The sequence below is a fragment of the Massilia horti genome (genome assembly GCF_004614195.1).
In the GTDB taxonomy this organism is placed as follows: Bacteria; Pseudomonadota; Gammaproteobacteria; order Burkholderiales; family Burkholderiaceae_D; genus Telluria; species Telluria horti.
Map to the genome: position 1 here is coordinate 1 of NZ_SPUM01000143.1, position 46,529 is coordinate 46,529.

The following is a 46,529-nucleotide window of genomic DNA, read 5'->3' on the forward strand; positions in this document are numbered from 1 at the left end:
CGCCTGCGCCGCGGCACGCAGCGCCGCCACGCGCTGGGCGTCGCTGGCCGGCGGGGCCGGCGTTTGCCGCAGCACCGGCAGCAGCCTGTCAGCGAGGCTCGCGATCGTGTTCATTTTTTCCGGCTGGTGGTCGGGCACGAAGCTGGTGGCGCTCATGACCTTGGCCACTTCGGGCAGGTCTTCCAGCCGCTCGCCGAGTGCCTTTGCCTGGGTCAAATTGGGGGACAGGACCTGGACGTTGTCGATTCCCACCTCGTCGGAGCCGGCCAGCGCGGAAAGTGTTTGCATGGATTCGCTGTTCGGGTCCTTTAAATGCAGCGGATTGAAGTCGAACCGCAGGTGCCACAACAGGGGTATGCCAGCCAATACCAGCGCAATGGTGCCGAACAGGAGTACCTTGCGGTGCTTCTGGAACGTCCGGTCGACCGGCGCCAGCCAGTGGTAGCCGGGCATGCTCGCCGCGCCGGGGGGATTGAGCGCGCAGATCAGCGCCGGCAGCACGGTCAGGCAAGAAGGGAAGGCGACCACCAAAATGCCGACGCCGGCGATCAGTCCCAGCTCGGCCACGCCGCGGTAGTCGGTGGGCAGGAAGGCGAAAAAGCCGATCGAGGTGGCCACCGCCGCCAGCGTCAGCGGCAGCGCGACGGAGCGGGACACGGCCATCAGCGCGCAGTAGGTGTCGCACTCGGCCAGGCGCCGCGCCCGAAAGCGCATGCCGAACTGGATGCCGAAGTCCACGCCCAGGCCGATGAACAGGATCGCGAACGCGACCGAGATGATATTGAGCGCGCCGACCATCAGCAGCCCCAGCGCGGCGGTCACCAGCAGGCCGCCCATGATGGTCAGGAACACGGCCAGCACCATCTTGGCGGTGCGCAGCGCGAACCACAGGATCAGCAGCACGAACACGACGGTCACCGCGCCGCCCAGGGCCGCGCCTTCCTGCACCGACGCGAACTCGTCGTCGGACAACGGCACCGAACCCGTCAGGCCGATGGTGGCGCCATAGCGCGAGGCCAGCTGCAGCCGGGCGGCGGTGTCGCGGATCGCCTGAGAGGATGCGGCGCCGGGTTGCAGTTCGTTGTAGTGCATCACCGGCGTGACCACGACCAGCGCGTTCGCCGGCCCGGCGGGGCTGCCGGTATCGGCCAGCGCCTGCCATGACAGGCCGCCCTTGCGCCCGGCCAGCGCGGCCTCGACCGTATCGGCGCTGCGAGCGAGCAGCGGCGCCATGCCGGCCAGGGTCACCTGACCGGTTTGCAGTGGCGTGAGCAGGGTCACGGACAGCAGGTTGGACAGCCCGCGCAAGCTCGGGTCGTGGGCCAGCGCGTTCAGGAGCGGGCGCCCGTCGGACAGCTGGCGTGCCAGCGTGGTGAGCTGCTCGGACGGCAGGAACAACAGGCCATTGCGCTTGAAAAACTCGCTGTTCGCACCCGCATTCACCGAGTGGAACATCGCCGGCTGCGCGGCCAGGGCCGCGGCCAGCTCGGAGGCGGCCTGGTTTGCGAACTCTGGAATCGGCGCGCGCACCACGACCAGCGTGGTGTCGCCGCGCTGTGGAAAGGCAGTGTCGATGGCAGCGCTACGCTGCGCCCATGCCGTGCCCGGATTGATCAGGTGGCTGACATCGGTGCTGATGGCAAAGTGGCGCGACACATACAGCGCGCTTAATACAACCAGCACCACGAACGCCACGATCATGAGCCAGGCGAAGCGCACCGAGGTGGCGATGAGTTGGCAAACGAATTTGGTCAACATAGGTTGCGCAGCTTGACAACGAGAGGGGTTAGACCGACGAACACGCCACACGACTGCGCGAATTTGCATACGCGCGGCGTTATACTGGCACCTGGCACACGCGGAGGATTCACCATGAGACTTTCGATTTGGGCCCCCGTGGCGGTGCTCGTTGCCGCCCCCCACGTTTATGCGCAGCAGGCCGAAAGCCGCAACCCGGGCGAGGTGGTCAAAAGCACCGTCGAGGGCGTGATGAACACGATCCGCACCGATCCGGTGGCCAATTCGGGCGACATGGGCCGGATCTACGGCATCGTCGAGCAGAAGTTCATTCCCAACACCGATTTCCGGTACACCACCCAACTGGCCGTTGGCCCAGCATGGGAAAAGGCCACGCCAGCCCAGCGCGATGAATTGTTCAAGCAATTCCAGACCTTGCTTGCGCACACGTACGCCACGCAGCTGGCACAATCGCGCGGCCAGCAAACGCAGTTCAAGTACCCGCCATCGGCACCGCTCAAGCCGGGGGCGACCGATGTGGTGGTCAGGACCCAGGTCGTTACCGGCGGCGACGTCATGCCGATCGATTATCGTCTGCACAAGACCGATGCCGGCTGGAAGATCTACGACATCAACATGATGGGCGCGTGGATGATCCAGGTGTATCGCCAGCAGTTCGCCGGGCAGTTGGCGAAGGGTGGGATCGATGGCTTGATCAAGTTCATTACGGCGCATAATCAAGCGAATGTGTAGATGCGGCTTGCAGGAGGCGTAGGGTGCGCACCAGTGCGCACGCGCTACGGTTGAATGCTGTTGGCGCCGAGCTGCACACGTACCGCGTGCGCACAGGTGCGCACCCTACGCTATTTCCGCGCACGTCGTGCTACCGCGCCGCGACATGCCCGCGCATGCGCCTGGCTTCGACCCATTGCCATGACAGCAGCGCCGGCACGCCGAACAGGATTTCGCGCATGCGCTTGACCAGGGCCAGCGACAGCGCCAGTTCGCCGCCGACACCGGCCAGGTAGCCGAACAGCATCACCGCCGCCTCCTGCACGCCCAGTCCCGCGGGCACCAGAAAGGTGGCGTGGCGCGCGGCCTGGGTCAGCGCCTCGATCGCGATCGCCCGCTGGACGTCCACCGGGTGCCCGAGCAGCTCGAGCGCATACCAGGTTTCGAAGCAGCCGGCCAGGTAGCCGATGATTTGCCAGCCCAGCGCCCGTGCCAGCCGGCGCGGCCGGGAAAACAGCAGCCCGACTTCGGCATCGAGGCGCGCGCCATCCAGGCTCGTCGTCAGGCGGCTCTCCGGCCCCAGCAGCTTGCCGGTCCAGGCTTGTAGCCGGGCGAAGACATTGCCGTGGCGTAGAAGCCAGTAGGCGAGCACCGGCAGCGGCGCCGACAGCACCAGGCTGGCCGCGATGAGCCATACCTCGCCAACGCCGGCGGCGATGTGCGCGATCAGAATCACGCCGAGGCCGCAGAACAGGTAAAGCACAGCAATCGTCACCATCACCTCGACGATGATGACGGCGGTAATCGCGGTGGTGTCGGCCAGGCGCATGCGCACCAGCCGCACGCCGACCACTTCGCCGGCGATGCCGACCGCCGGCAAGAGGCGCGAGACCGCCTCGCGCACCGAAGCCACCCACAGCAGGAAGACGCGGTTGGCGCGCCGTTCAGGGTCGATGGGCTCGAGCAGTTCGCGCCAGGCCAGTATGTCGAAAGTGAGCGGCACCAGGTGGAACGGCACCAGCAGCAGGAGCAGCCAGCCGGCGCGCTGGAAGGCGGCCAGGATCGCCGGCCATCCCTCGTAGGCGACGAGAGCGGTCAGGAGCAGCAGTCCGACCGCCGTGCCGATGTAGGCCAGCCGCTTCATGCCCGGGGGGCCAGGTCCGCAAAGCCGCCAAAGCGAAAGCCTTCGATGCGCAGCTGCTCGCGCGCACTACGCACGCGCGGCGAGACCAGCGCGGCATATTCGTCGGCGTGGCGGTAGGCTGGCATCGAGGAGGCGATCGCGGCGCCCGATTCCAGCGCAGGGTGCAGGTAAATTTCGCCGACGGCGTTGCGCGGCGCACGACCCAGCGCCGCCAGCAGTGCCGCCTCGTCGAAGCGGCCGGAGTGGCGGATGCCGACAATGTAATCGTTATGGAAGACGCCGGCCGCGTCGAGCCGATGGGCCAGCAGGGCCAGCCACGGCCGCAGCCAGGGCGGCGTGCCGTCTTCCAGCGGCAGCCGGACCGAGGTCATGCCGAATGGCCGGCCAATCGAGATGAGCATCGACAGGATCGTCGGATGCAGGTGAAAATGCTTGTGCGCGTTGACATGGTCCAGCCGCAGCCCGGTATCGGCGAAGGCTTCGAACTGGGCGCGAATCTCGGCGGCGAGCTGGCGCCGCACGCGCGGATGCAGGAAAAATCGCGCGGAGTCGCGCACCATGCGCGCACCGAAGCGTCCATCGGCGTCGACCAGGTCGGGAATCCACCTCGGCGGCAGCACTGCGCGCCCATCTGCCAGCACCAGGTGCAGTCCCACGGCAAGGCTCGGGCAGGCGCGTGCGCGTGCCACGGCGTCCCGCGTGGCGGGGCCGGCCATCATCAGGCTTGCGCAATCGAGCACGCCTTCGCGAAAGGCGTGCACGATCGCCTTGTTGACGCTCGCGTGCAGGCCGAAGTCGTCGGCGGTAATGATCAGGCCCGGTGCGCGCACGCCGGACCTCAGGAATGCGATGCTCCGTGCGAGCGCAGGAAGCGGAAGAACTCCGTGCCTTCGCGCAGCCGGCGGCGCGTCATGTCCCAGCTGCGCATCATTTCGCTGATGATTTCCCAGATTTTCGCCGGCCGGAAGTAGAAGCTCTTATAGAACGCTTCCACGCCATGGTAGATCTCTTCGCTTGACAGGTGCGGGTAGCTGATCGTCGCCAGTTGCTCGCCGCTCGCGTTGACCAGGTTGATGGTCTTGTTCGGCGGGATCCAGTTGTTTTCCAGCGCCTGCTGGTACAGCCGGGTGCCGGGGTAGGGCGCGGCCAGCGACACCTGTATAGTGCGCGGATTGATCTCCTTGGCAAACGCGATCGACTTGGCGATCGTCTCGCGCGTTTCGCCCGGCAGGCCGAGAATGAAGGTGCCGTGCACCGCGATGTCGAGCTCGCGGCAGTCGGCGGCAAAGCGGCGCGCGATGTCGGTGCGCAGGCCTTTCTTGATGTTCAGCAGAATCTGGTCGTCACCGGACTCGTAGCCCACCAGCAGCAGGCGCAGGCCGTTCTCCTTCATGATCTTGAGGGTGGAGTACGGCACGTTGGCCTTGGCGTTGCACGACCACATCACGCCCAGTTCCCCGAGGCCGCGCGCGATTTCCTCTGCACGTGGCTTGAAGTCGGTGAAGGTATCGTCGTCGAACATGATCTCCTTCACCTCGGGCATGTTCTCCTTGATCCACCGCACTTCGGCCAGCACGTTTTCCGGCGAGCGGGTGCGGTAGCGATGTCCGCCCACGGTCTGCGGCCACAGGCAGAACGTGCAGCGCGAGCGGCAGCCGCGGCCGGTGTACAGCGACACGTAGGGGTAGTTCAGGTAGCCGAGGAAATAGTTGCGGATGTTTAGGTTGCGCTTGTACACGGGCGTGACGAACGGCAGCGCGTCCATGTTCTCGATGATCGCGCGCGGCGGGTTGTGCCGCAGTTGGCCATCCGGCTGGCGGTAGCTGATGCCGTCCACGGTGGCCAACGGCATGCCTTGCGCGATGTCGCGGCAGGTGTAGTCGAATTCCTCGCGCGCGACGAAATCGAGCGCGCGGCACGCCCTCAGCGAGCCTTCGGCATCGACCGCCACCTTGGCTCCGACCATCCCGATCATCGTGTCCGGGCTATGCGCCTTGAGCAGCTCGGCGAATCTGGCGTCGGCCTGGAACGATGGGGTGCTGGTGTGCATGATCACCAGCTCGTAGTCTTGCGCGATCGTCAGCGTCTGCTCGACCGACAGGCCGTCGGCCGGCGCGTCCACCAGCCGGCTGCCCTCCACCAGCGCTGCCGGCTGGGCCAGCCAGGTCGGGTACCAGAAAGATTTGATCTCGCGCTTGCACTGGTAGCGCGAACCGGCGCCACCGTCGAAGCCGTCGAATGACGGCGCTTGCAGGAACAGAGTGTTCATCGTCTTGATCGTCCAGATGATAGTTGTTCAAGGATCCGCGCGCTGCTCGCCGCGGCAGTCGATCGGCACTGATTGGCAGCGCCAGCGCGCGGTGGAACCGGCAAACGCGGTGAGCCAGGTGAGAAGCAGCAGGCAGTCGCGCAGCGGGGCGTAGCACACGCGGCCCGGCGCCGGCAGGCCAGGGGCCGGCGCGCGCAGGTGCAGGGCGCAGCGCGCCGCCATGCCGATCGCGGCCACGGCCCAGGTGATCGTCAGCGGCGCCAGCCACAGGCCGGCGGCCATGACCGGGAAGGTGAAGGTGATGAAGGTGAACGTGTAGCCGGGCCGGTTGAGGGCGCGGATGGTCTGCATCCAGCGCCGCTCGCGCGACCACAGCGATGCGAAGCTGTCTTCCGCCACGTCGGTCGTCACGCAGACCTGGGACAGGACGGTTGCCAGCCCGTGATTGCGCGTGAGCTGGCCGAGCCAGAAGTCGTCGGCCAGTCGGTCGCGCAGCGCCTCGAAGCCGCCGATCAGGCGCAGGGTGTCGGCGCGCAGCGCGATGGTGGCGCCGAAGCCGAAGCAGCGGCTGCCCATCGCGCTGGCCACCCTGACCGACGGCGCGAACCAAGTGTCGATGAACAGCGCGCCGAGCCGGGTGCAGAAGGTGTCCTGCGCACGCCCCGTGTACAGGCAGGTGACGATGCCCACGCGCGGATTGGCCAGCGGTGCGGCGACCTGTTCCAGGTAGTCTGGCTCCACCGCGATGTCGCTGTCGGCAATCACCAGCCAGGGATGGCGGGCCACGTGCGCCATGTTGATCAGGTTGCTGACCTTGTTGTTGGCGCCGTGCAGGCGCGCGTTTACCACCAGCGTCACGTCGTGCGCGGGATAGCGGCGCGCCAGGCGGCGCACCACGGCAATGGCCGGGTCGTGCCGGTCGCGCACCCCGAACACCAGTTGATACGCCGGGCAAGTCTGTTCGAACAGGGTGGCGAGGTTGGCCTCCAGCCGCGGCTCCATGCCGCACAGCGGCTTGAGGACGGTGATGGGCGGATGTCCGTCGCGCCTGCATGGCTGCGCGCGCCACACGCGCGGGCGCGCCAGCAGTGCCGTCAGCGCGTACAGCGCCGCAATCAACGTCAGCGCGAACCCGGTCGCTGTCAGCAAAACGTGCATAGGTGATCCTGCCGGGTTCATGCCTCCGGGGCGGCCTTGCGGCCCCTGATCTCGGCCACTTTGATCGCCACCTGCCGCGTGTGCACATATTCGGCCGGGCGCTGGCGCTCGAGCGCGATGTCCGGCGCCATCCCGCCCCTGGTACGCACGCCGTGCAGCGCGACCTTGAACGCGGTCAGCGGCCGTTTCATCGTGTCCATCACCGCGGTGGCCTCGTAGCCGCTGTGCACCATGCAGTTGGCGCATTTTTCGTAGTGGCCGGTGCCGTAGGCGTCCCAGTCGGTTTCTTCCATCAATTCCCTGAACGTGCCCACATAACCTTCGCCCAGCAGGTAGCACGGCCGCTGCCAGCCGAATACAGTACGGGTGGGGTTGCCCCAGGGCGTGCAGTGGTAAGTCTGGTTGCCGGCCAAAAAGTCGAGGAACAAGCCGGACTGGCTGAACGGCCAGTTCCGGCCGCCTTTGCCCTGGCGCAGGATGTCGCGGAACAGCTGCTTGGTGGTGCTGCGCGTCAGGAAGTGCTGCTGCTGCGGCGCGCGCTCGTAGGCATAGCCGGGCGAGACCGTGATCCCGTCGATGCCCAGTTCCTTGACCGAATCGAAAAACCGCGCGACCCGGTCCGGCGAGGCGTCGTTGAACAGGGTGCAGTTGATATTGACGCGAAAGCCGCGCGCCTTGGCAAGGCGGATCGCCGCCACCGCGCGCTGGTAGACGCCGCTTTGGCAGACCGAGCGGTCATGCATCTGTTCGTCGCCGTCCAGGTGTACCGACCAGATGAAGAAGCGGTTCGGCTGAAACTGGTCGATCTTTTTTTCCATCAGCAGCGCGTTGGTGCACAGGTAGACGAACTTGCGGCGCGCCACGATGCCGCGCACGATCTCGGGCATGTCCTTGTGCAGCAGCGGCTCGCCACCGGCGATCGACACCACCGGCGCGCCGCATTCGTCGACCGCTCCCAGGCACTGCTCGGTCGACAGGCGCTGGTTCAGGATCTCGTCCGGATAGTCGATCTTGCCGCAGCCTGCGCACGCAAGATTGCACCGGAACAGGGGCTCGAGCATCAGCGCGAGCGGGTAGCGTCGTTGGCCAGCCAGATGCTTGCGCAGGATATAGGCGCCCACCAGGGTCTTTTGCAACAGGGGAATAGCCACGTCACACCTCCTGGCCTTCGCTCTCGGTCAGCTCGCGCGGAAGGCGAAATTCGATCTTTTCCTCCAGCCCGTCCATGGTCGATACCGTGACCCGGCGCAACGCGCGCAAGGCTTCGATCACATGCTCGACCATGGCCTCGGGCGCCGATGCGCCGGCCGTGATGCCGACCACCTGCGCATCGCGCACCCAGTCCGGGTCCAGCTCGTTGCCATCGGCCAGCAGATAGCTGGGGATGCCGCTTTCGGTGCCGATCTCGCGCAGCCGGTTCGAATTCGAACTGTTCTTGGCGCCCACGATCAGGAGCACATCCGCCTGCCGCGAGAGCTCGCGCACCGCGCGCTGGCGGTTCTGCGTTGCGTAGCAGATGTCGCGCACCTCGGGGCCGACGATGTTGCCGAAGCGCCGCCGCAACACGGCGATCACTTCGCGCGTGTCGTCCACGGAAAGCGTCGTCTGCGTGACGTAGGCGATCGGCGTGTCGGGCGGCAGGTCCAGGTGCTCGGCCTCCTGCACGTTTTGCACCAGCACCACCTTGCCATCGATCTGGCCCATCGTGCCCTCGACCTCGGCGTGCCCGGCGTGGCCGATCAGCACCACCACCCGGCCCGCCGCCGCATATTGGCGGCCCTGGATGTGGACCTTGGTCACCAGCGGGCAAGTGGCATTGAGCACGTGCAGCGACCGCGCCGCCGCGCCCGCTTCGACTTCGCGCGCGACGCCATGGGCGGAAAAGATCGTCACCGCATGCGGCGGCACCTGGTCCAGCTCGTCGACAAACACCGCGCCCTTGGTCTTGAGCTCCTCGACGACCGCCTTGTTGTGCACGATCTCGTGACGTACGTAGACTGGTGCGCCATACTTCTGCAACGACCGGTCGACGATCTCGATCGCGCGCACCACCCCGGCGCAAAAGCCACGCGGTTGGGCCAGGATCACGCGCAGCTCGTTGTTTTTCTGCTGCATGTTGCGACTCCAGCTGGCGAAATCCGGTTGGATTCGCAGAATCGCGACAGGTTCGAACGAATCCGTTTGGGGCGGCTGACGCGTCGGCAGGCGCCAAATCGCTACAATGATTGCGCGGCGTGTCAGCAAGGTGGGAGGGCGCGATGGAGCGGGTACTGATCACGGGAGCGGCAGGCTTTGTCGGATCGGCGGTGGCGCACGCGGCGCTGCTGCGCGGCTACCAGGTGCGCGTACTAGTGCGTGGCAAAAGCCGCCGCCGCAACCTGCACGGGTTGGATGCGGAAGTGATGGAAGGCGATATGCGTGATGAAGCAGGCGTGCGGCGCGCTTTGATCGGCGTGCGCTACCTGTTCCATGTGGCAGCCGACTACCGGCTGTGGGCACACGACCCCGGGGAAATCGAGCGCAACAACCTGGAAGGAACCGGCGCCGTGATGCGCGCGGCGCTGGCAAGCGGTGTCGAGCGCGTGGTGTACACCAGCAGCGTGGCTACCTTGCGTGTGGACAGCCGCACTGTTGCCGCGACCGAGGCTGACACGCTGGCGCCGCACGAGGCGATCGGCGCCTACAAGCGCAGCAAGGTATTGGCCGAGCGGCTGGTGGAACGGATGGTCGCCGAGCAGGGCTTGCCGGCGGTGATCGTGAATCCATCGACGCCGGTCGGCGCGCGCGATGTGCGGCCGACGCCGACCGGACGCATCATCGTCGAAGCGGCAACGGGCAGGATGCCGGCGTTCGTCGAAACGGGGCTGAACGTGGTGGGCGTGGACGACGTCGCGCGCGGACACCTGCTGGCGCTGGAGCGTGGACGGATCGGTGAGCGCTACATTCTGGGTGGCGACAATATCAGCCTGGAACAACTGCTCAGGGAAATCGCCGACCTGACCGGGCGCCGTGCGCCGCGGGTGAAACTGCCGGTTGCGCCGCTGTATCCGCTGGCGCATGCGGCCGAGGCGGCTGCCCGGATTACGGGGCGTGAACCGTTTTTGACGGTGGACGGGCTGAAGATGTCGCAGAACCGGATGTATTTTTCGTCGGCGAAAGCGGAGCGCGAGCTGGATTATCGTCCCGGTCCGTACCTGGAAGGGTTGCGCGCGGCGCTTTCGTGGTTTGGTGGGGAAGGGTATCTTGGGTGATGCGTCAAAAAGTCGCCGTACCACTGCGCCGCTTTCGCGAACCGCGTGCGCACTGGTGCGCACCCTACGGCAGCCCGTAGCCGTAGCAAATCGTAGGGTGCGCACCTGTGCGCACGCGGTACGGTTGATTCCAGTTAGCGCGCAACTTCACCCCGCCGCCTGCACACGCCCCTTCCACTGACCTCCACGCCCACGTCGATATCGCCACGCGGACGCCAGCGTGGCGCCAACATAAAACAATGCAACCAGCGGCAACCCCGGCGCCCACAATACCGAGCGTCCGTAATAGCGCAACATGGGCACATACATCGCCGCCATGACCAGCCATGCGCCCAGACCCAAAGCCGCGCTCCGTGGCGCGCCCAACACAAATGCCAAGCCCAACACTGCCGGCACCGCAAACAGCAGCAACATCCCAAGCACCGTACCCGCCAGCACCACTGGCGAATGCCGCAACTGCGTGTAAGCAGTGCGCGCAATCATGTTCCAAAGGTCCGGCCAATCATAAGCCCGCAACGAATAACTCGCCTGCGCAAAATCGAGCCGTATCGCACCGTGCCGCTTTAACCGCCTGGCAAGCGCACAGTCATCGATCAACGCATTCTTGATAGCACCCATGCCACCAATCGCCGCGAGATCATCGGTGCGCACCAACATGCATCCGCCCGCCGCCGCAGCGACACTGCTACCAGGATCATTCACCCGCGAAAACGGGTAAAGCATGGCGAAGAAGAACACAAACGCCGGCACCAGCGCTTTTTCGGCCAGCGACACGCAACGCAGGCGCACCATCAGCGAGGCCAGGACGAGGTTGCCGGCTTCGGCTCGCGCGACCAGCCGCCGCAGGGCCGGATGATCATGCGCGATGTCGGCATCGGTGAGCCAGACGTAGCGCGCTTCTGGAAAAAGTTCTTGCTGCACACGCAGGCCTTCGGCTTGCGCCCAGACCTTGCCCATCCAGCCGGGCGGCAGTTTGCGAGCATGCGCGACTGTCAGGCGCGCTTGCTGGCCAAGCCGTGCCGCGGCCTGCTGCGCGAGCAGGACAGTGGCATCCGTACTGTGATCGTCCACGAGAATCACATGGAACAGGCCTGGATAGTGCTGTTGCAGAAGTGAGGTGATGGCATCGCCAATCACACTTGCCTCGTCGCGCGCGGGCACCACGGCCACGACGGCCGGCCAGGCCACCGGCTCGCTGTCCGTTCCAGGTGCGCGAACCAGCCAGAACCAACCCCTGAACAGCGCCATCCCCACCCAGGCGAGCAGGATGACCGACCCAAGCGACAAGACGAGCAATGGCGACATGTTTAGTGCCCGGCGGATTTGGGCATGAGGCGCAGGGCAAGCTTCACCAGGCGCGGCACCGTCGTGGGGCGCAGCAGGCGCGAGTCGTAGCCGGAAAAGCGCCTGTCGTTTTCTTCCAGGCAGAGGGACATCAATGCGGGCACACTCAAATTGGCGGTGGAGACCGACTGGGCGCCCGTCACGGTGAAATTGTTGTCGTGCTCCTGCTGCTTGCCGTCGGCGTCGACCGTGCGTGCGAGACCAATGCGCTCCCATCCCAGGAACGCCCACACCGCAAGCACCTTGGCCTCGAAGCGAAGCCGCCGCCACCACGGCAGCCGTGTGCGGTGCCAGGCGGCCCAGTTGGCAAACAGCAGGATGTGGCGGCACTCTTCCTGCATCACGGGCTCGAACGTGTCGACCAGGGCAGGCGGAAACATGCCGGAACGGCGGGCCAGTTCGAACAGGCCGAACGCGAAAAAGCTGTCGATGCACTCGCTGTAGCCGGTGACGAGGTAAGCCCATTCGGGGTCCTTCGGATAGATGTAGGCCGCCGCGGGCGCGAGACGGATGCCGTAAGCGGCAACCATGCGCGATAGCACTTCCTTGTGGCGATTCTCTTCCCACGCATTGAGGGCGAGCGCGTCACGCATTTCGGGGTCGGACAGGGTGCGGGCGTAGGCTGCCATGCGCAGCCGCGCCTTGCCTTCGGTCTGCACGGCGATGTCCCAGATCGGCAGCGAGACGATCCGTTGCAAGGTAGCCGGATCGAGCTTCGGCCAGTCGAGCACCGCCGGCCGGTACGGGTTGAAGGTTTCGCGAAACATGCGGCAGGTTTCGTGCCGGTGCGCATCCGACCCGGGCTTGAGCGGGCCGCGCGATGGGCTGAACCAGTGACGCGTGTTATGGTGGGCAAAATCGAGCACCGCCGGGTCCGTTGGCGGCACGGCCGGTTGCGGCGGAGCGCGAAAGCCCGGGACAAGTTGGTCCACATCGAATTCGTCGCTGACGTGCTGATCCATGCTAGCCTCCATTAGCGTTGGTCGACCGTCACGCGGATGATACCGCGCTTGGCCGCGCGGCCGCTTTTGGCTTGTTGTCCCTCTTTTGCCTACAATGGCGCAACATTCGCAATGATGGGCTTTCAGGTGTTGGATCAACTGCAGCGGGGATTCCTATTGACACGGCACTGGCGTGACACGCCGGCCGGCACGCAGGTCGAGTTTTGGCTGGCGACCGATGACGGCCCGCGCCTGGTCCGCGTGCCGCCCCAGCCGTCGGTGGCGTTCATTCCGCTTGAGCAGCGCGAGATGGCCGAAGCCGTGTTGCGTGACGGTGAGCTGCGTCCGCTCGCGCTCACCGACTTTCATCACCGGCCCGTGCTCGGTCTTTACTGCAAGCAGTACAGGCAGTTGATTCGAGAGACCAAGCGCCTGCGCGAACATGGCGTGGACGTCTATGAAGCCGACGTGCGCCCGCCGGAACGCTACCTGATGGAACGCTTTATCACGGCGCCAGTCTGGTTCGGCGGCCGGGCAGGGGACAGTAACCTCCTCGAAGACGGCCAGCTCAAGCCCGAGACCGGCTACCGCCCGCAGCTTAAGCTCGTATCGCTCGACATCGAAACCAGCGCCTACGGCGACCTGTACTCGATCGCGCTGGAAGGCTGCGGGCAGCGGCAGGTGTATATGCTGGGTGCTCCGAACGGGGAGAGCGGGGCGCTCGACTTCGAGCTGGAATACTGCGACAACCGAGGCGTGATGCTCGAACGGCTGAACGGGTGGCTGGAACGGCACGATCCGGACGCGATCATCGGCTGGAACCTGGTGCAGTTCGATTTGCGCGTGCTGCAAGACCATGCCGAACGCTACCAGGTGCCGCTGCGCTTCGGGCGCGATGGCAGCGCGCTGGAAATGCGCAAGCACGGCGGCGGGCAGGATCACCTGTTCGCAGCCGCAGCCGGGCGGCTGATCATCGACGGTATTGAGGCCTTGCGGTCCGCCACCTGGAGCTTTGCGTCGTTCTCTCTGGAATATGTGGCACAGGAACTGCTGGGCGAAGGCAAGTCGATCGACAACCCGTACCAGCGCATGGCAGAAATTGACCGCCGCTTCGCCGAGGACAAGCCGGCCCTGGCGCGTTACAACATCAAGGACTGCGAACTGGTCACGCGCATTTTCGCCAAGACCGAGTTGCTGACGTTCTTGCTGGAACGCGCCAGCGTGACCGGGCTGGCGGCCGACCGCAGCGGCGGTTCGGTCGCCGCTTTCGAGCACCTGTACCTGCCGCTCATGCACCGCCAGGGTTATGTCGCGCCCAATCTTGGCGATGTGGTGGGTGATAACAGTCCTGGCGGATTCGTGATGGATTCGCAGTCGGGCCTGTACGACTCTGTGCTGGTACTCGACTTCAAGAGCCTGTACCCGTCGATCATCCGCACCTTCCTGATCGACCCGGTTGGCCTGGTAGAAGGCACCCGCAATCCGGATGACGGCGCGACTGTCCCTGGCTTTCGCGGTGCGCGCTTTTCGCGCGAAAAGCACTGCCTGCCGGCGATAGTCAAGCAGGTATGGGACGAGCGCGACGCTGCCAAGCGCGAACAGAACAAGCCGCTGTCGCAGGCGCTCAAGATCATCATGAATTCGTTCTACGGCGTCCTTGGTTCGAGTGGTTGCCGCTTCTTCGATCCGCGCCTGGCGTCATCAATTACGTTGCGCGGGCAGGAAATCATCCAGCGCACCCGGCGGCTGATCGAAGAGCAGGGCTATCCGGTCATTTACGGCGACACCGATTCCATCTTCGTCTGGCTCAAGCAAGCACGCAGCGAGGAGGAGGCGTCTGCGATCGGGCGCGGATTGGTCGCTCATGTGAACCACTGGTTTGCGCAGTATCTGCAGCAGGAGTTTGGCCTGGCCAGTGCGCTTGAACTGCAGTTTGAAACCCATTACCGGCGCTTTTTGATGCCGACCATCCGCGGCTCGGACGAAGGCAGCAAGAAGCGCTATGCGGGACTGGTGCGCAAACCGGACGGCAGCGAGACGATGGTCTACAAGGGACTGGAAACGGTGCGCAGCGACTGGACGCCGCTGGCGCAGCAGTTTCAGCAGGAGCTTTACCTGCGCATCTTCAAGGGCGAACCGTACCGCGATTATGTGCGCGATTATGCGGCGCGCACGGTCGCGGGTGAATTCGATGAGCTGCTGGTGTATCGCAAGCGGCTGCGCCGCACGCTGGAGGACTACCGGCGTAACGTGCCGCCGCAAGTGCGCGCGGCGCGCATTGCTGATGAATTCAACCGGCAGCATGGCAGGCCGCTGCAGTACCAGAACGGCGGGCGGATTCGCTACGTGATCACGCTGGCAGGGCCGGAACCGCTCGAAGTGCGGCGCTCCCCGATCGATTACGAGCATTACCTGTCACGCCAACTGCAGCCCGTGGCGGACGCGATCCTGCCATTTGTTGGGGATGATTTTGTTGCGCTGACTAGCCGGCAGGGGGAGTTGTTTTAGGGCCTCGGACAGCTGGAGACCCACATTATTGCCGTGGCATCGTCTGCGGCTTTCACTGCCAAACCTCGTGTGGCATCCGCCTTTTCCGCAGCGCGAAGCTCCGATAACATGGTTTCTAAGCCGCGTACTGAGCAGGCCTCAGCTAACAGCGTGGGTGAGTAGAGTTCGTATGGATCGGCCAAACGATAAAATCCATCCGTCATCGCCAAGAGCATGTCTCCCGCCCCAACCTCTAGTACAGCCTTTCGCGCGGCGAAGGGTCCGGCCGGCTGCATACATAGCACGGACGGGGTGAGATTCTCATTCTGCTCGATACGCCGATTTCGCGGTAGCGGCATCAGGCGTTCCCTTCGCACGGATATATCGCTCACGCCTTCGGCCAACATGGCGCTAATCTCGCGTTTCAGTACCTCGTCCTGTGGGTTGGTCCACGGGTCGAGATCCCGAACCACGCCATCTGCGTGACGCAGCAGGGTTTTGCAATCGCCCAGGCAGTAAAGGTGCAGTTTATCGGATTGGGCTTTGTGAACTATGCGGACCCACGTTAGCGCAGCGATTGGCCAAGCGTAGCGCGGCACCTCGATCTCGCCTTGCTAGGTGATCCTGCCAGCTCCGCCATTTTAAGTAGGGTTATTTCTCTTCTTTCAGCGTTTTGACGGTCCGTTCGAGCGCGCGGATTTTCTCGCGCATCGAGGAAAGGTTGCGCACGAGCGCGGCGATGCGTTCCCATTCGGCGTTCGTGGTTACCGGAAAAAAACCAGTGTAGCGGCCCGGCTCCGTGACTGAATTGGGCACCAGGGTGCCTGCCGTGATGTGCACGTTGTCGACGATTTCGATGTGGCCATTGATCATGGATGCGCCGCCGAAGGTGCAGTGCTTGCCGATCTTGCAGCTGCCGGCCACGCCGACGCAGCCGGCCATGGCGGTATGGGCACCGATGTGGCAGTTGTGGCCGATCTGGATTTGATTGTCCAGCTTGACGCCGTCCTCGATCACCGTGTCGTCGAGCGCGCCACGGTCGACCGTGGTGTTGGAGCCGATGTCGACATCGTTGCCCATCACCACGCGCCCGATCTGCGGAATCTTGACGTAGGTGCCGTCGTCCTCGGCAAAGCCGAAGCCGTCGCCGCCGATCACCGCGCCTGAGTGGATGATCCCGCGCTCGCCAATGATGCAACGCGCGTGAAAGGTCACGTTGGCGAAAAAATGGGTAGCTTCGCCGACCACCGCTTCGGGGCCGATGTAGCATCCGCCGTCGATCACGGCGCGGGCCTTGATCACCGCGCCGGCCTCCACCGTGACATGCGCGCCGATGTGGGCCGTCGGGTGAACCTGCGCGGTCTCGTGCACCGCGGCCGTTGGGTGAATGCCCGGTGCCGGCTCCGCCTGCGCCTGGGACACGAGGTGTTGCGCGGCGCGCGCGAAGTATGCATAGGGGTTATCGCTGATGATGCGCGCGCCTTCGTAGGTGGCGGCAACGGCCGGATCGTCCAGCGGCGAGAGGATCAGCGCCGCGGCCCGGCTTTGCGCTGCCAGCACCCGCAGTTTGCTGTTGCTGAGAAAGCTGATTTCGTTAGCGCCCGCATGGTCCAGCGCGGCGATCGCCGTGACTTCTATGTCCGGGTCGCCCTCCAATTGTCCACCGAAGCGTTGGACCAGCTCGCCAAGTCGGGTACCCATGCTGTTAGCCAGTTTAGTTTGTCTGGCAGTTGGACAGAATCCTCGTGGAGGCAGTTCCGATCGTTTGACGCTTGCCATCCAGATTCGCAAGCATGCGCCCCCAGAAGAAAAACCGCTCTGCGTGCGGGCAGAGCGGTGAAGGACTCGCTTGCTACGAGCCTGAGGAGAATTCGTAGCGTGGTAGCGCTACCATGTGAGTGTAAGGCACAAAAGCGATGTTGTCAAAAGCCATCGCCATCCCCGAAGTGCGAAGAGCCAGGCTGTCCCGGCCGTGCGGTACACTACGGCCCGCAGTTCGCATGCGAAGACCATATCGAATTGCTTCGCTTTTTTTTCGCCAGTACCCCCGAGCATGGAAAGCCCCGAACAATCCGACCCAACTCCGTCCCGATGGATGACGCCCCTGGTGGCGGCCGCATACTTCATGGAAAACCTGGACGGCACCGTCATCACCACGGCCGTACCGGATATGGCGCGCTCGTTCGGTGTGGCACCGCTGGACCTGAACGTGGGCGTGAGCGCCTACCTCTTGACGCTTGGCGTGTTCATCCCGATCAGCGGCTGGATCGCCGAACGCTTCGGTCCGCGCCGCGTGTTCACCGCGGCGCTGGCGTTGTTCACGCTGGCGTCGCTCCTGTGCGGGATGGCGCAGGGCTTGAGCGAATTTGCGTTACTGCGGGTGTTGCAAGGGATCGGCGGCGCGATGATGGTACCGGTCGGCCGATTGGTGATACTCAATCACACGCCCAAGCACAAGCTGGCGGAAGCGATAGCGACGCTCACGTGGCCGGCGCTGGTGGCGCCGGTACTGGGGCCGCCGGTCGGCGGCTTTCTGGCTAGTTACCTGTCGTGGCGCTGGATCTTCTACCTCAACCTTCCGTTCGGCCTGGCCGCAATCTGGCTGGCGTGGCGCATCCTGCCGGCCGGGTCCCCGGGACGGTCGCGGCCTTTCGACTTGCCTGGTTTTGTTCTGGTCGGGTCCTCGTTGTGGTCCCTGAGCTGGTCCGCCGAGGTGATGACGCGGCCGGATACGCTCTTCGCGCATGCGGCGCCTTACCTTGTGGCCGGCGTCGCGCTGCTGGCGCTCGCCGCATGGCACCTTCGGCGAGCGGCCAGTCCGCTGTTCGATCTGGAGGCGCTCAGGAATCGCACCTTCGCGGTGACGATCTTTGGGGGATCGCTGGCGCGCATGTCGATCGGGGCGGTGCCGTTTCTGCTGCCGCTGATGTTCCAGGTTGGTTTCGGGCTCGATGCCTTTCGTTCCGGGCTGCTGCTGCTCGCGGTCTTCGCGGGTAACCTCTTGATGAAGCTGCGCACCACCCATTTGCTGCGCCGGTTTGGCTTTAAGCGGATATTGCTGGTCAACGGCGTGCTCAATGCGGGGACGATGCTCGCCTGCGCGATGCTGTCGCCAACCACGCCGGTGTGGATGATCGCACTGGTGCTGTTCGTCGGCGGGTTGAGCCGCTCGATGCAGTTCAGCGCCTATAACACGATCGCATTCGCGGATGTGCCGAAGGACCGGTTGGCGGCGGCCAATACCTTGTCCAGCACCGTGTTCCAGGTGGCTGCGGGGCTTGGCATCGCGGTAGGGGCGTTCGGGGTGCGGTTCGGGCATTGGGTGCAGGGTGCGGCGGGGTTGGAGCAGCCGGCCGTCGCGTTTCGGTTGGCGTTTGTCGTGATCGCCGTGGTGGGATTGGTGGGGACGGTCGATGCGCTACGGCTGGCGCCCGGGGCGGGGGCGAATACGGTTGGCAAATAGATGAGCAAACTCTGCGCAACCGTACAGCGTGCGCACAGGTGCGCACCCTACGACGGCCGAAGCCGGTAGGGCCGTAGGGTGCGCACCCCGTGCGCACGCGGACGCGGCCCAATCGTACAGCGTGGGTCAGCCGGTGTTGCGCAGCCCGGCCGCGACGCCGTTGATCGACAGGTGGATGCCGCGGTGGACGCGCGGGTCGACTTTGTCCGGCTCGCGCGACAGGGTGCGGTGCCGTTGAATCAGCTCGACCTGCAGGTGATTCAGCGGGTCGAGGTAGGCGAAGCGGTTCTGGATCGAGCGTGCCAGTAACCGGTTGCCGGCGAGGCGCTCGGTGGTGCCGGTGATCGCCTCCAGGCAGCGGATCGTCTCGGCATGTTCGGCCGCGATGCGCTTGAAAATCCGCTCGCGCAGTTCGACGTCCGGCACCATGCTCGCGTAGCGCGAGGCGATGCCAAGGTCGGTCTTGGCCAGCACCATGTCCATGTTCGACAATAGGGTGGCGAAGAACGGCCAGTCGCGCAGCATGTGCTGCAGCGTGGCGAGGCGCTCGCCGTGCGGGCCTTCCTCCAGCCAGCCCGACACCGCCGAGCCGAAGCCGTACCAGCCCGGCAGCAGCAGGCGGCACTGGCCCCACGAAAAGCCCCAGGGGATCGCGCGCAGGTCTTCGATCCGGCGCGAGGCCTTGCGCGACGCAGGGCGCGAACCGATGTTCAGCTCCGCGATCTCGGCGATCGGCGTCGAGGCGAAGAAGTAGTCGGTAAAGCCCGGCGTGTCGTACACCAGGTCGCGGTAGGCGTGGTAGGCGCGGGTGGACAGTTCGGCCATGACGGCTTCGAACCCGGCCAGGCGTTCGGCCTCTATGCCGTTTGCCGCTTGCGGCATCAGGCTCGCTTCCAGCGTCGCGGCGACCAGCAGTTCGAGGTTGCGGCGGCCGATGTCCGGGTTGGAGAACTTGGAGGCGATGATTTCGCCCTGTTCGGTAAGGCGGATCTGGCCGTTGACGGTGCCGGGCGGCTGCGCCAGGATCGCCTGGTAGCTCGGGCCGCCGCCGCGGCCGACGGTGCCGCCGCGGCCGTGGAACAGGCGCAGCTTGACCCGGGCGCGCTCGAACACTTCCACCACCCTGAGTTCGGCCTGGTACAGCTCCCAGTTGGAGGTCAGGAAGCCGCCGTCCTTGTTCGAGTCCGAGTAGCCGAGCATGACTTCCTGCAGCCTGCCCTGGAGCTCGATCACCCGTGCGACCGGCGGCAGCGCCATCCATTGTTCCATGATCGCCGCCGCGCGCTGCAGGTCGGGGATGGTCTCGAACAGCGGGATCACCATCACCTCGGCCACGCCCTGCGCCAGGCGCATCAGGCCAGTCTCCTTTTGCAGCACCATCACTTCGAGCAGGTCGGATACGCTCTCGGTGTGCGAGATGATGTAGTTGCGGATCGCGCGCTTGCCGTAGCGCTCGCGGATTTCGCGCGCCACGCGCAGGATCATCAGTTCCGACTTGGTCTGGTCCGAATACGTTTCGTACGGCGAGTACAGCAGGCGCGGCTGGGCCAGTTCGGCCAGCAGCAGCGCGATCTTGCCGTCCTCCGGCAGGGCCGCGTAGTCGGCTTCGACCGCGGCGCGCTCGAACAGCTCGGCCAGCACGCGCTCGTGCACGTCCGAGCTCTGGCGCATGTCGAGCGAGGCGAGGTGAAAGCCGAAGATGCGGGCGGCGCGCATCAGGCCGGCCAGGCGCGGCCGGATCAGCGCGGCGCCGTGGTGTTCGGCCAGCGAATCGGCCAGCACCTGCAGGTCGGCGACGAAGCCGGCGGCGTCCTTGTACGCTTCGGCGTGGCCGACTTCCTTGCGCAGCACGTGCGCCGCGCCCAGCTGGCGCGCGCTGGCGGCCAGGCGCGCGTAGATGCCGACCAGCGCCCGGCGGTAAGGCTCGTCGGCGCGGTGTTCCGAGGTGTCCGGCGAGGCATCGGCCAACGCCATCAGCTGGGGACTGGCGTCCACCAGCAGGGTCGAGAGCGACAGTTCGGCCCCGAGCTCGTGCACTTCTTCGAGGTAGAAGTCGAGGATGGTGGTGGCCTGGCGCACCAGGGCGTGCTGCATGGTGTCGGCGTTGACGTTGGGGTTGCCGTCGCGGTCGCCGCCGATCCAGCTGCCCATCTGCATGTACGTCGCGTCCGCCAGGTGCGCCGGGCGCGCGCCGTAGTGGTAGCCGATGTCGTCCTCGACGTCCTCATACAGCGCCGGCAGTTCGCGCAGGAAGGTGGTGCGGTAGTAGGAAAGGGCGTTCTCGATTTCGTCGGCCACGGTCAGCCTGGTGTAGCGCAGCATGCGGGTCTGCCACAGCGTGGCCACGCGCGCGTGCAACAGCTCGAGGTTGTGCACCTTTTCCTTGGGCGTGAGCGGCAGGTCGCGCTCGGCCAGCAGGCGCGCGATGTCGTGCTCGGCGTCGAGGATGCTCTTGCGTTGGACCTCGGTCGGGTGCGCGGTGAGCACCGGCGAGATCAGCGCGTGCCGCAGGAAGCGCTCGACGCTGCCGGCGTCGATGCCGGCCTCTTTGAGACGCTCGAACGCGTAGCCGACGCTGCCTTGCTGCGGCCCCGATCCGGCGAGCAGGTGGGCGCGGCGGCGCCGCGTGTGGTGCTGGTCTTCGGCGATGTTGACCAGGTGCGAAAAATAAGAGAAGGCGCGCACCACCGAAATGGTCTGGTCGCGGGTGAGCTTGTGCAGCAGCGCGGTCAGCTCTTCCCCGGCCTTGGGGTCGGCTTCGCGCCGGAACCGCACCGCGGTCTGGCGGATCGTCTCGACCACGTCGAACACGGCTTCGCCTTCGTTCTCGCGCAGCACGTCGCCCAGCAGGTAGCCGAGCAGGCGGATGTCTTCTCTCAAAGGGGCGTCCTTGTCGGCGCCGGCAGTGGGAATCTCAGGTGCAGCAGGTTTGTCCATTTCGACCACTTATCAAAAGAGGTTGTTGGCACGGCGGCGCTGGCGCCGCGGTCTGCGGGGGGACGCATGCTAAAATTTGTGATCTTATGCAAGCGCCAGGCACTGGCATCGGCCGGGCTGGCTAACGACAGTGAAAGAATCCGTTTTGAAATCAACTGACACGACGACGCATCTGCCTTCGAAGCTGGTGATCGCTTCGCGCGAGAGCCGGCTCGCCATGTGGCAAGCCGAACATGTGCGCGACCGCCTCGCCGCATTATATCCGCAGTGCAGCATCGAGATTCTCGGAATGACAACACGCGGGGACCAGATCCTCGATCGTACGCTGTCGAAGGTAGGCGGCAAGGGCCTGTTCGTCAAGGAGCTCGAAGTGGCCATGGCGGAAGGCCACGCCGACCTGGCCGTGCATTCGCTCAAGGACGTGCCGATGGAGCTGCCGGAAGGCTTTGCGCTGGCCGCCGTGCTCGAGCGCGAGGACCCGCGCGACGCGTTCGTATCGAACGATTACGCCAGCCTGGACGAACTGCCGGCGGGCAGCGTGGTCGGCACCAGCAGCCTGCGCCGCCAGGCGCTGGTCGCGTCGCGCTATCCGCACCTGGTGATCAAGCCGCTGCGCGGCAACCTGGACACGCGCCTGGCCAAGCTCGATCGCGGCGACTACGCGGCGATCATCCTGGCCGCCGCGGGCCTGAAGCGCCTCGGCCTGCCGCAGCGCATCCGGGCGCTGCTCGAGCCGGAGCAGAGCCTGCCGGCCGCCGGGCAGGGCGCGATGGCGATCGAGATCGTCAGCGGTCCGCGCGGCGACGGTGTCGACCTGGCTGCGCTGCTGGCGCCGCTGAACCACGTGCCGACCGCGCAGGCGGTGGCGGCCGAGCGCAAGGTGTCCAAGGTGTTTGGCGGCAGCTGCCAGGTGCCGCTTGCCGCGTACGCCCTGCTTTCCGGCGACACGCTGACCCTGCGCGCGATGGTCGCCACGCCGGACGGATCGCGCAGCGCGCACGCCCAGGCGTCAGGGCCTGCGAGCGCGCCCGAGGAGCTGGGCGGGCAGGTCGCGCAACTGCTGCAGCAGCAGGACGCGAACGACATCCTGGCCGCCTGTCGCCAGGACGCCGCGACCGATGCCTGATACGGTTGTCATCACCCGCCCACGCGCCCAGGCCGAGGAGCTGGCCCGCATGGTCGCGGCTGCCGGGCGCACTGCGGTGGTGCTGCCGCTGCTGGAGATTGAGCCGCTGGCCGACCAGTCGCAGCTGATGCAGGTGCTGGCCGGGTTGGACGGCTATGCGATGGTCGCGTTCGTGTCGCCCAATGCGGTCGACGCCGCGTTCGCCCACATCCAGCGCTGGCCGTCTGGGGTGACGCTGGCGGTGGTGGGGACGGGCAGCCGCGCGGCGCTGGCGCGGCACGGAATCATTGACACCGACATTGTCAGCCCGGCGGACCCCGCGCACAGCGATTCGGAGCACTTGCTCGAGTCGCTGGACCTGTCAAGCCTCGCGGGACGGCGGGTGCTGATCGTGCGCGGCGAAAGTGGACGCGAGCTGATGGCGGACAGCCTGCGCGCAGCCGGAGTGCTGGTCGAGACCGTGGCCGCCTACCGGCGCAGCGTTCCGCAGCTCACGCCTGAGATGAAAGCTTCCCTGGCTGGCTTGCTGGAGCAGCAAAACGACTGGATAATCACTAGTTCGGAAGCATTGCGCGGCTTGCTTGACCTGCTGCGCCAGATGGATGCCGACAAGGCTGTAGCAAAGATGCAACAGCAGCACCTGATTGTGCCCCATGCACGAATCGCCGACACCGCGCGCGCGCTTGGCATCAACCGAGTCACGCTGACGGGCTCCGGCGACGAGCGGCTGCTTGCCGCGTTACAATCACGAGAATGAACGAACTGCCGAATATCCCAGAACAGACCATCGTCGAGGCTGCGCCTGATTTTCAGGCGAACAAGAGCGCCGGTGCGCCGCGCGAGGGCTTGCTCGCTTCGCTCCAGCGTCCGCTGCCGATGGCCGTCACCGTACTGGCGCTGCTGCTCGCGGCCCAGACGTGGTCGACCCACACCCGCATCAACAGCCTGCGTGCCGACATGGCCAAGAGCCTGCAGAAGAACAGCACGCTTGCGGCCGATACTTCCGCCCTGGCGCGCGAGGCGTCCGAACAGTCCAAGGAGCTGCAGGTCAAGGTCGGGGTGCTGGAAACGCGCCAGACCGAGGCCCAGAGCCAGCAGCTGGCGCTCGAGCAGATGTACCGTGACTTGTCGAAGAACCGCGACGAATGGATGCTGGCCGAGATCGACCAGGTGCTCTCGACCGCCAGCCAGCAGTTGCAGCTGGCCGGGAACGTGCAGGGCGCGCTGATCGCGCTGCAGAACGCCGACCGCTCGCTGTCGCGCTCGGACAAGTCGCAGTTCATCACGATCCGGCGCGCGATCGCCAAGGATATCGAACGGCTCAAGGCGCTGCCGGCGGTGGACCTGGCGGGCGTGGCGCTGCGCCTGGACAGCGTGATCGCGCAGATCGATGCGCTGCCGCTGCTGTCGGACGAGAAGCCGGCGCTGCCGGCCGCGCCGGCCCGCAAGCAGGCGCCCGGCCCGCAGGCGGCACTTGAACCGCAGACGCTGGGCGCGCGCGTGGCCGCCACCTGGCGCAACTGGAGCAGCGAGATGTGGGACGACATCCGCCAGCTGATCCGCGTGCGCTCGGTCGACACGCCGGAAGCGCTGATGCTCTCGCCCAACCAGTCGTACTTCCTGCGCGAGAACCTGAAGCTGCGCCTGTTGAACGCGCGGCTGGCGCTCCTGTCCCGCAACGAAGGCGCGTTCCGCGAAGACCTGAACAATGCGCAGGACACGCTGCTCAAGTATTTCGACACCCGTGCACGTCCGACCCAGGCGGTGCAGGCGGCGCTGCGCCAGGTACAGGCCAACAACGTGGCGATCGACGTGCCCGATCTGTCCGACAGCCTGAACGCCGTGCGCAACTACAAATCGAAGCCCTAAAGCCATGCGTTTACTTCTCTGGTTAGTCGCCCTGATGGCAGCGGCCATCGGCATTGCCGTGACCGCGCGCTTCAATCCCGGCAACGTGGTGCTGTTCTATCCGCCGCACCGGATCGACATGTCGCTCAACCTGTTCGTGGTGCTGGCCGCGCTGCTGTTCCTGGTGCTGTACTACCTGGTGCGCGTGGTGCGCTCGACCTTGCGCATGCCCGAACGGGTGGCCGCGTACCGCCAGCGCAAGCGCGAGCGCGAGGGCAACAAGGGCCTGCGCGACGCGCTCAAGGCGCTGTTCGAAGGCCGTTTCGGCCACGCCGAAAAGGCCGCGATGCGCGCCGCCGAACTGCCCGAGAACGCGGGCCTGGCGGCGCTGATCGGCGCGCGCGCGGCGCACCGGATGCGCGAACCGGCACGGCGCGATTCCTGGCTGGCGGGGACGGTGCACGACAACGCGCTCAAGACCGCGCGGCTGATGACGATGACCGAGCTGCTGGTGGACGATCACCAGCCGGAAGCGGCGCTGGAGGCGGTGGCGGAACTGAACGCCAGCGGCCAGCGGCACATCCATGCGCTGCAGTGGTCGATGAAGGCCAACCAGCAGGCGCGCAACTGGCCCGAGGTGCTGCGCCTGGTGCGTACGCTGGACAAGCGCAAGGCGCTGCATCCCGCGCTGTCGGCGCGACTGCGCGAAATGTCGTACGAGGCGCTGCTGTCGGAAGGCGCGCACGACGCCGAATCGATCCGGCGTGTGTGGGCCGGCGTGCCGGCCAGTGACCGTACCAAGCCCTACATCGCGGCGCGCGCGGCAAGCGCCTTCAATGCGCGCGGCCTGCATGAGGAGGCGCGCGTGATCGCCGAGGAGGCGCTCAAGGCGGAGTGGGACGAGCGCGTGGTGCGCGCGTACCGCGAAGCGGCCGGGCCGGCGGGTTCGCCTGCGCTGCTGGCGCAGATCGAGAGCTGCGAAGCGTGGCTGAAGGAGCGCCCGAACGACGCCGAACTGGCGCTCACGCTTGGTGCGCTGTGCCTGAGGCAGAAATTGTGGGGCAAGGCGCAGCGCTACCTGGAGCAGGCGCTGTCGGACGCCGACGATGCGCAGCAGGTGCGCGTCGCGCACCTGAAGCTGGCGCAGATGCATGAGGCGCTGGGACAGCAGGAGGAAGCGGCGGCGCACTACCGGCAATGCGCGCTGGCTACGGTGTTGTGATCCCGTAACGCAAATTACGGGGCGTACTAAAAGATAGCCCGTCGTTCCCGCGGAGGCGGGAACCCATGCTGAGCGTCATTTCACGCTGTCTATGGGCCCCCGCCTGCGCGGGGACGACGGCGGGGACAAAACGCGTCTTGCCAACCCCCTCGCTTTCCACACAGTATCGCTTGCTGCGTCGCACAAGCCGCAATCGATTCGCTATAATCACCAACCCCCATTGAAAAATCAGCAACCAAGGAAATACCCATGAGTTTGAACAACGTTCCCGCCGGCCGCGATGTGCCGAACGACTTCAACGTGATCATCGAGATCCCGATGAACGCGGACCCGATCAAGTACGAAGTGGACAAGGATACCGGCGCGATTTTCGTCGACCGCTTCATGGGCACCGCGATGCACTATCCGTGCAACTACGGCTACATCCCGAACACCCTGTCGGCCGACGGCGACCCGTGCGACGTGCTGGTGATCACTCCGTTCCCGCTGTTCCCGGGCGTGGTGGTGCGCTGCCGCGCGATCGGCGTGCTGAAGATGACCGACGAAGCCGGCGGCGACGCCAAGGTCCTGGCGGTCCCGGTCGACAAGATTTTGCCGATCTACAGCCACTGGCAGAAGCCGGAAGACCTGCAAGACCTGCGCCTGCAGCAGATCCAGCACTTCTTCGAGCACTACAAGGATCTGGAGAAGGGCAAGTGGGTCAAGGTCGAAGGCTGGGGCGGCCCGGACGAAGCGAAGGCCGAAATCGTCAGCGGCGTCGAGGCTTTCAACAAGAAGGCAAGCGCGTAAGCCTTGCTCCGGTTTCGAAGAAAAGGGCGGGCGCCTGCGGGCGGCCCGCCCTTTTTGTTTGCGCCGCCGACGTCACCAGCCGATGTCCTGCAGCAGCGGGAAGGTCAGGTCGCGCGGCGGCGTGATCTCGTGCGACAGGTCGGTGTTGATCGCCGGCTCCATCAACTGGTTGATCTTGGCGTCGGTGCTGTAGTGCGACACCGAGGAGCCGGGCTGGTTGGTGGTCGGCGTGTACAGCAGGATGCGGTGCTGGGAGTCGGCCCCGGCCAGCCGCGACGGGTCCACCCCCAGGCTGGCCAGTACGCCGGACCTGGTGCGCGAGCGGGATTGCAGCGTGGCCTTGAGCTTGCCTCCGTCAATTTGGGTTATGCGCACCGACGGAATTACGACGGTGGGGTCGCTGCCGCTCATGCCGGCCACGTCGCCCGGCTGGTTGTCCGCCACCACCATGCCGATCGCGCCGGCGTCCTGCACCATCTTGGCCTTGACGACGAAGGCGCAGGTGCCGCGATCGACCAGGGCGATGTTATTGCGCACGGCGAGCGCATTGGCCGCGGACAGGGCGGTGCAGGCAAGGCCGGTGCCGTCGGCCTGGTCGACCACGGGCATCAACTGGGCCGTCACGGCGGAGCTAGTGAGCGGCGCGCCGAACGAGGCATCGCCGACTGCATAGTTGCCGGTGGCCTCGCCTGCGGACGGGCCGCTCACGGCCAGGTTCGAGACGGCCGACAGCACCTGCGGCACGGCCGCCGTCACCTTCGGCCCGTTCCACGCCAGGGCGTTGCCGCTGATCGCCGAGGCCACGCGTTCGGCGCCGCTCATCTCGGCCCAGGTCTTGTTGCTATGGTTGTCGGTCAGGTAGTGGTCCCAGATCGACGGCGTGTCCATGATTTCGGCGCCGGTCGCGCCGTCGGTGAAGGTCTGGAAGCCCAGGCCGTGGCCCAGTTCGTGCAGCAGCACGGTCACCAGGTCGATCTGGTCGCCGAAATTGTTGTCCAGCCCGAGATAAAAGCCCGAGCCGGGCATGCAGTCGGCGAACAGGCCGAGCCGCGAGTTGAAGCGTGCAACGATGTGCGGCAGGTCGGGCGTGGTCTGGTCGGCCCCGGCCAGCTTGGCGGCCAGCGCGCTCGGGTACCAGGTCGAGGCGCGCGGCGCATTCGGGAAATCCGAGAAGATTTCATAGGCGCCGGCCGCGCCCAGCACGGCGCTGCTGGAGGTGCACGAAAGCGGCACGAACGAGGCGCCCACGCGGATCGGCACGGTGCTGTTCAGGGTGGCGCCCCAGATGTCGGCCGCGTGCTGGAATGCGATCAGGCGCTGCTGGCCGAGCGTGGTGCCGGTGTTGCCCCCCACCGGCGTGGCCGGGGTCGGGTCGTTAAAGCCGATGCCAGGGGCGTTCAGGTTGACGATCGTGATGGTGACCGCCGCCTGCGCGCCGCCCAGCGCGCAGCACGAGAGGGCGATGGCGGCCGCAGCGTGCCTGAGGCCGAAGGGTTTAGCGGTCTTCATGGCGTTGCTCCTCTTTGCTGATGGTGATTCCCTGGGTGAGCACGGCATTGGCGGCGCGTTCGCCCTGCACGCACTGGTTAAGGAGCTTGCCGTCGGAGTCGCGGGTGACGATCGAATAGACCTGGCCCGCGTCACCCAGGCGCACCTGGCGTGTCACGTCGGGGCGGGCGACCAGCGTCGGCTGCGCCGGCACCGATTGCACTGGCGCCGCCAGCGTTCGCGCCTGCGCGTTCAGCTCCTGCATCTCGGACGGCGTCGGCGCGCGCAATTGGCCGGTCTGCGGATCGCGCGTCACCACCATCCCTTTTTGGTCGGCGGCGGAGGCCGGTGGCAGGTGGGTCAGGGCGACGACGCACAGGACGATGAACGGAAGTGCCTCAAGCAGTTTGTATTGGCGGTTTTTCATGGCGGCTCTCCAGGGGGCAATCATTGGGCGAACTTGCGGCGCGCTGTGGCGAGCAGGCCCAGTCCGAACGTGAGCATCAGGTACAGCGACGGTTCAGGCACCGCGGTGACCACGCTGACCGAATCGATACCGATGAAATTCAGGTTGGCGGCGTCGCCCAGGTAGCGGAACGCGAAGCGCCCGGGACCGTCGACGTTCACGCTCGCGCTGAACTGCTGCCAGGCGGTCGGGTAGTCGGCGGCGCCGATCGTCAGCAGCAAGGTCGAAAAATCATCGGTGCCGCCGCCAGTGCCGGGAGCGAAGCGCACTTCAAGCTTGTCCATGAAGCCTGGATCGCCGGCATGACTGGTGAAGAACGACAGCGTGGTGGTGCCCCCCAGGTCGAGGGTGGGCGTGATCAGCCAGTTGTCCACACTGCCCATGCCGTTCAGCGCGCCGAGGTAATTGGCGCCGATGTAGGCATTGGGCGCGCCGGCCTGCGACGCGAAGACGTCGGGCACGCCCTGGAACCAGCCGGTGCCGGCAGGGACGCTGTGGTTCACCTGGGTCCAGCCGTTCAGGGCCGGTACGTTGTCGAAACCTTCGTTCAAGACTTGCTGGTCGTCCGCGTGTGCCGCAGACATGAGTGCGGCCAGGGCGAAAGCGGCTGCCGCTTGCTTAGTCTTAAGGAGTTTCATAAGTCTGCGCTTTCATGGTTTGCCAGAAGAATGATGTTCCGCTCGCGCTGGCTGACAACGAGGGCATTGTTTTCTTAATAATATGGAATGAAAGGTAATGAATATTGATGTCCGTATAACTTTTTAGGTGAACGGATGGGTTCAGGGCGAGTGGAACAAGATGCGCTGGAAAGTATTGCGTGGCAGTACTATCGATCTGGCGAAAGGAGGGAGAGGGGGGAGGAATGCCGCGAGGAATTGCCGCGAGCTGGTGAGGCTGAACCGAGGCGTAGGGTGCGCACCCGTGCGCACGCGGTTCGCGACCGCAGCGCAGTGGAGCGGCAGCCGCAAGTCAGGACACTGTGACCGCGTGCGCACAGGTGCGCACCCTACGACGTGCGGCAAGCGGTGCGACTGGTGCCGACCGTGCAGCGTCGTTAAGACCGCCGTTTTGAGAGGAAGCTGCGCAGGCGCAGCTTGCCGACGATGCCGATCGGGAAGAAGTAAACCGAGAGGACGAACAGCACGCCAAGCCACAGCATCCAGCGGTCGGGATGCAGGGCCGCGGCCAGCACCGGCACGCCTTCGACGGCGGAGGAGGCGTGCGCCATCAGCTCCTTGAGGTAGTTCTGGGCCAGGATGAACAGCGCCGCGCCGATCACCGCGCCGTACATGGTGCCCATGCCGCCGATGACGACGATCAGCAGGATGTCGGTCATCAGCTCGAAACCGAGTGTGGTCTTGGGACCGACGTAGCGCAGCCACAACGCCATCAGCGCGCCCGCCAGCGCCGCGACCAGCGCCGCCAGGCAGTTGGCGAGAATCCGGTACAGCACTGTGCGATAGCCCAGCGCCTCGGCGCGGAATTCGTTTTCGCGGATCGCCTGCAGTACCCGGCCGAACGGCGAGTTCACCACCCGCAGCAGGAACAGGAACAGCAGCAGGCAGCCGCCGAACACAATGTAGTAGGTGACCAGCTTGCCGTCGATCGCCCGCCCGAACACGTCGCCTTCCATCAGCGAATAGCCGGGCGAGAGCAGTTCCGGCACGCTGAAGGTCTTGCCGTCTTCGCCGCCGGTGAAGTCCGACAGCTGCGAAGCGAGTACCGAGAACGAGGCGGCCACCGCCAGCGTGATCATGGCGTAGAAGATCGCCCGCACGCGCAGCGCAAACAGGCCAACCACGAAGGCGAGCGCGAGCGCCAGCAGCAATGCGCACGCGAGCCCGGTCAAGGCCGCGCCCCAGGTCGGCTCGTCGACGCTGGCCAGTCCAAGCCCGATGCCGTAGGCGCCCAGCCCATAGAACATCGTGTGCGCGAACGAGACGATGCCGGTGTACCCGAGCAGCAGGTCGTAGGATGCGACCAGCACGATGTAGACGCAAATCGTGGCCGCGGTGTTGAGCGGGCGCGCGCCACTGGTCAGGAAAGGCGCAAACGCCAGGCCGAACAGGGTCAAGAGCAGCAGGCCGGTCAAGGCCCGGCTGCGCGGCAGGTCGGCGGAAAGAAGACGGTGCAGCATGGTTCAGTGCCCCGATTTGGAATACATGCCGGCCGGGCGCCACAACAGGATGGCGATCATCAGCACGATGTTTGACACCAGCGCGAGCTTGGGCACGAGGAAGCCGGCATAGTTGGCCACCAGCGCCATCAGGATTGCCCCGATAAAGCAGCCGCCCACCGAACCCAGCCCGCCGATGATGATGACGATGAAGACCATGACGATGGTTTCGGCGCCCATCGAGGCCGACAGGGTCTCCGTGTACAAGCCCCACATGACGCCGCCCAGGCCGGCGAGCGCAGAGCCGGCGGCGAACACCGCCACGAACAGGCGGTTGATGCGGTAGCCGAGCGCTTCGACCATCTCGCCGTTCTCCACGCCGGCGCGGATCAAGAGGCCGATCCTGGTGCGGTTCAGGACCAGGAACATGGTCACGAACACGACCAGGCCGACCGCCACCGCGAGCAGCCGGTATTTTTCAATCGCGGCGTCGCCGATCAGGATGGCGCCGCGCAGGGTGGTGGGCAGCGGCAGCGCGATCTTCTCGGGGCCCCAGATCACGTTGATCACCTGCTCGGACACGATCATGCCGCCCATCGTGACCAGGATCTGCTTGAGGTGCTGGCCGTAGACCGGCATGATGATCACCCGCTCGAACGCCCAGCCCAAGAGCCCGGTGACCGCCATCGCAACCGCCACCGCGAGCGCGAGCACGCCCAGATTGGCGGCGAGCGAATCGGCCTCGAGCCAGCCGCGCATCGGCAGCAGCACCATGGTCGCGGCAAACGCGCCGACCGACACGAACGCGCCATGGCCGAAGTTGAGCACGTTCATGAGGCCGAACACCAGCGTCAGGCCGCTGGCCATCAGGAAGATCATCATGCCCATCGCCAGGCCGGCGACGGTCAGGGTGAGCCAGGTCGGGAAGCTGCCGACCAGCGGCAGCATCGCCAGCGCCAGCGCGGGGGCCAGGAGCAGCGGCGCGATGTCGCGCGGCGCGGCCGGAAGCGGCGTGTCGGGGGCGGCGAGGGGTAGGGTAGCGCTCACGGTGATTGGTCCTATTGGTGGGAGTCGAGCGACAGGCCGAGCAGGCGGGTTTGCAGAGCGTCGTCTTCGGCAAGCGTGCGCATCGGGCCTGCGTGCACCACGCGCCCGTCGTCCATGACGTTCACGAGGTCGCCCAGGGTCCGGACGAAATTGAAGTTCTGTTCGACCAGCAGGATCGTGGTGTCGGTGTCCTTGAGTTCGCGGAACGCGGCCATCAGGCTTTGCACGATGGCCGGCGCCAGGCCCTTGGTCGGTTCGTCGACCAGCAGCAGCTTTTTCGGCTCGACGATCGCGCGCGCGATCGCGACCATCTGCTTCTGGCCGCCGGAGAGGTTCCCGGCCGGGTAGTTCCAGAACTTCTTCAGGGCAGGGAAGAAGCCGCAGATCCAGTCGACGCGGCTGGGCTCCAACAGGCCATCGCGGGCCGCAAGGAGCAGGTTCTCGCGCACCGTCAGGTTTGAGAACACGGCCATGCTTTCCGGGACGTAGGCGATGCCGGCGCGCGCGATGTCGGGCGTGTCGAGTCTGGTGATGTCCTGGCCGTCGAAGCGGATCGTGCCGCCGCTGGCGCGCCACAAGCCCATGATGGTGCGCAGCGTGGTGGTCTTGCCGGCGCCGTTACGGCCCAGCAGGACCGATAGGCCGCCGCGCGGCACCGCCAGGTCGACGCCCTGCAGGATGTGGTACTGGCCGATGTGGGTGTGGACCCCGGACAGGGTCAGGATGGGTTCAGGCCGGTTCGGGTGTTCCAAGGTAGGCTTCCTGTACGATCTTCGATTGCATGACCTCCGCGGGCTTGCCGTCCGCGACCAGCGTCCCGTTGTGCAGCACGATGATGCGGTCGGCCAGCGCGCGCACCACGTCCATCTTGTGCTCGACCAGCAGCACGGTCTTGTTGGCGTCGCGCTTGACCTGGTGGATCAGGTCGAGCACCACCGGCACCTCGTCCACGCTCATACCGGCTGTGGGCTCGTCGAACATCATCACACTCGGCTCGAGCGCGAGCAGGATCGCCACTTCGAGCTTGCGCTGGTCGCCGTGCGACAGGGTGGCGACCCAGGCAGCACGCTTGCCAGCGAGGTTGACCCGCTCGAGGAAGTGCTCGGCGCGTGCGATGAGTTCCTTGTGATCCGACCAGACCGAGAACATCTTCATGCCGGCACGCGCGCGGCCCTGGACCGCCAGGCGCACGTTCTCCATGACTGTCAGGTTGGGGAACAGGTTGGTGAGCTGGAAGGCGCGGCCGATGCCCAGCTGGGTGCGCTTTGCCGGGCCAAGCCGCGTGATGTCGACCCCGGCCAGGTGCACGCTGCCGGCGCTGGCCGGCAGCTGGCCCGAGACCAGATTGAAGTAGGTGGTCTTGCCGGCGCCGTTGGGACCGACGATGACGGTCAGCGTGCCGGGGTAGAACTCGGCCGTGACGCCGTTCACCGCGACGTGGCCGCCGAAGCGGATCGTCAGGTCGCGGGTGGACAGCGATGGCGTGCGCGCGGCCGTCATCTTCAGCGCTTGTTCCGCACTGGCAGCGGCAAATCGCTGGCCGGGATCTCGCGCACCAGTTCCAGCAGGTCCCACTCGTCCTTCTGGTCCTTCTTGATGCGGAAGTGGTACATCGGCTGCAGCGCCTGGTGGTCCTCCTTGCGGAAGGCCATGGTGCCTTTCGGCGTCTCGAAGCTCATGCCTTCCATCGCCGCCACCAGCTTTTCGGTTTCGGCGCCCGGCGCCTTCTGCAGCGCCGCGATCACGGCGCCCGCCGCCGCCATGCCGCCGGCGGTGAACATGTCGGGCGGCGCCTTGAAGCGCTTTATGTGCTCGGCCACCAGCCAGTCGTTCATCTTGTTCTTCGGGAAGCCGTAGTAGTAATAGATCGTGCCCTCGGTGCCGGCGAAGTTCTTCCAGGTCTTCATGACAGGCAGGATGTTCCCGCCCGGGGACAGGATGATGCCGTAGCGCTCGGGCTTCAGGTCGGCGATCTTGTTCATGGGGTTGGGGCCGGCCCAGACGATCTGCAGGATGCGCGGCTGCGGCTTGTCCTTGAGCGCATCGAACAGGCGCTGGCTCGGAGCGGTGAAGTCGGCGGTGGCGACCGGTGCGTATTCCTCATGGATGACCTGGGCCTTGCTGCCGGTAGCGGCCAGCGCTTCCCTGGCGGCCTTGATGGCGTCGCGGCCGAAGGAGTAGTCCTGGGTCAGGAAGCCGACGCTGCCGGCCTTGAGTGTGCTGGCGGCGGCAAGGGCGTCCTGCATCGAGCTGCGGCCGGTGCGGAATATGTAGCGGTTCCACTTCTCGCCGGTGATGGCGTCGGCCGCCGCCGGTTCGACGATCAGCACCTTCTTGTACTCCTGGGCCACCGGCAGCATTGCCAGCGCCGAACCGGACGAGGTGGTGCCGACCGCGATATCGGCCTTGTCGTCTCCGTAGGCTTCGGCCAGCAGGGCGCGGCCAAGATCGGGCTTGCCCTGGTCGTCCTTGACGATCACCTTGAGCTTGCGGCCGTTGACTTCCATCTTGCCGCCGGTGAGGTATTCGAGGCCCATCATGAAGCCGGTCTCGGTTTCCTTGGCATAGGACTCGAGCACGCCGGTCTTGCCCGCGATGAGGGCGATCTTGTATTCGGGGCTGGCGGCATATGCGGTGGAAGCGGTGGTGACTGCGAGTGCGGCCACGATCGCGGCCGACAGGGGGCTGACGAGATGCTTCATGTGGTCTCCTTGTGTTCTTTCTGTGGTTACGGGAGCTGCGCCAGAAACGCGCGGATAGCCTCCCAGGCCTCTTGCTCGGTGAGCATCGGCGCGTGGCCGACGTTCGGCACTTCGGCATACTGCAGGTCGGGCGCGGCCTTTTTCATCCATTCGGCCTGTTCGGGTTCGAGCAGGTCGGACAAGACGCCACGAACCAGCAGCACGGGGCGCTTGCGCGCCAGCCGCCGGAATGCCATTCGCGCCCCAAGCGAGGTCGGCTTGAGTTTACCTGTTTGCAAGGCGTTGGCAATATTTGGGTCGTAGCGCGGGACCAGGCTGCCGTTCTCGATCTGGTCGAACGCGCGCCGCGCCCACTTGTCCCACTCGGCTTGCGGGTTGTGGGGGAAGGCGCACTGGTTGATGTCCTTGACGTAGTCGGCCGCCTCGCGCCATGAGGACAGCGCCGCGCACTGGCCGGTGTAGCTGGCGATGCGCGCCAGGCCCTTTTCGGAAATGATCGGGCCGATGTCGTTCAGGACCGCGCCGGCGATGCGGTCGAGGTGGCGCATCGCCAGGGTCATCGTGATCAGGCCACCCATCGAGGTGCCGATGAATATCGCGCGTTCGATGCCCAGGTCCTGCATCAGCTTGGCCACGTCGCCGGCATATACCGTCGGCGTGTAGTTATCGGGATTCGGGTCGCGTTCGGAGTGGCCGCGGCCGCGCACATCGAGCGCCAGCACCCGCCGCGACAGGTTTGTAAGCAGCGGCGCGAGCTCGTCGAAGTCGGACGAATTGCGCGTCAGGCCGTGGATGCAGATCACGGGAAGCCGCGCCGGCCCGGCCTGCCCCGCGTAGTCGCGCGCGTACAGGGTCAGGCCGTCAGTACTGGTATAGGTGATGGGTGTGTAGGTGGACACGCTCGCAGTCCTGCACAAGTCGGTTTCGAAGGGCAGCACGGTCCCGGGCCGGCGTCGCGAAGACGCCGGCCGGGAGAGGCCACACGCAGTCAAGCAGGTCAGAAGCGGTATTCGACCGTGGCCTGGACGGTGCGCGGTGCGCCGTAGAACGCGGTCAGCGTACCCTCTTTGCCCAGAGTGGGGAAGTAATAGCCAGCGGTCTTGTAGTGAACGTCGCCCAGGTTCTTGCCATGCACGCCAGCGCGCACTTTGCCATCGGCGCGGGTCCAGACGATGCTGGCGTCCCACAGGTGGTATGCGTCCTGGTCCAGCTCCGACGCGTACTCGAACTGGTAGGTCTTGGCCTTGTAAGCCCAGCTGCCGATCAGCGACAGCTTGCCGTTATAGCCGAGCATGGGCATCCCGATGTCGTAGTTGGCACGGATGTTGGCCGAGTTCTTGGGCGTGTTCTGGAAATAGCGCTGGTCGGCCACGTTGCTCATGCTGCTGGCGCCTGGGAGTACGGCCATAAACTCCTTGTACTGGGCGTCGATGTAGCTGTACATGCCGGCCAGGGTCAGGTCGTTGGTAACGTGCGCGATCGACTCGAATTCGAAGCCTTTGATCTTGGCCTTGCCGGCATTGGTGGTGTAGCCTGCAAAGCTGTCGAAGTTGCCGTCGCCCTTGGTGGAGATCGCAACCGAACCTGGAATCTGCACGTCCTTGTAGTCACTGTAGAACAGGGCGGTGTTGGTGGTGATGCGCCCGCCGTTGAACGCGGACTTCAGGCCCGCTTCATAGGTCTTGATGGTTTCTGGCTTGTAGCCTTGACGCGCGGTCGCGATGGAGACCTTGGCACCCACGACGTTGGTGCGCGGGTCGAAGCCGCCGCCCTTGAAGCCTTCGGAGTAGGACGCGTACGCGTTGTGGTCCGGGTTGACCTTGAAGTTCAGCGCCACACGCGGGGTAAACTTGCTGTCGCGCCGCGAAAGGCCGGGCAGGTCGGTCTGGATCTGGTACAGGACTGCGCCCGGGTTGCCCATCTCCGGCGAGCCGCCCAGGCCGAGGAAGACCTGCCGAAAAATGTCGGCCTCGCGCTTGTCGACCGTGTAGCGCCCCCCCAACGACAGCGACAGTTCGCTGGTGAGGTTGTAGCTGCCGTCGAAGTACGCGGCCCAGGCCTTGGTGCTGACGTCGCCGCTGGTGAAAGTCGAGGTGTTGGCGAGGGCAACCGGATTGGCGAGGATCGTGTCGAACTTGTTGTAGGCGTTCGCGTCAATGTAGTACACGCCCGCCACGCCCTGTATTTGCGGGCCGGTGTAGGTCAGCTGGAACTCCTGGCTGAACTGGCGGTTGGTGTACAGGGCCGGCACTTCCATGTCGACCACCGCCAGCGAATCGAAGTCGATCGGCGCATACGACTTGTCGCGGCGCGCCGCGGTGATCGACTTGAACGAGAGTTCGGGGTTGATGGTGTATTCGACCAGCGCCGAGGTGCCGTATGCACGCACTTCCTGCTTGTGGCCCAGCGCCGTCACCATTTCGGCCTGCGTGTCGTACACGTTGTTCAGCACCGGTGTGCCGCTCGTTTTTCCTGCGTACAGGCGATGTCCGTTCTTGGGCGACGAATTGTCCAGTGTATAGTCGCCGGCGATGCGGATGAACAGGTCCGATGACGGCGTTATCTCGACCGAGGCGCGGGCCGCGGTCACGTCCTTGTCGTAGTTGCCCTTGCCGGTGGTGAGGTTCTTGCCGTAGCCGTCGTGGGTGAATTTGGCGATGGTGCCGCCGATGCGGACCGTATCGGAGACCGGTGTGCTGGCGGTGGCCACGCCGTCGATCTGGCCGTAGTTGCCGGCGGTGGCCTTGAGGCGCACATCGAGCTTGGGCGCCAGCTTGCGGGTCACGTACTTGACCGCGCCGCCGATCGTGTTGCGGCCGTACAGCGTGCCTTGCGGGCCGCGCAGCACTTCGATGCGCTCGACGTCGTAGATGTCCACCACGGCGCCTTGCGGGCGGGCCAGGTAGATGTCGTCGATGTAGATGCCCACGCCGGACTCGAAGCCGGCCAGCGGGTCGGCCTGGCCGACGCCGCGAATGAACGCGGTCAGGGTCGAGTTGGTGGCGCGCGACGCCTTGAGCGTGGTGTTTGGCAGGGTGGTGGTCAGGGCGACGACGTCGGGAATGCCCTGCTTGGACAACTGGTCGGCGGTGAAGGCGGTGACGGATACCGGAACGTCCTGCAGCGTTTCTTCGCGGCGGCGCGCGGTCACGACGACCTTCTCGATGTTCTGGTCGGAGGTGGCAGCGGGTGGAGCACCAGCGCCTTCCTGGGCATGGCCGACCCCCATGGTGCCGCCGGACAGGGCCAGCAGCGCAACGGTGGAGCGATTCAGCAGCTTCAGTTTCCTCTTGGTAAGACGCATTTTATGTCTCCTATTATCGAAAGCAGCATGCGTTCAGGTTTCGCACCTTGAAGAGTTTGCCTCTGTTGGGTCTGGATGAATAGATAACATTGCGCCCACCAGTTGTGCAGAAATGCACATATGTATGCACTGGCCATGGGCCGCAGCCACCCGCTGGCAGTGTGACGCCCGTGCCTATCTTCTGTGCATGCGCAAGGTTTGCCGTGAAATGATTGCGGTAGGAATGTGCACTAGTGCACAATATTGTTGCTGATATCAGACAGTCAACCCATGAATACCCTGCCCGAATGGACTGACCTGCGGTTTTTCCTCGAACTGGCGCGCGCCGGCACCCTGTCCGGCGCCTCGCGCCGGCTGGAAGTCGAGCACACCACGGTGGCGCGCCGGATCGACCGCCTCGAGACCCAGCTCGGCACCACGCTGTTCGACCGCAGCCGCGAAGGCTACGAGTTGACCGAAGTGGGCGCAGCATTGCTGCCGCACGCCGAGGCAATGGAAGGGGCGGCGCTGGCGGCGGCCGAACACGTCGGCGGCGGCGAGGTGGCGGCGCAGGGCGTGGTGCGGCTGGGGGTGCCGGAAGTGTTCGGTGTGAAGGTGGTCGCGCCGCTGCTGGCGCGCATGCTGCAGACCCATCCCGACCTGTCGATCGACCTGCTGGCGCTGCCCAGCTTTGCCAATCTGGCCAACCGCGAGGCCGACCTGGGCGTGATGCTCGACCCGCCGAGCACGGGGCGCTACATGGTCACGCGGCTGGCCTCGTTCCGCTTCTATCTGTATGCGTCGCCGGCCTACCTGGCCAGGCATCCGCCGATCCGTTCGATAGCCGATCTGGCAGGGCATCACTTCGTCGACTATGTGCAGGACCGGCTGGCCAGCCGCGAGCTGTCGTACCTGAACGAGCTTGGCTTCACGCCGCGGCGGCGCATGTGCTGCTCGGGCATGATGGCGCAGGTCGAGGCCACCGCCTCCGGGCTGGGGCTGATGATGGCGCCGCCGTATGCGGTAGCCGACGAACCGCGTCTGGTGCGGGTGCTCGATGACTTTTCTGCCGAACGCTCATACTGGCTGGCCGCGCCGACCGACCTGTACCGGCTGCAGCGGGTGAGGGCGGTGTGGAACCTGCTGCGCGAGCATGCGGACGGGCATCCGGAGCTGTTCATGCACATGTCGTGAAAAGACGGCTTAGGCCGCCTAATCTGCATCAAAAAGGCGTGATTTCAAGGTGATACCTTGAGCGTCTACCTTGATGCGGAGACATTTATGTCCGGCCATAATCATCACGCTACGCCTTTCACGTCCGATGCCTCTAACGCAACCATGAAGATGAGTCCCGGGGCGAAAGGACGCATGCGCGCCACCGAAAGGGCGGTCTATCGTTATTACAACGACATGGGTAAAAATAAAGGAAATTGCACCTGGGGCCCTGGCCTCCTCGCACATAAGGGAATTTGTTCAGAAGACGAGTTAAAACAAAAAGTCAGCACCAAGTCGGTCAACTTGGAATTTGAGCGGCGGGTGGCAGAAGCGGAGCGTATTGTCCGGAGAAAGACCAAAGTGGCTCTTAATCAAGCGCAGTTCGACGCATTGTGCAGTCTCACCTACAATGCTGGAATAAAAGCCACACGGGACACGTACGACTTCGTAAATCAGGGTGATTTTTCAGGCGCCGCCGCGAATATTTCAAAGATGATTAAAGTCGAGATTCATGAAGGCGGCAGGAAAAAATATGTCATCGCTCCTGGACTAATCACGCGTCGGGCGGAAGAAAGCGCACCATTTCGGGTAGCCAGCCCTGCTACAACTGCTGGCGAATAGGAGAGTCTCATGGTCTTTCGTCGCTGCCCGACCTTGCGGCAATGCACGACCGCGTTATCTGTCGCCGTCGCTCTGGCTTTAGCATTTTGGCCAACATTTTCAACCGCTGCTGATGGGAAGTATGAGCGCGCGGTGAGCGGCAACTGGAAGCTCACTGCCGCGCTGGACGGAGCGCACATAACCTCGCTTGATGAAAACGAGGCCCTGCAACTGGTCGGCCGGGTATTCACCATACGTAAAGAGTCAGTGAAATTTGGAAGCCGTGTTTGCGGCCCGTCGGACTTTGAAGCAGAGCGTGTGGAACCCAAAATATATCTACCCGAACAATTTCATGCGAGGGCAGAAAAATTAGGTCTTCCCAGCCCGGTCACTGCAGTTGACTTGAGCTGTACAACGGTATTTATCAAGAGTCCGAACCGGCTTGTAATCTTTTGGGAAGGCTGGTTCTTTGACGCTGTTCGGGTTAAACGCTAGCTTTGTTCACTCCAGCATGCACTGGCCGCGGGCTGTCACGTATCGACTCCGCACTATTACGCTCACTTTACGTTAGGCCTACAATAATGAACCGTCATTTTCTCGATGCATTGGAATCTAGAGTTATTGCTTTCGCTAAGCTAATGAAATTTACTCACATTTTCCTCTTTTCTGTTTTGAGCGTTAGTGCTTATGCCGAAACATACCAAGAGAAGCTAGAGGCCGCTCGCCAAGTTGTGTGGCTCACGGATTATAAGGCTATGTTTAATGCCTACTTGGTGCAATGTGAAAAATCTGAAGGAACTTACTTCGACCCTATCGTACTGTTCAAAAACGACCCTGGGGCGTTTCGTGGCGTATCGCCCCAATCCGCCTACTGGCCTGAGGTTGAAGCAGCGTATCGTCGATATCAGGTCCGAGTCTGCGGCTACCTTACAACTGATGAATTTACTGAATTCGTCGCCCGACAATTCGCAGATCGAACATCTCTAGACGATTTACGCGCTTCCATAGCCTTCCAGTCTTCTCCCGCCGGACGAAGGATTCAGCAAGCAAGCGTTGCAGTGAATGAAGCCTTTCAGGCTCATGCACAGGCAAGCCTTCAAACTGCCGTTCCTGATGCATACAAAGAAGTTCAATTTGAATTAGCAGCAATAGCTGAGAAGTATCGTCGAGCGCCCAAATGACATTGGCGGCTATTAGGAGCCGCGCAAGCGGAACGGATTGCGGTCGTTCAGCTCGTCGATATACTCGTCGACTCCACCCGCTTCGCGCTCGAGGAAGCGCTCGATCGCATCGGCAAACGCCGGGTGCGCCAACCAGTGCGCCGACCACGTGCGGGTCGGCAGGAAGCCGCGCGCCATCTTGTGTTCGCCCTGCGCACCGCCTTCGAACACCTTGATGCCCTGCTCGATGCAGAACTCCAGCGGCTGGTAATACGCGGCCTCGAAATGCAGGCACGGTACGTGTTCGAGCGCGCCCCAGTAGCGGCCGTACAGCGTGTCCTCGGTGTAGATCACGAGAGATGACGCTATCGGCTTGCTGTCCCGTTCGGCTATCACGAGCAGTATGTTTTGTGGCATCGCGCTGCCGATGCGTAGAAAAAAGTCCAGATTCAGGTAGGGCTTCGAAAAATGCGCCGCGTAGGTGTGGCGGTAGCAGCGGTTGAAAAAGCGCCAGTCCGATTCTGTCGCGTCCACGCCGCGCACGCGGCGCAGCGTCACTCCCGCGTCATGTACCTTGCGCCGTTCGGCGCGGATGTTCTTGCGTTTTTTGTGTTCGAGCGTGGACAGGAATTCGTCGAAGCTCCTGAAGCCCTCGTTCATCCAGTGGAACTGCACGCCGCTGCGCAGCATATAGCCGGCCGCGCCAAGCTCGCGCGCTTCTGCATCAGGCGGAAACAGGATATGGGTCGATGACACGCCGGCCGCCTGTTGGACCTCCTGCAGCGTCCCTATTAACGCAGCACGGGCCCCGGCGTCGCGCGCGAGCAGGCGCGGCCCGGTCACCGGCGTGAACGGGATTGCCGACAGCAGCTTGGGGTAGTACTCGAGGCCGTGGCGTTGATAGGCATCGGCCCACACCCAGTCGAACACGTACTCGCCGTACGAGTGATCTTTCACGTACAGCGGCAGGGCCGCGGCAAGCTCGCCGCCATTGTAGAGCGTGATGAATTGCGGCTGCCAGCCGCTGGCGGCCGTGGCGCTGCCGGACTCGTGCAGAGCATGCAGGAAGGCGTACGACAGGAAGGGATTGGGGGCGTTGTCCTGTCCGGCCAGCAGGCCATCCCAGGCGGCTTGACCGATCTCGGCCAAATTGGAAACGATATGCGTGCGATAATTCAAAATTGCTTCCGTACCTAAACAAGAAGTGAGTGCGGACCCTGCGGCGAAAGACTCACCATGAACAATCCATTTTTTAATCTCTACTCACACGAATTCGCCCGCGTGGCGGTTGCGATTCCGCGCTGCCGCGTGGCCGATCCGGCATATAACGTCGAGCAGACCCTGGCGCTGGCCAAACAAGCCGCCGCCAATGGCGCCGTGCTGGTCGCGTTCCCCGAACTGGGCTTGTCGGCCTACACCTGCGACGACCTGTTCCACCAGCGCGCGCTGCTCGACGCTTGCGAAGATGCGCTGCACGCGGTGGTGGCCGCTTCGGCCAGCCTTCCGGTGGCGATGGTAGTGGGGCTCCCGTTCAGGGTCAACAACCTGCTTTTCAACTGTGCTGCGGTCGTGGCCGGTGGCCGCGTGCTCGGCATCGTGCCAAAGAGCTACCTGCCTAATTATGGCGAGTTTTACGAGGCGCGGCAGTTCAACGCCGCCGATTGCGCGAGCGTCAGCCATATCGAATGGCGTGGCCAGAGCGTCCCGTTCGGCGCCAACCAGCTGTTCGAGCTGGAGAACCTGCCGCTGCTGCGGTTCCACGTTGAGATCTGCGAGGATGTGTGGGTGCCGGTGCCGCCTTCGTCGTTCGCGGCGCTGGCCGGGGCCACGGTGCTGGTGAACCTGTCCGCGTCCGATGTTTTGGTCGGCAAGAGCGGCTACCGCCACCAGCTGGTGAGCCAGCAGTCGGCGCGCTGCCTCGCGGCCTACCTGTACACCTCGGCCGGGTTTGGCGAGTCGACCAACGACATGTCGTGGGACGGGCAGGCGCTGATCTATGAGAAGGGCGAAAAGCTGGCCGAGTCCGAGCGCTTTTGCATGGACTCGCACATCATCTACGCGGACGTCGACCTGGGCCGTCTGGCAGCCGATCGCATGCACACCACTACCTTCGGGCAGTCGGTGCGCCGGCATGCCGACAAGGTGGCGGAGTTCCGCGTCAACCGCTTCCGGCTGGCGCTGCCGCTGGAGCGCGCGCTGCCGCTGGACCGCGCGATCGAACGCTTCCCCTACGTGCCGGCCGATCCGGCCCGGCGCGACGAGCGCTGCACGGAGGTCTATAACATCCAGGTGCAGGGGCTGGTCCAGCGCCTGTCCGCGAGCGGCATCAGGAAGGTCGTGATCGGCATTTCCGGCGGCCTGGATTCGACCCACGCGCTGCTGGTTTGCGCCAAGGCCATGGACCGTCTGGGCCTGCCGCGCACGAACATCCTCGGCTACACGATGCCGGGCTTTGCGACCAGCGATCGCACGCTTGAGCAGGCCAGGAGCCTGATGCAGGCGGTCGGCTGCAGCGCCGCCGAAATCGACATTCGTCCGAGCTGCATCCAGATGCTCAAGGACCTTGGCCATCCGTACGTCGAGGGCAAGGAAGAGTATGACGTCACGTTCGAGAACGCGCAGGCGGGCGAACGCACCAGCCATCTGTTCCGTCTCGCGAACTACCACAACGGGATCGTGATCGGCACCGGCGACCTGTCGGAGCTGGCGCTGGGCTGGTGCACCTACGGCGTGGGCGACCAGATGTCGCACTATAACGTCAACGCGAGCGTGCCCAAGACGCTGATCTCCTACCTGGTGCGCTGGGTGGCCGAGACCGGCCAGATCAACGGCGGTGGTGCGCAGGTGCTGCTCAATATTCTCGACACCGAGATCAGCCCCGAACTGGTCCCGGGCAAGGCGGGCGACAGCGGCAAGCCGGCGCAGAGCACCGAGAGCGTGATCGGGCCATACGAGTTGCAGGACTTTACGCTGTATTACACGCTGCGCTACGGATTTACGCCAAGCAAGGTCGCCTTTCTCGCGTACTCGGCATGGAAGGACCGCGAGCAGGGCGCGTGGCCGGGCGGCGAGCACCAGGTCCGCAACGAGTACGACCTGGCGGCGATCAAGCGCTACATGACGATCTTTATGTTCCGGTTCTTCAAGACCAGCCAGTTCAAGCGCACCTGCGTGCCGAACGGGCCCAAGGTGGGAAACGGCGGTTCGCTGTCCCCGCGCGGCGACTGGCGTGCGCCGAGCGATTCGGAGGCGACGGTCTGGATGGACGACCTGGCGAATATTCCGGACTAGTATCTTCAGTAATTATTGTTAGGGAGTAGAGATGAAACAGATTACCTGTGTGATCAAGCCATTTAAGCTGGACGAAGTGCGCGAGGCGCTGGCCGAAGTGAACGTGACCGGGTTGACCGTCACCGAGGTGAAGGGTTTCGGACGCCAGAAGGGACACACCGAGCTGTATCGCGGCGCCGAGTATGTGGTGGATTTCTTGCCCAAGGTGAAGATCGAGGTGGTGGTGGACGATCCGCTGGTCGATCAGGTGGTGGACGCGATCATCAAGGCCGCGCGCACCGGCAAGATCGGCGACGGCAAGATCTTTGTGCAGGAAGTGGAGCAGGTGATCCGCATCCGCACCGGGGAAACCGGACCCGACGCCGTCTAGTACTTTGAAACCGGGGCCCCGCTCCCCGGTTCTTCCATCTCCCCAATTGCGGCAGCGGAGCGTTGTTTGGTTCCCGCTGTCGCTCTCCAGTTGGTGCCGCCCTTAGCTGTATCAAAAGATGGGCGCTTGGCGCCGCACGTGTCCCCAATCTTCAGTACGCTTGCGGGGCGCCGGGCGTTGCGCCCTCGACATGGAGAGACGGGACATGCACCACAAGGAATTGCTTTGCATCGCAGCCGACCGCAATCTGGCTGCCGCGTACGCGCACGCGCACGCGCTGCGCGAGTGGAAAGTGCGCACCGTGCACACGCTGCACGATGCGAGCCGCGCGCTGCGCACCGATGGCTATCTGGTGGGCCTGCTGGTCGGGCTGGACGAAGCCGAACACGCCGAGCTGGACAGCTTCCTGAGCCAGAATTGGAAGCAGCAGTGGATCGGCCTGTTGCGGCCCGCGGCGCTGGACTCGGCGCGCTGCCGTCAACTGGTGGGTGACCATCTTTACGCTTTTCACACCGACCCGGTTGACCCGGTGAACCTTGGTTACGCGCTCGGCCATGCGTTCGGGGTCGCCACGCTGCGCGAGGCGGCGCAGCCGGCGGCCGAGCCTGCGGCGACGGCGATGATCGGCGGCAGCGCCGCGATCCGGCGCCTGCGTACCCAGATCGCCCGGGTGGCGCAGGCCGACGCGCCGGTGTTCGTGTGGGGCGAAAGCGGCAGCGGCAAGGAACTGGCCGCGCGCGCGATCCACGCGCAGTCGCAGCGGGCGGACGGGCCGTTCGTGCCGGTAAACTGTGGCGCGCTCGCGCCGGCGCTGATCCAGTCCGAGCTGTTCGGACATGTGCGGGGAGCGTTCACCGGCGCCGCTTCCGACAAGCCAGGCCTGATCGAAGCGGCCGGCGGCGGCACGCTGTTTCTCGACGAGGTCGCGGAGCTGCCCAAGGATCAGCAGGCGAACCTGCTGCGCTTCCTGCAAGAGAAGACGATCTACCGGGTCGGCTCCACCCGCAGCATTGCGGTCGACGTCCGGGTGATCGCGGCGTCGCACGTGGACTTGCAGCGGGCGGTGCAACAGGGCCTGTTCCGCGAAGATCTGTATTACCGCCTTAACGTGCTGCCGCTGACGGTGCCGGCGCTGCGCGAGCGCTGCGCCGATGTGCCTTTGTTGGCCGAGCATTTCTTCCGCACGTATGCGGCCGACAAGCCGCCAGGCCTGAAGGGTTTCAGTAGCGCCGCGATTCAGGCGCTGCGCCAGCACGACTGGCCGGGCAATGTACGTGAATTGATCAACCGGACCCGGCGCGCCATGGTGCTCGCCGAAGGGCGTCGGATCACGCCGGGCGACCTCGGTCTGGCGCATGCCAGCGGGCCGCCGGGTGGCGTTGGCCTGGGCGAATCGCGGATCGAGGCCGAACGGGCGGCCGTCATGGCCGGCCTCGAACGTGCCGGCAACAACATTTCGCGCGCGGCGCGCGAGCTGGGCGTGTCGCGCATGACGCTGTACCGCCTGCTGGACAAGCACGGCATCCACGTCAAGTAACGGCGGCGCGCCCGCCAGTCACACAAGCGATACAGGCGGCGTTTGACTGGGGCGCCCACTGCTGAGCGGTGCGGCGAGGACCGCAGTAGCCAGGGGCGGTGTCACAAGGCCGCGACGATTCAAAGCCGCGGCCGCCCGCAGTTGCAACCAGGAGATTCGGACCTCACGGTGTCTCGTCTGTAAATACAAGCACTTGCGCTCGGCGCGGCGGCGCTGGCACCGATTTTGCTGATACCTGGGCTGGCTCGAGCGATGTAGCAGAGTCATTCGATGACTAACTTTTCAAAAGGATAACGATGAAACGCATTCTGATGGCAGTCATGATTTCGCTGGCTTTCGGCGCCAGCGCATACGCCGACCCGGTCGGTAATCAGGCGAACAACACAACCGGCAATGTGGACCAGGCCACCTGGCACACTCGGGACCTGAACGGCTCTGGTGCGCTCGCGAACGAGCATAGCCAGGCCGCCCAGGCCAAAGACGGCAGCACGGGCATCAACAACAGTACTGGTGGAACTGCTGCGGCGGCGTTTGCCGCGGCCTCGGCAAACAATGGGTCGCACGCCACCTCGAATACGTCGGGCTCCTTCAACACCTCGACCGCCACCGCCAACAGTGTCCTGACCGGCGTCGTGACGGGCAACACGATCGGCGCCATCGGCAACGTGACGGCCAACACCAGCGCCACCGTGGGCGGTAACGCGGGTGGCGGCGATGGCGGCGACGGCTTTGGCGGCGTGGCTGCCAGCGTGGGTGGCGCAGGCGGCATTGGCGGGCTGGCGACCGCGGCGAACAGCGGCCCGGCC

Annotated in this window: 38 protein-coding genes and 1 pseudogene; 17 read left to right on the plus strand and 22 right to left on the minus strand. The window is 64.9% G+C overall.

The annotated features are described in order from the left end of the window. The coding region (locus E4O92_RS22290) for an MMPL family transporter (protein WP_135191844.1) at positions 1-1,758 on the minus strand (1,758 nt) is incomplete at its 3' end. A gap of 114 nt (positions 1,759-1,872) precedes the next feature. On the opposite strand from E4O92_RS22290, the gene E4O92_RS22295 reads away from it, so the two are divergent. Next, positions 1,873-2,490 carry an MlaC/ttg2D family ABC transporter substrate-binding protein gene (locus tag E4O92_RS22295; protein ID WP_135191845.1) on the plus strand — a complete coding sequence of 206 codons (618 nt, stop codon included), beginning with the start codon at positions 1,873-1,875 and terminating at the stop codon, positions 2,488-2,490. Positions 2,491-2,620: 130 nt separating this feature from the next. Here the strand turns inward: E4O92_RS22295 and E4O92_RS22300 are convergent, their stop codons facing one another. The 6 genes from E4O92_RS22300 to ispH are packed head-to-tail and all read right to left on the minus strand — an operon-like array spanning position 2,621 to position 9,134. Beyond that, positions 2,621-3,613, minus strand: a complete 993-nt coding sequence (locus tag E4O92_RS22300; RefSeq protein ID WP_135191846.1) for a lysylphosphatidylglycerol synthase domain-containing protein — start codon at positions 3,611-3,613, stop codon at positions 2,621-2,623. Beyond that, a complete protein-coding gene (hpnK, locus tag E4O92_RS22305; protein WP_135191847.1) occupies positions 3,610-4,443 on the minus strand; it encodes a hopanoid biosynthesis-associated protein HpnK in 834 nt (277 codons plus the stop codon). The genes E4O92_RS22300 and hpnK overlap by 4 nt, the downstream gene beginning before the upstream one ends. 8 nt (positions 4,444-4,451) lie before the next feature. After that, positions 4,452-5,882, minus strand: a complete 1,431-nt coding sequence (hpnJ, locus tag E4O92_RS22310) for a hopanoid biosynthesis associated radical SAM protein HpnJ (protein ID WP_135191848.1) — start codon at positions 5,880-5,882, stop codon at positions 4,452-4,454. A gap of 27 nt (positions 5,883-5,909) precedes the next feature. Further along, a complete protein-coding gene (gene hpnI, locus E4O92_RS22315; RefSeq protein WP_135191849.1) occupies positions 5,910-7,040 on the minus strand; it encodes a bacteriohopanetetrol glucosamine biosynthesis glycosyltransferase HpnI in 1,131 nt (376 codons plus the stop codon). 17 nt (positions 7,041-7,057) lie between these two features. Continuing rightward, on the minus strand, positions 7,058-8,191 hold the full coding sequence (hpnH, locus tag E4O92_RS22320) for an adenosyl-hopene transferase HpnH (RefSeq protein WP_135191850.1): 1,134 nt from the start codon (positions 8,189-8,191) through the stop codon (positions 7,058-7,060). Position 8,192: 1 nt separating this feature from the next. Further along, positions 8,193-9,134: a 4-hydroxy-3-methylbut-2-enyl diphosphate reductase gene (gene ispH, locus E4O92_RS22325; RefSeq protein ID WP_135191875.1), complete on the minus strand. Its 942-nt coding sequence runs from the start codon at positions 9,132-9,134 to the stop codon at positions 8,193-8,195. A 164-nt stretch (positions 9,135-9,298) separates the two neighbouring features. Here ispH and hpnA point away from each other — a divergent pair, with 164 nt between their 5' ends. Beyond that, the gene (hpnA, locus tag E4O92_RS22330) at positions 9,299-10,291 is read left to right on the plus strand and encodes a hopanoid-associated sugar epimerase (protein ID WP_135191851.1); all 993 of its coding nucleotides are present in this window, start codon (positions 9,299-9,301) and stop codon (positions 10,289-10,291) included. A gap of 147 nt (positions 10,292-10,438) precedes the next feature. On the opposite strand, the gene E4O92_RS22335 is transcribed toward hpnA, so the two are convergent. Both E4O92_RS22335 and E4O92_RS22340 read right to left on the minus strand, forming a co-directional pair. Beyond that, positions 10,439-11,596, minus strand: a complete 1,158-nt coding sequence (locus E4O92_RS22335) for a glycosyltransferase (protein WP_135191852.1) — start codon at positions 11,594-11,596, stop codon at positions 10,439-10,441. Positions 11,597-11,598: 2 nt separating this feature from the next. After that, positions 11,599-12,597, minus strand: coding sequence for a ferritin-like domain-containing protein (locus tag E4O92_RS22340; RefSeq protein ID WP_167759863.1), 999 nt, complete (start codon positions 12,595-12,597; stop codon positions 11,599-11,601). A 114-nt stretch (positions 12,598-12,711) separates the two neighbouring features. Here E4O92_RS22340 and E4O92_RS22345 point away from each other — a divergent pair, with 114 nt between their 5' ends. Next, complete coding sequence (locus E4O92_RS22345) at positions 12,712-15,084, plus strand: DNA polymerase II (protein WP_135191877.1); 2,373 nt, start codon at positions 12,712-12,714, stop codon at positions 15,082-15,084. Between the two features lie 630 nt (positions 15,085-15,714). Here the strand turns inward: E4O92_RS22345 and lpxD are convergent. Further along, positions 15,715-16,764, minus strand: coding sequence for a UDP-3-O-(3-hydroxymyristoyl)glucosamine N-acyltransferase (gene lpxD, locus E4O92_RS22350; RefSeq protein WP_135191853.1), 1,050 nt, complete (start codon positions 16,762-16,764; stop codon positions 15,715-15,717). Positions 16,765-17,158: 394 nt separating this feature from the next. Between lpxD and E4O92_RS22355 the strand changes: the two genes are divergently transcribed. Next, positions 17,159-18,526, plus strand: coding sequence for an MFS transporter (locus tag E4O92_RS22355; protein WP_267873797.1), 1,368 nt, complete (start codon positions 17,159-17,161; stop codon positions 18,524-18,526). A 126-nt stretch (positions 18,527-18,652) separates the two neighbouring features. On the opposite strand, the gene ppc is transcribed toward E4O92_RS22355, so the two are convergent. Then, positions 18,653-21,463, minus strand: a complete 2,811-nt coding sequence (gene ppc, locus E4O92_RS22360; RefSeq protein ID WP_135191855.1) for a phosphoenolpyruvate carboxylase — start codon at positions 21,461-21,463, stop codon at positions 18,653-18,655. A gap of 145 nt (positions 21,464-21,608) precedes the next feature. On the opposite strand from ppc, the gene hemC reads away from it, so the two are divergent. From hemC to ppa, 5 genes are all read left to right on the plus strand, one after another. Beyond that, positions 21,609-22,589: a hydroxymethylbilane synthase gene (gene hemC / locus E4O92_RS22365; RefSeq protein ID WP_267873796.1), complete on the plus strand. Its 981-nt coding sequence runs from the start codon at positions 21,609-21,611 to the stop codon at positions 22,587-22,589. Next, a complete protein-coding gene (locus E4O92_RS22370; RefSeq protein WP_135191856.1) occupies positions 22,582-23,346 on the plus strand; it encodes a uroporphyrinogen-III synthase in 765 nt (254 codons plus the stop codon). The genes hemC and E4O92_RS22370 overlap by 8 nt, the downstream gene beginning before the upstream one ends. Beyond that, positions 23,343-24,458, plus strand: a complete 1,116-nt coding sequence (locus tag E4O92_RS22375; RefSeq protein WP_135191857.1) for a uroporphyrinogen-III C-methyltransferase — start codon at positions 23,343-23,345, stop codon at positions 24,456-24,458. Before E4O92_RS22370 ends, E4O92_RS22375 begins: the two co-directional genes overlap by 4 nt. 4 nt (positions 24,459-24,462) lie before the next feature. Continuing rightward, positions 24,463-25,659 carry a heme biosynthesis protein HemY gene (locus tag E4O92_RS22380; RefSeq protein WP_135191858.1) on the plus strand — a complete coding sequence of 399 codons (1,197 nt, stop codon included), beginning with the start codon at positions 24,463-24,465 and terminating at the stop codon, positions 25,657-25,659. Between the two features lie 249 nt (positions 25,660-25,908). After that, positions 25,909-26,448 (plus strand): inorganic diphosphatase, encoded by a 540-nt coding sequence (ppa, locus tag E4O92_RS22385; RefSeq protein WP_135191859.1) that lies wholly within the window; start codon positions 25,909-25,911, stop codon positions 26,446-26,448. 72 nt (positions 26,449-26,520) lie between these two features. Here the strand turns inward: ppa and E4O92_RS22390 are convergent, their stop codons facing one another. The 10 genes from E4O92_RS22390 to E4O92_RS22435 form a co-directional block, all read right to left on the minus strand. After that, positions 26,521-27,957, minus strand: a complete 1,437-nt coding sequence (locus E4O92_RS22390) for a PA domain-containing protein (protein ID WP_135191860.1) — start codon at positions 27,955-27,957, stop codon at positions 26,521-26,523. Next, positions 27,944-28,363, minus strand: a complete 420-nt coding sequence (locus E4O92_RS22395; RefSeq protein WP_135191861.1) for a post-PEP-CTERM-1 domain-containing protein — start codon at positions 28,361-28,363, stop codon at positions 27,944-27,946. The genes E4O92_RS22390 and E4O92_RS22395 overlap by 14 nt, the downstream gene beginning before the upstream one ends. A gap of 20 nt (positions 28,364-28,383) precedes the next feature. Continuing rightward, positions 28,384-29,040, minus strand: coding sequence for a choice-of-anchor J family PEP-CTERM protein (locus E4O92_RS22400; RefSeq protein ID WP_229483660.1), 657 nt, complete (start codon positions 29,038-29,040; stop codon positions 28,384-28,386). 416 nt (positions 29,041-29,456) lie between these two features. Next, complete coding sequence (locus E4O92_RS22405) at positions 29,457-30,539, minus strand: branched-chain amino acid ABC transporter permease (protein WP_206076924.1); 1,083 nt, start codon at positions 30,537-30,539, stop codon at positions 29,457-29,459. Positions 30,540-30,542: 3 nt separating this feature from the next. Then, positions 30,543-31,571, minus strand: a complete 1,029-nt coding sequence (locus tag E4O92_RS22410) for a branched-chain amino acid ABC transporter permease (RefSeq protein ID WP_135191880.1) — start codon at positions 31,569-31,571, stop codon at positions 30,543-30,545. 5 nt (positions 31,572-31,576) lie between these two features. Continuing rightward, the gene (locus E4O92_RS22415; RefSeq protein ID WP_135191863.1) at positions 31,577-32,317 is read right to left on the minus strand and encodes an ABC transporter ATP-binding protein; all 741 of its coding nucleotides are present in this window, start codon (positions 32,315-32,317) and stop codon (positions 31,577-31,579) included. Further along, positions 32,295-33,065, minus strand: coding sequence for an ABC transporter ATP-binding protein (locus tag E4O92_RS22420; protein ID WP_135191864.1), 771 nt, complete (start codon positions 33,063-33,065; stop codon positions 32,295-32,297). The genes E4O92_RS22415 and E4O92_RS22420 overlap by 23 nt, the downstream gene beginning before the upstream one ends. 2 nt (positions 33,066-33,067) lie before the next feature. Further along, positions 33,068-34,267 (minus strand): substrate-binding domain-containing protein, encoded by a 1,200-nt coding sequence (locus tag E4O92_RS22425; RefSeq protein ID WP_135191865.1) that lies wholly within the window; start codon positions 34,265-34,267, stop codon positions 33,068-33,070. Positions 34,268-34,293: 26 nt separating this feature from the next. Next, positions 34,294-35,166 carry an alpha/beta fold hydrolase gene (locus E4O92_RS22430; protein ID WP_135191866.1) on the minus strand — a complete coding sequence of 291 codons (873 nt, stop codon included), beginning with the start codon at positions 35,164-35,166 and terminating at the stop codon, positions 34,294-34,296. A 98-nt stretch (positions 35,167-35,264) separates the two neighbouring features. Further along, positions 35,265-37,571, minus strand: a complete 2,307-nt coding sequence (locus E4O92_RS22435; protein WP_135191867.1) for a TonB-dependent receptor — start codon at positions 37,569-37,571, stop codon at positions 35,265-35,267. A 270-nt stretch (positions 37,572-37,841) separates the two neighbouring features. Here E4O92_RS22435 and E4O92_RS22440 point away from each other — a divergent pair, with 270 nt between their 5' ends. The 4 genes from E4O92_RS22440 to E4O92_RS22455 all read left to right on the plus strand — a co-directional run bounded on the left by E4O92_RS22440 (position 37,842) and on the right by E4O92_RS22455 (position 40,546). Next, positions 37,842-38,744, plus strand: a complete 903-nt coding sequence (locus E4O92_RS22440) for a LysR family transcriptional regulator (protein ID WP_135191868.1) — start codon at positions 37,842-37,844, stop codon at positions 38,742-38,744. A gap of 57 nt (positions 38,745-38,801) precedes the next feature. Next, positions 38,802-39,386: a glycoside hydrolase family protein gene (locus E4O92_RS22445; RefSeq protein ID WP_229483662.1), complete on the plus strand. Its 585-nt coding sequence runs from the start codon at positions 38,802-38,804 to the stop codon at positions 39,384-39,386. 9 nt (positions 39,387-39,395) lie between these two features. Further along, positions 39,396-39,860 (plus strand): hypothetical protein, encoded by a 465-nt coding sequence (locus tag E4O92_RS22450; RefSeq protein WP_135191869.1) that lies wholly within the window; start codon positions 39,396-39,398, stop codon positions 39,858-39,860. A gap of 86 nt (positions 39,861-39,946) precedes the next feature. Beyond that, a complete protein-coding gene (locus tag E4O92_RS22455) occupies positions 39,947-40,546 on the plus strand; it encodes a DUF2059 domain-containing protein (protein ID WP_135191870.1) in 600 nt (199 codons plus the stop codon). Positions 40,547-40,558: 12 nt separating this feature from the next. On the opposite strand, the gene E4O92_RS22460 is transcribed toward E4O92_RS22455, so the two are convergent. Continuing rightward, on the minus strand, positions 40,559-41,704 hold the full coding sequence (locus E4O92_RS22460; protein ID WP_135191871.1) for a GNAT family N-acetyltransferase: 1,146 nt from the start codon (positions 41,702-41,704) through the stop codon (positions 40,559-40,561). A gap of 57 nt (positions 41,705-41,761) precedes the next feature. Here E4O92_RS22460 and E4O92_RS22465 point away from each other — a divergent pair, with 57 nt between their 5' ends. The 4 genes and pseudogenes from E4O92_RS22465 to E4O92_RS22480 form a co-directional block, all read left to right on the plus strand. Next, positions 41,762-43,816 carry an NAD(+) synthase gene (locus tag E4O92_RS22465; RefSeq protein ID WP_135191872.1) on the plus strand — a complete coding sequence of 685 codons (2,055 nt, stop codon included), beginning with the start codon at positions 41,762-41,764 and terminating at the stop codon, positions 43,814-43,816. 31 nt (positions 43,817-43,847) lie between these two features. Further along, complete coding sequence (locus E4O92_RS22470) at positions 43,848-44,186, plus strand: P-II family nitrogen regulator (RefSeq protein ID WP_135191873.1); 339 nt, start codon at positions 43,848-43,850, stop codon at positions 44,184-44,186. Positions 44,187-44,391: 205 nt separating this feature from the next. Beyond that, on the plus strand, positions 44,392-45,723 hold the full coding sequence (locus tag E4O92_RS22475; protein ID WP_135191874.1) for a sigma-54 dependent transcriptional regulator: 1,332 nt from the start codon (positions 44,392-44,394) through the stop codon (positions 45,721-45,723). A gap of 296 nt (positions 45,724-46,019) precedes the next feature. Beyond that, positions 46,020-46,529 (plus strand): annotated as a pseudogene (locus E4O92_RS22480) (hypothetical protein); the annotation flags it as partial.

Coding starts and splice junctions, on each gene's coding strand:
- E4O92_RS22425 (WP_135191865.1), bottom strand. CDS start 34,267: ATGAAGCATCTCGTCAGCCCCCTGTCGGCCGCGATCGTGGCCGCACTC.
- ppc (WP_135191855.1), bottom strand. CDS start 21,463: ATGGACAAACCTGCTGCACCTGAGATTCCCACTGCCGGCGCCGACAAG.
- E4O92_RS22450 (WP_135191869.1), top strand. CDS start 39,396: ATGGTCTTTCGTCGCTGCCCGACCTTGCGGCAATGCACGACCGCGTTA.
- E4O92_RS22420 (WP_135191864.1), bottom strand. CDS start 33,065: ATGACGGCCGCGCGCACGCCATCGCTGTCCACCCGCGACCTGACGATC.
- lpxD (WP_135191853.1), bottom strand. CDS start 16,764: ATGGGTACCCGACTTGGCGAGCTGGTCCAACGCTTCGGTGGACAATTG.
- E4O92_RS22395 (WP_135191861.1), bottom strand. CDS start 28,363: ATGAAAAACCGCCAATACAAACTGCTTGAGGCACTTCCGTTCATCGTC.
- hpnJ (WP_135191848.1), bottom strand. CDS start 5,882: ATGAACACTCTGTTCCTGCAAGCGCCGTCATTCGACGGCTTCGACGGT.
- E4O92_RS22345 (WP_135191877.1), top strand. CDS start 12,712: ATGGGCTTTCAGGTGTTGGATCAACTGCAGCGGGGATTCCTATTGACA.
- E4O92_RS22375 (WP_135191857.1), top strand. CDS start 23,343: ATGAACGAACTGCCGAATATCCCAGAACAGACCATCGTCGAGGCTGCG.
- E4O92_RS22470 (WP_135191873.1), top strand. CDS start 43,848: ATGAAACAGATTACCTGTGTGATCAAGCCATTTAAGCTGGACGAAGTG.
- E4O92_RS22435 (WP_135191867.1), bottom strand. CDS start 37,571: ATGCGTCTTACCAAGAGGAAACTGAAGCTGCTGAATCGCTCCACCGTT.
- hpnI (WP_135191849.1), bottom strand. CDS start 7,040: ATGCACGTTTTGCTGACAGCGACCGGGTTCGCGCTGACGTTGATTGCG.
- E4O92_RS22390 (WP_135191860.1), bottom strand. CDS start 27,957: ATGAAGACCGCTAAACCCTTCGGCCTCAGGCACGCTGCGGCCGCCATC.
- E4O92_RS22380 (WP_135191858.1), top strand. CDS start 24,463: ATGCGTTTACTTCTCTGGTTAGTCGCCCTGATGGCAGCGGCCATCGGC.
- E4O92_RS22475 (WP_135191874.1), top strand. CDS start 44,392: ATGCACCACAAGGAATTGCTTTGCATCGCAGCCGACCGCAATCTGGCT.
- E4O92_RS22335 (WP_135191852.1), bottom strand. CDS start 11,596: ATGTCGCCATTGCTCGTCTTGTCGCTTGGGTCGGTCATCCTGCTCGCC.
- E4O92_RS22465 (WP_135191872.1), top strand. CDS start 41,762: ATGAACAATCCATTTTTTAATCTCTACTCACACGAATTCGCCCGCGTG.
- E4O92_RS22400 (WP_229483660.1), bottom strand. CDS start 29,040: ATGAAACTCCTTAAGACTAAGCAAGCGGCAGCCGCTTTCGCCCTGGCC.
- hpnA (WP_135191851.1), top strand. CDS start 9,299: ATGGAGCGGGTACTGATCACGGGAGCGGCAGGCTTTGTCGGATCGGCG.
- E4O92_RS22295 (WP_135191845.1), top strand. CDS start 1,873: ATGAGACTTTCGATTTGGGCCCCCGTGGCGGTGCTCGTTGCCGCCCCC.
- E4O92_RS22340 (WP_167759863.1), bottom strand. CDS start 12,597: ATGGATCAGCACGTCAGCGACGAATTCGATGTGGACCAACTTGTCCCG.
- E4O92_RS22355 (WP_267873797.1), top strand. CDS start 17,159: ATGACGCCCCTGGTGGCGGCCGCATACTTCATGGAAAACCTGGACGGC.
- E4O92_RS22455 (WP_135191870.1), top strand. CDS start 39,947: ATGAACCGTCATTTTCTCGATGCATTGGAATCTAGAGTTATTGCTTTC.
- E4O92_RS22405 (WP_206076924.1), bottom strand. CDS start 30,539: ATGCTGCACCGTCTTCTTTCCGCCGACCTGCCGCGCAGCCGGGCCTTG.
- E4O92_RS22370 (WP_135191856.1), top strand. CDS start 22,582: ATGCCTGATACGGTTGTCATCACCCGCCCACGCGCCCAGGCCGAGGAG.
- E4O92_RS22300 (WP_135191846.1), bottom strand. CDS start 3,613: ATGAAGCGGCTGGCCTACATCGGCACGGCGGTCGGACTGCTGCTCCTG.
- ppa (WP_135191859.1), top strand. CDS start 25,909: ATGAGTTTGAACAACGTTCCCGCCGGCCGCGATGTGCCGAACGACTTC.
- E4O92_RS22440 (WP_135191868.1), top strand. CDS start 37,842: ATGAATACCCTGCCCGAATGGACTGACCTGCGGTTTTTCCTCGAACTG.